The sequence below is a fragment of the Paraburkholderia sp. genome (assembly GCF_024281035.1).
In the GTDB taxonomy this organism is placed as follows: Bacteria; Pseudomonadota; Gammaproteobacteria; order Burkholderiales; family Burkholderiaceae; genus Paraburkholderia.
Window position 1 is genome coordinate 115,344 of sequence record NZ_JAMXLH010000048.1, and the last position, 55,497, is coordinate 170,840.

At 65.8% G+C, this 55,497-nt stretch carries 55 protein-coding genes, 1 other RNA gene, 1 pseudogene and 1 riboswitch (2 of these 58 running past the window's edge); of the genes and pseudogenes, 35 read left to right on the top strand and 22 right to left on the bottom strand.

Annotated features, from left to right (window positions below; genetic code table 11):
* From cpaB to waaA, 14 genes are all read left to right on the top strand, one after another.
* Positions 1-582, top strand: the 3' portion of a protein-coding gene (gene cpaB, locus Q0L30_RS15225) for a Flp pilus assembly protein CpaB (RefSeq protein WP_296657826.1). The gene continues 255 nt to the left of window position 1, outside the view; only the last 582 of its 837 coding nucleotides appear in the window; the start codon falls outside the window, past its left edge; it ends in the stop codon at positions 580-582.
* 97 nt (positions 583-679) lie between these two features.
* Positions 680-2,641: a type II and III secretion system protein family protein gene (locus Q0L30_RS15230; protein ID WP_296657829.1), complete on the top strand. Its 1,962-nt coding sequence runs from the start codon at positions 680-682 to the stop codon at positions 2,639-2,641.
* 21 nt (positions 2,642-2,662) lie between these two features.
* A complete protein-coding gene (locus tag Q0L30_RS15235; RefSeq protein ID WP_296657832.1) occupies positions 2,663-2,965 on the top strand; it encodes a hypothetical protein in 303 nt (100 codons plus the stop codon).
* Positions 2,966-2,989: 24 nt separating this feature from the next.
* Positions 2,990-4,264 (top strand): TadE/TadG family type IV pilus assembly protein, encoded by a 1,275-nt coding sequence (locus Q0L30_RS15240; protein ID WP_296657834.1) that lies wholly within the window; start codon positions 2,990-2,992, stop codon positions 4,262-4,264.
* A gap of 10 nt (positions 4,265-4,274) precedes the next feature.
* Positions 4,275-4,763: a TadE/TadG family type IV pilus assembly protein gene (locus Q0L30_RS15245; protein WP_296657837.1), complete on the top strand. Its 489-nt coding sequence runs from the start codon at positions 4,275-4,277 to the stop codon at positions 4,761-4,763.
* Complete coding sequence (locus Q0L30_RS15250) at positions 4,760-5,224, top strand: TadE/TadG family type IV pilus assembly protein (protein ID WP_296657840.1); 465 nt, start codon at positions 4,760-4,762, stop codon at positions 5,222-5,224. Before Q0L30_RS15245 ends, Q0L30_RS15250 begins: the two co-directional genes overlap by 4 nt.
* Positions 5,225-5,251: 27 nt before the next feature.
* Positions 5,252-6,430 (top strand): AAA family ATPase, encoded by a 1,179-nt coding sequence (locus tag Q0L30_RS15255; RefSeq protein ID WP_296657842.1) that lies wholly within the window; start codon positions 5,252-5,254, stop codon positions 6,428-6,430.
* 29 nt (positions 6,431-6,459) lie between these two features.
* The gene (locus Q0L30_RS15260) at positions 6,460-7,815 is read left to right on the top strand and encodes a CpaF family protein (protein WP_296658042.1); all 1,356 of its coding nucleotides are present in this window, start codon (positions 6,460-6,462) and stop codon (positions 7,813-7,815) included.
* A 75-nt stretch (positions 7,816-7,890) separates the two neighbouring features.
* On the top strand, positions 7,891-8,868 hold the full coding sequence (locus Q0L30_RS15265; protein ID WP_296657845.1) for a type II secretion system F family protein: 978 nt from the start codon (positions 7,891-7,893) through the stop codon (positions 8,866-8,868).
* Positions 8,869-8,895: 27 nt separating this feature from the next.
* A complete protein-coding gene (locus Q0L30_RS15270) occupies positions 8,896-9,876 on the top strand; it encodes a type II secretion system F family protein (RefSeq protein ID WP_296657848.1) in 981 nt (326 codons plus the stop codon).
* A 14-nt stretch (positions 9,877-9,890) separates the two neighbouring features.
* Positions 9,891-10,352, top strand: coding sequence for a MarR family transcriptional regulator (locus tag Q0L30_RS15275; protein ID WP_296657851.1), 462 nt, complete (start codon positions 9,891-9,893; stop codon positions 10,350-10,352).
* A 232-nt stretch (positions 10,353-10,584) separates the two neighbouring features.
* A complete protein-coding gene (waaC, locus tag Q0L30_RS15280) occupies positions 10,585-11,586 on the top strand; it encodes a lipopolysaccharide heptosyltransferase I (RefSeq protein ID WP_367277832.1) in 1,002 nt (333 codons plus the stop codon).
* Positions 11,587-11,850: 264 nt separating this feature from the next.
* Positions 11,851-12,735 carry a Kdo hydroxylase family protein gene (locus Q0L30_RS15285; protein ID WP_296657853.1) on the top strand — a complete coding sequence of 295 codons (885 nt, stop codon included), beginning with the start codon at positions 11,851-11,853 and terminating at the stop codon, positions 12,733-12,735.
* 67 nt (positions 12,736-12,802) lie between these two features.
* A complete protein-coding gene (gene waaA, locus Q0L30_RS15290) occupies positions 12,803-14,140 on the top strand; it encodes a lipid IV(A) 3-deoxy-D-manno-octulosonic acid transferase (RefSeq protein WP_296657855.1) in 1,338 nt (445 codons plus the stop codon).
* Between the two features lie 173 nt (positions 14,141-14,313).
* Here the strand turns inward: waaA and Q0L30_RS15295 are convergent, their stop codons facing one another.
* The 3 genes from Q0L30_RS15295 to Q0L30_RS15305 all read right to left on the bottom strand — a co-directional run bounded on the left by Q0L30_RS15295 (position 14,314) and on the right by Q0L30_RS15305 (position 16,540).
* Positions 14,314-14,637 (bottom strand): rhodanese-like domain-containing protein, encoded by a 324-nt coding sequence (locus tag Q0L30_RS15295; RefSeq protein WP_296657858.1) that lies wholly within the window; start codon positions 14,635-14,637, stop codon positions 14,314-14,316.
* Positions 14,638-14,723: 86 nt separating this feature from the next.
* The gene (locus Q0L30_RS15300; RefSeq protein ID WP_296657860.1) at positions 14,724-15,377 is read right to left on the bottom strand and encodes a protein-L-isoaspartate O-methyltransferase; all 654 of its coding nucleotides are present in this window, start codon (positions 15,375-15,377) and stop codon (positions 14,724-14,726) included.
* A 221-nt stretch (positions 15,378-15,598) separates the two neighbouring features.
* Positions 15,599-16,540, bottom strand: a complete 942-nt coding sequence (locus Q0L30_RS15305) for a CysB family HTH-type transcriptional regulator (protein ID WP_296657863.1) — start codon at positions 16,538-16,540, stop codon at positions 15,599-15,601.
* 247 nt (positions 16,541-16,787) lie between these two features.
* On the opposite strand from Q0L30_RS15305, the gene Q0L30_RS15310 reads away from it, so the two are divergent.
* The 6 genes from Q0L30_RS15310 to cobA all read left to right on the top strand — a co-directional run bounded on the left by Q0L30_RS15310 (position 16,788) and on the right by cobA (position 23,054).
* Positions 16,788-18,458 carry a nitrite/sulfite reductase gene (locus tag Q0L30_RS15310; RefSeq protein ID WP_296657866.1) on the top strand — a complete coding sequence of 557 codons (1,671 nt, stop codon included), beginning with the start codon at positions 16,788-16,790 and terminating at the stop codon, positions 18,456-18,458.
* A 26-nt stretch (positions 18,459-18,484) separates the two neighbouring features.
* The gene (locus tag Q0L30_RS15315) at positions 18,485-19,057 is read left to right on the top strand and encodes a DUF934 domain-containing protein (protein WP_296657868.1); all 573 of its coding nucleotides are present in this window, start codon (positions 18,485-18,487) and stop codon (positions 19,055-19,057) included.
* Positions 19,054-19,809, top strand: a complete 756-nt coding sequence (locus Q0L30_RS15320; protein ID WP_296657870.1) for a phosphoadenylyl-sulfate reductase — start codon at positions 19,054-19,056, stop codon at positions 19,807-19,809. The genes Q0L30_RS15315 and Q0L30_RS15320 overlap by 4 nt, the downstream gene beginning before the upstream one ends.
* A gap of 102 nt (positions 19,810-19,911) precedes the next feature.
* Positions 19,912-20,874: a sulfate adenylyltransferase subunit CysD gene (gene cysD / locus Q0L30_RS15325; RefSeq protein ID WP_296657872.1), complete on the top strand. Its 963-nt coding sequence runs from the start codon at positions 19,912-19,914 to the stop codon at positions 20,872-20,874.
* Between the two features lie 35 nt (positions 20,875-20,909).
* Positions 20,910-22,238 (top strand): GTP-binding protein, encoded by a 1,329-nt coding sequence (locus Q0L30_RS15330; RefSeq protein ID WP_296657875.1) that lies wholly within the window; start codon positions 20,910-20,912, stop codon positions 22,236-22,238.
* Between the two features lie 42 nt (positions 22,239-22,280).
* Entirely contained in the window at positions 22,281-23,054 is a 774-nt protein-coding gene (gene cobA / locus Q0L30_RS15335) for a uroporphyrinogen-III C-methyltransferase (RefSeq protein WP_296657877.1), read from the top strand.
* Positions 23,055-23,136: 82 nt separating this feature from the next.
* Here the strand turns inward: cobA and Q0L30_RS15340 are convergent, their stop codons facing one another.
* The 3 genes from Q0L30_RS15340 to lptF all read right to left on the bottom strand — a co-directional run bounded on the left by Q0L30_RS15340 (position 23,137) and on the right by lptF (position 25,884).
* A complete protein-coding gene (locus Q0L30_RS15340) occupies positions 23,137-23,520 on the bottom strand; it encodes a sirohydrochlorin chelatase (protein WP_296657879.1) in 384 nt (127 codons plus the stop codon).
* Positions 23,521-23,631: 111 nt separating this feature from the next.
* Positions 23,632-24,780, bottom strand: coding sequence for an LPS export ABC transporter permease LptG (lptG, locus tag Q0L30_RS15345; protein ID WP_296657882.1), 1,149 nt, complete (start codon positions 24,778-24,780; stop codon positions 23,632-23,634).
* 3 nt (positions 24,781-24,783) lie between these two features.
* Complete coding sequence (gene lptF, locus Q0L30_RS15350) at positions 24,784-25,884, bottom strand: LPS export ABC transporter permease LptF (protein ID WP_296657886.1); 1,101 nt, start codon at positions 25,882-25,884, stop codon at positions 24,784-24,786.
* A 167-nt stretch (positions 25,885-26,051) separates the two neighbouring features.
* Here lptF and Q0L30_RS15355 point away from each other — a divergent pair, with 167 nt between their 5' ends.
* The 3 genes from Q0L30_RS15355 to Q0L30_RS15365 all read left to right on the top strand — a co-directional run bounded on the left by Q0L30_RS15355 (position 26,052) and on the right by Q0L30_RS15365 (position 28,610).
* Positions 26,052-27,563 carry a leucyl aminopeptidase gene (locus Q0L30_RS15355; protein ID WP_296657888.1) on the top strand — a complete coding sequence of 504 codons (1,512 nt, stop codon included), beginning with the start codon at positions 26,052-26,054 and terminating at the stop codon, positions 27,561-27,563.
* 133 nt (positions 27,564-27,696) lie between these two features.
* Positions 27,697-28,113, top strand: a complete 417-nt coding sequence (locus tag Q0L30_RS15360; protein ID WP_296657890.1) for a DNA polymerase III subunit chi — start codon at positions 27,697-27,699, stop codon at positions 28,111-28,113.
* A 56-nt stretch (positions 28,114-28,169) separates the two neighbouring features.
* Entirely contained in the window at positions 28,170-28,610 is a 441-nt protein-coding gene (locus Q0L30_RS15365) for a DUF2486 family protein (protein ID WP_296657893.1), read from the top strand.
* A 48-nt stretch (positions 28,611-28,658) separates the two neighbouring features.
* Here the strand turns inward: Q0L30_RS15365 and Q0L30_RS15370 are convergent, their stop codons facing one another.
* Positions 28,659-29,006, bottom strand: coding sequence for a c-type cytochrome (locus Q0L30_RS15370; RefSeq protein WP_296657895.1), 348 nt, complete (start codon positions 29,004-29,006; stop codon positions 28,659-28,661).
* Between the two features lie 132 nt (positions 29,007-29,138).
* A complete protein-coding gene (gene ilvD / locus Q0L30_RS15375) occupies positions 29,139-30,812 on the bottom strand; it encodes a dihydroxy-acid dehydratase (RefSeq protein WP_296657899.1) in 1,674 nt (557 codons plus the stop codon).
* Positions 30,813-30,983: 171 nt separating this feature from the next.
* On the opposite strand from ilvD, the gene Q0L30_RS15380 reads away from it, so the two are divergent.
* Together Q0L30_RS15380 and lgt are read left to right on the top strand one after the other, a co-directional pair.
* A complete protein-coding gene (locus Q0L30_RS15380; RefSeq protein ID WP_296657900.1) occupies positions 30,984-31,934 on the top strand; it encodes a LysR family transcriptional regulator in 951 nt (316 codons plus the stop codon).
* 160 nt (positions 31,935-32,094) lie between these two features.
* Complete coding sequence (gene lgt, locus Q0L30_RS15385; RefSeq protein ID WP_296657904.1) at positions 32,095-33,003, top strand: prolipoprotein diacylglyceryl transferase; 909 nt, start codon at positions 32,095-32,097, stop codon at positions 33,001-33,003.
* Between the two features lie 89 nt (positions 33,004-33,092).
* Here the strand turns inward: lgt and Q0L30_RS15390 are convergent, their stop codons facing one another.
* The 5 genes from Q0L30_RS15390 to Q0L30_RS15410 form a co-directional block, all read right to left on the bottom strand.
* Positions 33,093-33,836, bottom strand: coding sequence for an SIMPL domain-containing protein (locus tag Q0L30_RS15390; RefSeq protein WP_296657907.1), 744 nt, complete (start codon positions 33,834-33,836; stop codon positions 33,093-33,095).
* Positions 33,837-33,924: 88 nt separating this feature from the next.
* Positions 33,925-34,383, bottom strand: a complete 459-nt coding sequence (locus Q0L30_RS15395; protein ID WP_296657910.1) for an EVE domain-containing protein — start codon at positions 34,381-34,383, stop codon at positions 33,925-33,927.
* A gap of 192 nt (positions 34,384-34,575) precedes the next feature.
* Positions 34,576-34,757: non-coding RNA, 6S RNA (gene ssrS / locus Q0L30_RS15400), on the bottom strand.
* A 22-nt stretch (positions 34,758-34,779) separates the two neighbouring features.
* Positions 34,780-35,097, bottom strand: a complete 318-nt coding sequence (locus Q0L30_RS15405) for a cell division protein ZapA (RefSeq protein ID WP_293035594.1) — start codon at positions 35,095-35,097, stop codon at positions 34,780-34,782.
* Positions 35,094-35,444: an ATPase gene (locus tag Q0L30_RS15410; RefSeq protein ID WP_296657913.1), complete on the bottom strand. Its 351-nt coding sequence runs from the start codon at positions 35,442-35,444 to the stop codon at positions 35,094-35,096. The genes Q0L30_RS15405 and Q0L30_RS15410 overlap by 4 nt, the downstream gene beginning before the upstream one ends.
* A 198-nt stretch (positions 35,445-35,642) precedes the next feature.
* A riboswitch (cobalamin riboswitch) is annotated at positions 35,643-35,918 on the top strand.
* Between the two features lie 33 nt (positions 35,919-35,951).
* On the opposite strand from Q0L30_RS15410, the gene Q0L30_RS15415 reads away from it, so the two are divergent.
* From Q0L30_RS15415 to cobC, 6 genes are read left to right on the top strand one after another with little or no spacing between them, the layout of a single operon-like run.
* The gene (locus Q0L30_RS15415) at positions 35,952-36,359 is read left to right on the top strand and encodes a hypothetical protein (RefSeq protein WP_296657915.1); all 408 of its coding nucleotides are present in this window, start codon (positions 35,952-35,954) and stop codon (positions 36,357-36,359) included.
* A gap of 23 nt (positions 36,360-36,382) precedes the next feature.
* The gene (locus Q0L30_RS15420; protein WP_296657917.1) at positions 36,383-37,384 is read left to right on the top strand and encodes an iron ABC transporter permease; all 1,002 of its coding nucleotides are present in this window, start codon (positions 36,383-36,385) and stop codon (positions 37,382-37,384) included.
* Positions 37,381-38,226, top strand: coding sequence for an ABC transporter ATP-binding protein (locus tag Q0L30_RS15425; protein ID WP_296657919.1), 846 nt, complete (start codon positions 37,381-37,383; stop codon positions 38,224-38,226). Before Q0L30_RS15420 ends, Q0L30_RS15425 begins: the two co-directional genes overlap by 4 nt.
* 43 nt (positions 38,227-38,269) lie before the next feature.
* Positions 38,270-39,343 carry a nicotinate-nucleotide--dimethylbenzimidazole phosphoribosyltransferase gene (gene cobT / locus Q0L30_RS15430; protein WP_296657922.1) on the top strand — a complete coding sequence of 358 codons (1,074 nt, stop codon included), beginning with the start codon at positions 38,270-38,272 and terminating at the stop codon, positions 39,341-39,343.
* Between the two features lie 51 nt (positions 39,344-39,394).
* Positions 39,395-40,171 carry an adenosylcobinamide-GDP ribazoletransferase gene (locus Q0L30_RS15435; protein WP_296657924.1) on the top strand — a complete coding sequence of 259 codons (777 nt, stop codon included), beginning with the start codon at positions 39,395-39,397 and terminating at the stop codon, positions 40,169-40,171.
* Entirely contained in the window at positions 40,156-40,764 is a 609-nt protein-coding gene (gene cobC / locus Q0L30_RS15440) for an alpha-ribazole phosphatase (protein ID WP_296657927.1), read from the top strand. Before Q0L30_RS15435 ends, cobC begins: the two co-directional genes overlap by 16 nt.
* 38 nt (positions 40,765-40,802) lie before the next feature.
* On the opposite strand, the gene Q0L30_RS15445 is transcribed toward cobC, so the two are convergent.
* The 3 genes from Q0L30_RS15445 to Q0L30_RS15455 form a co-directional block, all read right to left on the bottom strand.
* Positions 40,803-41,786 carry a cobalamin-binding protein gene (locus tag Q0L30_RS15445; protein ID WP_296657929.1) on the bottom strand — a complete coding sequence of 328 codons (984 nt, stop codon included), beginning with the start codon at positions 41,784-41,786 and terminating at the stop codon, positions 40,803-40,805.
* A 48-nt stretch (positions 41,787-41,834) separates the two neighbouring features.
* Entirely contained in the window at positions 41,835-42,374 is a 540-nt protein-coding gene (gene cobU, locus Q0L30_RS15450; RefSeq protein WP_296657931.1) for a bifunctional adenosylcobinamide kinase/adenosylcobinamide-phosphate guanylyltransferase, read from the bottom strand.
* Between the two features lie 111 nt (positions 42,375-42,485).
* A complete protein-coding gene (locus Q0L30_RS15455) occupies positions 42,486-42,905 on the bottom strand; it encodes a PaaI family thioesterase (protein WP_296657934.1) in 420 nt (139 codons plus the stop codon).
* Positions 42,906-43,132: 227 nt separating this feature from the next.
* On the opposite strand from Q0L30_RS15455, the gene Q0L30_RS15460 reads away from it, so the two are divergent.
* Positions 43,133-43,762 carry a ParA family protein gene (locus tag Q0L30_RS15460; RefSeq protein ID WP_296657937.1) on the top strand — a complete coding sequence of 210 codons (630 nt, stop codon included), beginning with the start codon at positions 43,133-43,135 and terminating at the stop codon, positions 43,760-43,762.
* 89 nt (positions 43,763-43,851) lie between these two features.
* Here Q0L30_RS15460 and panD read toward each other — a convergent pair whose 3' ends face one another.
* The 4 genes from panD to Q0L30_RS15480 form a co-directional block, all read right to left on the bottom strand.
* Positions 43,852-44,238, bottom strand: coding sequence for an aspartate 1-decarboxylase (gene panD / locus Q0L30_RS15465; protein WP_293035614.1), 387 nt, complete (start codon positions 44,236-44,238; stop codon positions 43,852-43,854).
* A gap of 147 nt (positions 44,239-44,385) precedes the next feature.
* A complete protein-coding gene (gene panC, locus Q0L30_RS15470) occupies positions 44,386-45,228 on the bottom strand; it encodes a pantoate--beta-alanine ligase (RefSeq protein ID WP_296657946.1) in 843 nt (280 codons plus the stop codon).
* Between the two features lie 341 nt (positions 45,229-45,569).
* Positions 45,570-46,472, bottom strand: coding sequence for a ScpA family protein (locus Q0L30_RS15475; protein ID WP_296657948.1), 903 nt, complete (start codon positions 46,470-46,472; stop codon positions 45,570-45,572).
* The gene (locus tag Q0L30_RS15480; protein ID WP_296657952.1) at positions 46,472-46,657 is read right to left on the bottom strand and encodes a DUF3460 family protein; all 186 of its coding nucleotides are present in this window, start codon (positions 46,655-46,657) and stop codon (positions 46,472-46,474) included. The genes Q0L30_RS15475 and Q0L30_RS15480 overlap by 1 nt, the downstream gene beginning before the upstream one ends.
* Positions 46,658-47,282: 625 nt before the next feature.
* Here Q0L30_RS15480 and Q0L30_RS15485 point away from each other — a divergent pair.
* Positions 47,283-48,998: an autotransporter assembly complex family protein gene (locus tag Q0L30_RS15485; RefSeq protein WP_296658047.1), complete on the top strand. Its 1,716-nt coding sequence runs from the start codon at positions 47,283-47,285 to the stop codon at positions 48,996-48,998.
* 73 nt (positions 48,999-49,071) lie between these two features.
* A complete protein-coding gene (locus tag Q0L30_RS15490) occupies positions 49,072-53,247 on the top strand; it encodes a translocation/assembly module TamB domain-containing protein (protein WP_296657955.1) in 4,176 nt (1,391 codons plus the stop codon).
* A 112-nt stretch (positions 53,248-53,359) separates the two neighbouring features.
* Here Q0L30_RS15490 and Q0L30_RS15495 read toward each other — a convergent pair.
* Positions 53,360-53,965 (bottom strand): annotated as a pseudogene (locus Q0L30_RS15495) (GlxA family transcriptional regulator); the annotation flags it as partial.
* Positions 53,966-54,346: 381 nt separating this feature from the next.
* On the opposite strand from Q0L30_RS15495, the gene Q0L30_RS15500 reads away from it, so the two are divergent.
* Positions 54,347-54,739, top strand: a complete 393-nt coding sequence (locus tag Q0L30_RS15500) for an MAPEG family protein (RefSeq protein WP_296657958.1) — start codon at positions 54,347-54,349, stop codon at positions 54,737-54,739.
* Between the two features lie 86 nt (positions 54,740-54,825).
* Here the strand turns inward: Q0L30_RS15500 and metG are convergent, their stop codons facing one another.
* On the bottom strand, positions 54,826-55,497 hold the final stretch of the coding sequence (gene metG, locus Q0L30_RS15505) for a methionine--tRNA ligase (RefSeq protein WP_296657960.1). Its footprint extends 1,494 nt past the window's final position; 672 of the gene's 2,166 nt are visible here — the last part of the coding sequence; its start codon lies off the right edge, out of view; the stop codon is at positions 54,826-54,828.

Below are 55,497 nucleotides of genomic sequence, written 5' to 3' on the forward strand. Positions count from 1 at the left end.
AGCGTGCTGCGCGGCGAGCCGATTCTCGAAGGCAAGCTTACGCCCGTCGGCACGCAAGGCGGCCTCTCGGCCGTGATCGCGCAGGGCGATCGGGCGATCACCGTGCGGGTGAATGACGTGATCGGCGTGGCGGGCTTCGCGCTGCCCGGCAACTACGTCGACATCATCGTCAGCACGCAGCAGGACAAAGGCGCCAAGGGTTCGAAGGACGAAAACATCTCGAAGATCGTGCTCGAGAAGATCCTGGTGCTGGCCGTCGCCCAGGAGGTCGGGCGCGACGAGACCAAGCCGAAGGTCGTCAATGCCGTCACGCTCGAAGTCACGCCCGAACAGGCAGAGAAGCTCGATTTGGCGCGCAGTGTCGGCACGCTGTCGCTCGTGCTTCGCAATCAGGTCGACACCGCTGAGCTTTCTACGCCCGGCGCGACGAAATTCACGCTGCTTGGTACGCAGGCTCCGGTGGCTGCCTCGGCGCCCGCCGCGCGTCCTGTGGTACGCACGCGCTATGTGGCACGTCGGGCTGCGCCGCATGATTGCGTAGGTGTTCTATCGGGTGTGTTGGGCGGCGTGGAGTGTTTCTAGGCGCAGGCGGTCAGCCCGTGAGCGGGGCGTCCGGCATCGGGCGCCGGGACGACTGCACGGTGCGTTCGAAAGACATCGGGTAACGGGGGAATCAAAAATGAAGATGAATCAGGGGTTCTCGAGCGGCCGCCGGACGCGCCACCGCTCACTGGGCAGTACGGCGCTCGTTGCGGCGCTTTGCTTTGGCCTCGTGGCCGCTCAGACCAGCGAGGCGCAGGAGGCGATCGAAAACCCGATCCTGGCGGCGAAGCGCAGCCCGAATCTGCCGTCGCCGGCCTTGCGCGGTGCAGCGCCGATGAAAGTCGCGATGATGCCCGGCGCGGCGGCGATGAGCGGGCCCATTCCGCTGCGCGGCCCGAACTGCATCGGGGAGATGCGCGCCGAAACCAACATTGCCGTGCCGGTCGGCAAATCGGTTCTTGTGCCGCTTCCCGAACCCGCGCGCAATCGCACGCTCGGCAACCCGGTCGTGGCCCAGGCGGCGCTGGTGTCCCCTCAAACGCTCTACGTCGTCGGGATGACGGTCGGCACCACTAACATGATCGTGCAGGGCAAGAGCGGTGCCTGCACGATGATCGATGTGAACGTCAATGTCGATGCCGAAGGGCTGCAGCAGGCGCTGCGGCAGGTGATGCCGGAAGAGCGCGGCATCCGCGTATCGACGGCAGCCGGCGAGCTGGTGCTGGCCGGGCGCGTGTCGAGCGCGCCCGCTGCGCAACAGGTGATGCAGATCGCCCAGGCTTTCGCGGACTCGCAACCTACGCAACAACAGCAGGCGGCGTCGTCGAATTCGGGTAACGGGACGACGAGCACGAGCCAGCAGAGTACGAGCACCAGCAAATCGGCCGCGGTGATCAACATGATGGTCGTCGATGCGCCGCAGCAGGTGATGCTCGAAGTCAAGGTGGCGGAGGTATCGAAGACGCTGATCAACCAGCTGGGCGCGGCCGTGAATATTCAGGGCGGCTTCGGCTCATGGACCGGGGCGCTGGTGAGCAGTCTGCTCCAGGGCGTGTCGAGCGCGTTTGCCGTCAGCAAGGCCAACAACCGCCCGTTCGATCTCGCCGTCGATGCGCAGAAGACCGACAACCTGATCAAGATTCTCGCCGAACCGAACCTCGTAACGATCAGCGGCCAGGAAGCGACGTTCCTTTCGGGCGGCAAGATCTTCATTCCGATTCCGCAGAGCAGCGGCAACGGCGTGTCGAGCATCACGCTGCAGGAGGAAGAGTTCGGCGTCGGGCTGAGGTTCACACCGACCGTGCTGGCCAATGGGCGGATCAACCTGAAGGTGGCGCCCGAAGTGTCCGAACTGTCGCCCACGGGCGTGACGGTCGCGTCCTCCGGCACGAGTTCGGTTTCCATCCTGCCGCTCATCAACACGCGCCGCGCATCGACGGTCGTGCAGATGAACGATGGCGAGTCGTTTGCGATCGGCGGCCTGTTGAGCAACAACATTACGGGTGCGCTGAAGGCCGTTCCCGGTCTTGGCGAACTGCCCGTTCTTGGCGCATTGCTGCGTAGCACATCGTTCCAGCGGGACATGACGGAGCTCGTATTCATCATCACGCCGCACCTCGTGAAGCCGATGCAGACCGCGAATTATCCGTTGCCGACGGACAGCTTCTCGCCAACGAACGATGCCGACGTGTATGCGACGGGCAACATGGAAGGCCGTCACGGCAGCAAGAGCGTGGCACCCGTCGGCACGCCGACGAACGCGCAGCCGGCGCAGTCGCCCGCACCGATGCCTGCTCCGGCACCTCAGGCACCCGCATCTCAGGCACCAGCACCGCAGGCGCCGGCCGCGCCCTCGGTGATGGCAGTACCGCCGCCCGACGTACATGTCATTTCAGAGGTGCCCGCGCAAGCTGGTTCGCAGGGGACGACCGGGCCGTCGCCGCAGACGTCGCCGTCCGCGCCGCCATCGGCACAAACGGCCGATAACGACGCCGCCCGCATTGCGCGTATCGAAGCCGCCGCGAGCAGGATCGCAGCAGGCACAGGCCTGCAGGAAGTGGCGACTGCAAGCGCATCGGGCCACGCGCTGGACCATTGATGTGATGCACAGGGGAATCTCATGAAACTCGAACTCGTCAATCTCCCGCGCCGTGCCGCTCTGGTTTTGGGCGCATGCGCCTCGCTGACCGGATGCATGACCAGCACGCCGATCTGGGATGCGCACGTCGGCCAGGCACTCAAGGCCGTCACCCAGGCGCAGATCATCGATCCGGACGCCGGGCACACGCCTGCCACGCCGAGTATGGATGGCACGTCCGCCGTCACGGCCATGGACAGCTACGACAAGTCCTTCCGCTCGCCTACGCCGCCCGCGAATGCATTCGTCATCGGCGTAGGCGGAAGTTCGGGCGGCGGCCAGTAACCGGACCAGGCACAGGAGATCGTCATGCGTCGCGTCAATCATTCGGGTTCGTACGGTGCTGCCCGCCGGGGCGCGCGCGGCGTCGTGGCGATCATCGTCGCACTCACGCTTGCGTTGCTGATTGCCTTCACGGGCCTCGCGCTCGATCTGGGCAAGCTGTATGTCGCGAAGAGCGAGTTGTCCAATGCCGCCGACGCCTGTGCGCTGGCGGCCGCGCGCGATCTGACCAGGGCCGTGTCGCTTGCGACGCCCGAGGCGGCCGCAATGACGGTGGGGTCGAGCAACCGCGTGCTGCTGCAGGGCGAGAACGTGGCGCTGGCAACCGATAGCAACGTCACGTTCAGCAGGCAGTTCGCGGGGCCCTACCTCACCAAGGACCAGTTCACGACGGCGGATGTGCCGGCCATCGGTTATGTGCGCTGCACGGTGAGCCGCACGCGTATCCCCAACTGGTTCATGCGGGTGGTCGACGCCACGCTCGGCACGTCGGCCGTCGCCGCGACGGCGGTCGCGTCGACCACGGAGTCGCAGACGACCTGCGCGCTGCCTGTCGCCATTTGCGCACCGCCCGCGGGCAGCCCGTATAGCGTTGGGCAGTGGGTGTCCAGCAAGGTTGATTCGAACACCAACCAGCTGAACGGCAGCTTCATGTGGGTTGCGTACCCCGGTCAGAATGTGCCCGACATGAGGACGCTTCTCACGGGGGCGGGCCAGTGCACGCTGCCAACGAAAGGGACCAATGTCGGCCAGACCGGCAACATCCAGAGCATGGCGGACGCGTGGAACACCCGTTTCGGTATCTACCATGGCCAATACAATCCGCCGCCGGATCCCACCGGAATATCCGATTTCACCGGCTTCGCCTATTCGCCCGTGACTCAGCTCAACGGTTCGATTCCGACCGGAAATGTCTTCCCGGATTTCCGTGACAACCAGCGGCCGAAGCACACGCCCTATCAGGGCGGCCCCTCGACTCCGGACAATCTCCTGGATGTCCAGGGCACGACCCAGGCGAGCACCTACTATTCGACTGGCGCCGACCGGCGGCTGGCGCTCGTGCCGGTGGTCGACTGCTCGGTATTGCAAAGTCCCGCGCACCAGGCGCCGATCCTGTCGTGGGCATGCATCCTGATGCTTCACCCGATGGAAAAAGGCGGGAGCAAGAGCGGGCTCAACGGCACCGTCTACCTGGAGTATCGCGGCGACGCGAGTGACCCGACGACGGTCTGCGCCACGCAAGGCATTCCGGGAACCACGACGGCGGGCATCGGGCCGATGGTGCCCGTGCTGGTTCAATAGGAGGTTCGTCATGCGCAGGCAAAGAAGGTCGACCCGGAAGATGAAGGGCGCGGTCGCCGTCGAGTTCGCCTTGCTGGCCGTGCCGCTTATCACGCTGCTGCTTGGCATTGCAGAGTTCGGCCACGCGTTCTATGAGTACAACACCATCGTCAAGTCGGTGCGCGACGGGGCGCGTCTGCTGTCGGCCTACGACCCGACCGATACCACCGACTATCCGATCGCGCAGGCGAAGTGTCTGGTCGCATACGGCACGCCGGATTGTTCAGGGCCGCCGCTCGTCCGGGGTCTGACTGTCGATCAGGTGGTGGTGTGCGACCAGGTGAATACGGCCGGCTGCAACGGACAGTTCAAGAACGTGCAGACCAACCCCGCTGCGGAGACGATCAATCTCGTGCAGGTGAAGGTGACGGGATATCGGTACGCGCAGATCACCGGGTTCTTCAATCTCGGCGGTCTGATCTTCGGCGATATCAGCTGTGTGATGAGGCAGGTGCTATGAACCGACTTCGAATCCATCGCCGGCCGCCCGCACGACGTCAAAGAGGCGTGGCGGCGCTCGAGTTCGCGCTGGTCGCGTCGATTTTCTTCACGCTGCTGATCGGCGTGATGGAAATGGGCCGCGTGCTCTTCTACTTCAACTCGGCTGCGGAGGCGACGAGGCTGGGCGCGCGCGTGGCCGTAGTCTGCGATATCGACAGTAGCCAGGCCACGACCAACCCGGTTGTCCGGGACATGCAGCGGATGCTGCCGATTCTGACCCCGGCCAATGTCGTGGTGGCGTACACACCGTCGGGATGCGACGCCTCGTCGTGCACGGCAGTGACGGTGTCGGTCACCAACGTCACCGTCAAAACAGTGGTGCCGTTCGTGCCGTTCAATCCGACCTTGCCGCCGTTCTCGACGACCTTGCCGCGCGAAAGCCTGAACAGCGTGGGTGGCACCAATCCGAGCTGTACGTAGACCATCGTTCATCACGGGAAGAATGAAATGATCGACATTCTCACAATTTCATCCGATCCGGCGCATGCGAATGCCATTGCACGGATCGTCGAGACCGGTGAGTCTCACCATCGCGTCAGGACTTCATCGGCACGCCTTGCGGATCTCTGCGCGAGCGATGAAGCGCTCGATGGCATCGACCTGCTGATTTTCGAGAGTTCGCAACTGATACAGGCGGATTTCGATGCGCTCGCTACGATCGCGGCGAAGCATGCCGATTTGAGCTGCATCCTGCTCGCGCCGTCGCCGTCCGCGGACCTGCTGGTGCGCGCGATGCGCGCAGGCGTGAAGGACGTGCAGCCGTGGCCCGCGGACCCTCATGATCTGGGGCGCGCCGTCGAGCGCCTCGCCGCGAAGACGCGCGGCACGCGGCGCGACGGGCGGGTGATCTCGTTCGTTTCCTGCAAAGGCGGCAGCGGCACGTCGTTCCTCGCGGCCAATCTGGCGTTTGCGGCATCGGCAGCGGGCAAGCGTGCGCTGCTGATCGACCTGAACCAGCAGTTCGGAGAAGCGGCGTTCCTCGTCTGCGAAGCCACGCCGCCCGCCACGCTCGCCGACGTCAGCGCGCAAATCGAGCGTCTCGATCCGGCGTTTCTCGAAGCCTGCCTGACGCACGTCAGCGAGAGCTTCGACGTGCTCGCCGGCGCGCTCGACCCGGCGCGGGCGAGAGACATCAAGCCGGAGCATCTGCAACGTATCCTGAATCTGGCACGCCCGCTCTACGATCTCATCATCTTCGATATCGGGCAGAGCGTCAGCCATGTGTCGATCGCCGCGCTGGACCAGAGCGAATGCATCTTTGCCGTGCTGCAACTGAGCCTGCCGTATCTGCGGGCGGGCCGCCGGCTGATGGAAATCTTCCGTTCGCTCGGCTATCGCGGCGACCGGGTTCGCGTGCTGGTGAACCGCTATGAAAAGAGAGGGCCGGTGGGATTGCCGGAACTGGAGAAGGCAATCGGCCTGCGCGTATCGAGCGTGATCCCTGAAGACGATGTTTCGGTATCCGCCTCGATCAACCAGGGCGTGCCGATCCTGCGTCTCGCGAAATCGAGCGGCGTTGCGAAAGGATTGAACGCGCTGATGCGCAGTCTCTCGCCGCCGCCTGTGATCGAGCGAACGCGCATCCTGCAGAAATTCTTCGCCCGTCCGGCGCTGAGCAGGGCATGAAATCGAGGAGAACCAGAATGGCCGACGTAATGACACTTCGTGAGCAGTTTATCGACCAGCCCGACGCATCGGTGCACGATCAGGGCGCGCATCGCTCGAAAATGGCGCAACGGGCGTATCAGGAACTGAAGCGGAACGTCCATCAGGCGATCATCGATCGCGTCGAGCTGGAGAAGCTGCAGCGTCTGTCGACCGAGCAGATCCAGCATGAACTGGCGCAACTGGTCGAGCGGATCATCGAAGAAGACAACGTGCCGATCAACGAGCTGGAGCGCAGGCAACTCGTGCGCGACGTGCGCGACGAGATGCTCGGCTTTGGTCCGCTCGAACCGTTGCTCGCCGATCCGACCGTGTCCGACATTCTCGTCAACACGCACAAGCATGTGTACGTCGAGCGGCGCGGCAAGCTCGAGCTGACCGACGTCACGTTCTACGACGACGCGCATCTGATGAAGGTGATCGAAAAGATCGTGTCGCGCGTCGGCCGCCGGATCGACGAATCGAATCCGATGGTGGATGCGCGCCTTCCTGATGGCTCGCGGATGAACGCGATCATTCCACCGTCGGCGATCGACGGGCCATTGCTGTCGATTCGCCGTTTTGCGGTCAATCCGCTCTCGCCGAAAGACCTGATCGAGAATCAGAGCATGACGCCGCCGATGCTTCAGGTGCTCGAAGCGATGTCGGCCGCGAAGATGAACGTGCTGATCTCGGGTGGAACGGGCAGCGGCAAGACGACGCTGCTCAACGTGCTGTCGGGCTTCATCCCGGCGGACGAGCGGATCGTCACGATCGAGGATGCCGCCGAGCTTCAGTTGCGCCAGAAGCACGTGCTGCGCCTCGAAACGCGCCCGCCCAATATCGAAGGACGGGGCGAGATCACGCAGCGCGCACTGGTGCGCAACGCGCTGCGGATGCGGCCGGACCGCATCATCCTTGGCGAGGTGCGCGGGGCCGAGGCGCTCGACATGCTCCAGGCAATGAACACGGGCCACGAGGGATCGCTTGCCACTGTGCACGCGAATACGCCGCGCGATGCGCTGACGCGGCTCGAAAACATGATCGGCATGGCCGGGCTGAACCTGCCGCCGAAGTCGGCCCGCCATCAGATCACTTCGGCGATCGGCGCGATTATCCAGGTCGCACGCCTGACCGACGGACGCAGAAAAGTCACGAGCATTCAGGAAGTCACCGGCATGGAAGGCGACATCGTCAACCTGCAGGAGATTTTCGCGTTCAGGCGCGCCGGCGTCGATCGGGACGGCAAAGTATGCGGGCATTTTTGCGCCACGGGCGTGCGGCCGAATTTCTCCGAGCGTCTCCAGGCGTTTGGCGTCGCCGTGCCCGATACGCTGTACGACCCGTCGAAGCATTACCCGGTATGAGCCCCGCATGACGAACGCAGCGCGAAACCAGCAACGGGCGGCGGCAACGGCCATGTGCCTGCGAGGTATCTGGAAATGAACACTCTATTCTATGGATTCGTCATTCTGGTCTTCGTCTCGATCATCCTGCTGATCGAAGGCGGCTACCTCTGGTGGAAAAGCGGGCACAGCAGCGAGGCGAAGCGCCTGGAAAACCGCATCCGGATGATGTCTGCGGGCGGCCACGGCGACGATCGAACCGGATCGATTCTCAAGCAGCGCGAGCTAAGCTCGTCGCCGCTGATGACCCGGCTGCTGCTGAAGGTGCCGCGCATTCATGCGCTCGACCGCTGGCTGGTCCAGTCGGGACTGGGCTGGTCGGTCGGGAAGTTCGTGATGCTGACGGTATGCCCACCTGTCGTGGTCGCGCTGCTTGGCAGGCTGGTCTACATTCCGGTGGCCGCGCTCATCGTGCTGATGCTCATCGGGGCGCTGTATGCACCGTTCAGGGTCAACCGTGCCGTGGGCAAGCGGCTCAAGCGGCTCGAGGAACAGTTGCCGGAGGCAGCCGACATGATGAGCCGCTCGCTGCGCGCAGGCCACTCGTTTGCGACGGCGCTCGGGATCGTCGGCGACGAAATGCCGGAGCCGATAGGCAGCGAGTTTCGCGCAGCGTTCGACGAGATCAATTTCGGCGTCCCGCTCAACCAGGCGCTTGGCGCGCTCGCGACCCGCGTTCCGATCAGCGACTTGCGCTACTTCGTGATCGCCGTTCTGATCCAGCGCGAAAGCGGCGGCAACCTGGCCGAGATTCTCGGCAACATCAGCCAGCTCATCCGCAGCCGGCTCGCGCTGCTGGGCAAGGTGAAGGCGCTCTCGGCCGAGGGCAGGTTGTCGGCCTGGATACTCGGTCTCCTGCCTTTTGGCGTGGCGACGGTCATCTCGGTCGTCAACCCGGACTTCATGAGCGTGTTGTGGACCGATCCCGCGGGGTTCAAGATGGTCGGCGGCGCGGTGGTCCTGATGCTGTTCGGTTTCGTGTGGATGCGCAAGGTCATCCGGATTCACGTTTGAATATCTGAACGGAGATGGGCATGTCCCATGTCGACCATGAAAACAGAGCAGATCGTATTGCTGGTCATCGTGTTCATCATCGTTGCCTTGTTCAGCATCGGTGTGATGGCGCTATTCATGCCCAATTCACTGAATCGCCGCCTCAAGACGTTGACGGATGACGCTGTTCCGCTGTCGGACACGAACGACCTCGACGTGCAATGGGCGAAGAAGATTGCGGAGGTGTCGGAGCCGATTGCGCGCCTGTCGATTCCCAAGGAAGGCTGGGAGCACTCCGCGTTACGCACTCGCTTCATGCACGCCGGGTGGCGCAGCGAGTCGGCGCCGGTGCTCTATTTCGCCGCGAAGACGGTGCTCGCGGCCGGGCTGCCGCTGGTCAGCCTGCTGGCGGCGGCGCCCTACATCGAGGCGGGCAACCATCATGGCCTCCTCGCGCTACTCGTCGTGCTCGCGGCCATCGGGTATTACCTGCCGAACGTCGTGCTGTCACGCCGGGTACAGCGCCGCCAGCAGACCATCTTCGAAGACTTTCCCGATGCACTGGATCTGCTCACGGTGTGCGTGGAAGCGGGGCTCGGGCTGGATGCGGCCCTGATGAAAGTGGCCGACGAAATGCACATCAAGAGCCGGACCCTGAGCAACGAACTGCAGCTTCTACTGCTTGAACTCCGGGCGGGACAGAGCAAGGAAACCGCACTCAAGAACCTCGCGTTGCGCACGGGCGTGGAAGATCTCGATGTGCTGGTGGCCATGCTGATTCAGGCCGAACGGTTCGGTACCAGTATCGGCGACTCGTTGCGCGTGCATTCGGAGAACCTGCGCCTCAAGCGCAGGCTGCGCGCGGAGGAGGCGGCTGCAAAGATCGCCGTGAAACTGCTGTTCCCGCTGATCTTCTGCATCTTTCCCACGCTGATGCTGGTCCTGCTGGGACCCGCCTTCATCCAGGTGCTTCGCGTGCTGCTTCCGACGTTCGCCGGGCAGACGGGCGGCGCGACGCCCCCCATGTAAAGGCAGGAGCGGCCATGACAGATGCAGGAAAAAACGCGGAAGTCGTCAGGTTGCGGTTCATGCTGGGCGTCAAACTGGCGGCCTTCAACCAGTTCGTGGCGGAACGACTCGGGCTGAGCGTCACTGATCTCAAGTGCCTGGAAGTCGCCTGTTACGACGAGGTTCAGCCCGTCACGCCGGGCCGCTTATCGAAGCTCATGCGGTTATCGCCGAGCAGCATTACGACGTCGCTCAAGCGCCTGGAAAAGGCAGGATTGATTAAACGGGAACCCGATCCTACCGACCGCAGGCGCGTTCTGTTGCGTTTCGTCTCGGGGCGTCGGCCGCTGATCAATGTCTGTTACGAGCAGGTGAATCGCAGTCTGGCCGAATTCGACAGCAAACTGGACAGCACGGAACGGGAGAGCATCAAGAAGTACCTTTCCGGACTCGTGCAGATTGTGGACGAATACCTGGAAGTGAACCAGATGGACTAATGGCCATCGACATTCACCGCGAACGCGAGTAGCCACTTCACGAGCAGCGCGAATTTTGCCGGGTACTCGGGGGCGGCGAGGTTGCCGATCGCTTCGATTCCCGCCGGCACGTCGCGCTTCCCCGCATGCCTGCGTCATCCCGGCCCGCGCTTTTCCTCGTTTTCCCCGCCGCTCGCGCTAAAATCACGACCTTTACCGCCTCTTTCGGCGCAGATGCGCCGTCCGATTTGCCTTGAGCGTACAAAAGATCCTGATCGTGCGCGTATCGTCGCTCGGCGACGTCGTCCACACCATGCCTGTCGTCGCCGACGTCCTGCGGCGGCACCCCGACGCGCAGATCGACTGGCTTGTCGAGGAAAGCTTCCAGTCACTCGTAGAACTCGTGCACGGCGTGCGCCGCGCGATCCCGTTCTCGCTGCGCCGCTGGCGCAAGCGCATCCTCTCGCCCACGAACTGGCGCGAGATCGGTGCATTTCGCCGCACGCTCGCCGCCGAAAAGTACGATCTCGTGATCGACTGCCAGGGCCTCATCAAGACGGCCTGGGTGGGGAGCTGGGCGCACGGGCCGCTCGTCGGCCTCGGCAACCGCACCGACGGCGCGGGCTACGAATGGCCCGTGCGCTACTTCTACGACCGCTCCGTGCATATCGAGCCGCGCACGCATGTGGTCGAGCGCTCGCGGCAACTGGTTGCGGCCGCACTGAACGAGCCGGCGCCGCCGCCCGCCGACGCAATCGACTTCGGCCTCGATACCGGGCGCGCCGCACAGGCGCTCGCGGGTGTCGGGCTGAACCTGCCGGTGCCCTATGTCGTGTTCGTGCACGCCACCTCGCGGGCCGACAAGCAATGGCCCGACGCGCACTGGATCGAACTCGGCCAGGCCCTGGTGCGGCGCGGCGTGTCGCTCGTGATGCCGTGGGGCAGCGATGCGGAGCGCGCGACGAGCGAGCGTCTTGCGCGCGAGTTCGGCGCCGCGGCCATCGTGCCGCCGAAGCTCGGGCTCGCTGCGGTCGTCGGCCTGATCGACGGCGCGGCGGCGACGGTGGGCGTCGATACGGGCCTCGTGCATATCGCGGCGGCGCTGAAGCGGCCGACCATCGAGTTGTACAATTTCGCCACCGCGTGGCGCACGGGCGGCTACTGGTCGCCGAATGTCGTCAATCTCGGCACGGCCGGGCAGCCGCCGACGCTCGCTCAGGTCAAGGCCGCGCTGGCGGGCTTCGGGCTGCTGTAGCCCGCACCGCGCGGGCGAAACGTGGCCGGGCGCCGCGGCTCAGGGCGCCCGGCCACGCGCTTTCTCCGGGGGATTGATTGCCGCGCAACGGGCGCATGAGGGTTCGTGCCCGACGTGCGCGCTGCGCCCTCGCGAGCGGTCTCCTGCAACGCGTTTTTGCGTGGCGCACGAGGCGCGCCCGCATCGTCACCTGGCCGGCTGATATCGCCGTGCAACTCCGGCTGTCACCATCGTGCAACCCGATCCATCACTTCGAGGGGCGACATGAAAGAATCGCAGATCGTCGAAATCGCTTCCGCCGACTGGCACGGCCAGCACCTTTCGCAGCCGCGCGAGACGCTGCTCGATGCCGTCGAGCAAGGCAAGGTGCTGTATTTCCCGAACCTGGCGTTTGCACTCGACAGCAGTGAGCGTTCGCTGCTCGATCCGGCCATTGCCGATCCCAGGCGCAAGAACATCAGTCTCGACCCGAACGGCGGCGCGCTGCACGGCGTGCTGGGCGAAGCGGCCGTGCAGTCCGCGGCGCGCGCGCTGATCGCGCGTTACCAGGCCTGCGCGCGCACGCTCGTCGACGGTCTCTTTCCCGAATACGCCGGCAAGCTGCGCGTCGCGCCGACGAGCCTGCGCCTGCATCGCGTGGAGACGCGTCAGACGTCGTGGCGCAAGGACGATTCGCGCCTGCACGTCGACGCGTTTCCGTCGCGTCCGAACTACGGCGAGCGCATCCTGCGCGTCTTCACGAACGTGAATCCCAATGGCGTGCCGCGCGTGTGGCGTGTGGGCGAGCCGTTCGAAGACATAGCCAGGCGTTTCTTGCCGAGAATCAAGCCGCAGGTGCCCGGCTCGGCGTGGCTGCAGCATCTGCTGCACATCACGAAGTCGCCGCGCAGTGCGTACGATCATCTGATGCTGAATCTGCACGACGGCATGAAGGCCGATCTCGATTATCAGAAGGCGTCGCCGCAGGAAAGCATCAGCTTTCCGCCTGGCAGCGTGTGGGTGTGTTTCTCCGATCACGCGTCGCATGCGGTGATGTCCGGCCAGTTCATGATGGAGCAGACCTTCTTCCTGCCCGCGAAGGACATGGTGCATCCGGACTGGGCGCCGCTCGGCATTCTCGAACGCCTCAAGGGCAAGGAACTGGTTTGAGCGCGTATTTTTCGATGTACACCCCGATGTGCTGCGTCACGTTGCCTTGCACGCGGCCGGAGGCCCGATGCTGAGGGCCATCTATCGCGCTGCCTGGTGGCTCGTCGCGCCGCTCGCAGTGTTGCGTCTCCTGATTCGTTCGCGCCGCGAGCACGGCTATCGCGAGCATATCGGCGAACGCTTTGGCCGCTCGGCCGGACGGCTGCCCGAGGACGACGCGCCGCTCATCTGGGTCCATGCCGTTTCGGTGGGCGAGACGCGCGCGGCGCAGCCGCTCGTCGATGCGCTCCTCGCCGCGCGTCCCGACGCGCGCATCCTGCTCACGCACATGACGCCCGGCGGGCGCGCGGCGGGCGTGCAACTGTTCGGCGAGCGCGTGCAGCGCTGCTATCTGCCGTACGACATGCCCCATACCGTGCGGCGCTTTTTGCGCGCTTGGCGTCCGTCGCTCGGCATCGTGATGGAAACCGAGGTCTGGCCCACGCTCATCGACGAATGCCGCCGCGCCGACGTGCCGCTCGTGCTCACCAATGCACGCATGTCCGCGCGCTCGTTCAGGCGTGCGGCGAAGTTCGGCGCGGCGGTGAAAGAGGTGTTCGGCGGCTTCGCGCGCGTGCTCGCGCAGAGCCCGACGGATGCTGAGCGCCTCACGGCGCTCGGTGCGCGCAACGTCGCGGTGCTCGGCAACCTGAAGTTCGACATGGCGAGCCCGCCCGGGCTCATCGCGCGCGGACGCGAATGGCGCCGTGCGATCGGCTCGCGGCCCGTGTGGGTCGCGGCGAGCACGCGTGAAGGCGAGGAAGAACGCGTGCTGCAGGCGTTTGCGGCGCTCGGCATCGACGACGCGCTGCTGATTCTCGTGCCGCGCCATCCGCAGCGTTTCGACGAAGTCGCGGCGCTCGTCGCGCGCAAGAATCTCAAGCTCGTGCGGCGCTCGCAATGGGCGGCCAGCGAGGCGCCGGCGGATGCGTCGGCGCACGGTGCGCCGCGCGCGCTGCCGCAGGACGTGAACGTGTTGCTCGGCGATTCGATGGGCGAGATGGGCGCGTATTACGCGGCTGCCGATCTTGCGTTCATCGGCGGGAGCCTGTTGCCGCTCGGCGGGCAGAACCTGATCGAGGCGTGCGCCGTGGGCGTGCCCGTGCTGATCGGCCCGCACGTGTTCAACTTCGCGCAGGCCACGACCGATGCGGTGGCAGCCGGTGCGGCGCTGCAGGTGCAGGATCCCGCCGGTCTCGCGCAGGCGCTCCATGAACTCTTCAAAGACAAGCCGCGCCGCGTGGCGATGGGCGCGGCGGGCGCTGCATTTGCGGCGCGTCATCGCGGAGCGACGGCGCGCACGGTCGATGTACTGACAACGTTGTTGCCCGAGCGCGCTTCTTCCGTCACGTCGCTCGATCTCTGAATCCACGGCTGGCGCGGCGTTCGTGTGCTGCCGCGCTGCGACCAGAAGGGCGAACCAGAAGGGCGCGCTGGCGCGGTCGCCGCCGGAATGAAAAAGGGCGCAGCAGACGCCGCGCCCTTCGTGGACAGCCTGGCGGGCGAAGGCCCGCCGCTGTCGTCAATGGGGCAACCCGGTCAGTAAGTCGGCACCTTGGGGTCGACTTCGCGCGACCACGCGTCGATGCCGCCTTGCAGGTTGAACACCTTCGTGAAGCCGCGCGATTCGAGGAACATCGCGACCGAAGCGCTACGTCTGCCGTGATGGCAGACGCAGACGATCGGCTCCTCGTCGTCGAGCTCTTCGCTGCGCGCGGGAATCTCGTTCATCGGAATCCACACGCAGCCCGCGATTTGCGCGGTCTCGATCTCCCACGGCTCGCGCACGTCGAGCAGCACGGGGGCTGCGCGCGATGTGTCGGCGAGCCAGGCGGCGAGGTCGGGAGCGTTCAGATTTTGCATGGGAAACGAGTCGATGCGAGTGCCGCAGTGCGCCGCGCGGGCCGTGAAACCCGGCGGCGCGGCACATGGTGTTTTGGAGCTTTGCCTTAGAACTTGAAGCGCGAAGGCTGGATGGCGTTCTGCAGCGCTTCGACGTAGGTTTCGAACACGCAGGCGATGCGGTATTGCTTTTCGTCGACGCGCGTGATGATCTGCGCTTCCATCACCGGCGCGGTGCCGACGAATGCCGCGAGGCGTCCGCCCACCTTCAGTTGTTCGAGCAGTTCCTGCGGCACGACCGGCAGGCCGCCCGAGACGCAGATCACGTCGTAGGGCGCGTTGGCGGCCCAGCCGCGTGCGCCGTCGCCGAGCTTGACTTCGGCGTTCAGCACGCCGTTCTTCGTGAAGTTCGCGCGGGCGAATTCAGCCAGTTCCGGGTCGATTTCGACCGTCAGCACCTGCAGTGCGCGATTCGCGAGCAGTGCCGCCATGTAGCCCGAACCCGTGCCGATTTCCAGCACGTTCTCGTGCTTCTTCACCGCGAGTTCCTGCAGGACGCGCGCTTCGACGCGCGGCGCCATCATGTGCTGGCCGTTGGGCAGCGGGATCTCGAGATCGGCGAAGGCGATGTCCGCGTAGACAGCCGGGACGAATTGCTCGCGCTTGACGATCGAAAGCAGGTTCAGGACGTCCAGGTCCAGCACGTCCCAGGGGCGGATCTGCTGTTCGATCATGTTGAAACGCGCTTGTTCGATGTTCATGGTGGTCGGCGTTATGGATTGGATTCGGAACAGGTAGCCCGGCCTGTGCGACTGATGCGCGGCGTTCGCGACGCCGCCGGAGCAGGGACGGGCAATCGCGAGATTGTACCAAAGCGCTCTGTCGGGGCGCCGCGCCAGCCGCAAGTGCGGGCGTTTGTGCCGCAGCCCGCTGCGGCGCTATGGCGGCGCGATGGTGGCGACAGGGCGGCGCTACGGCGGCGCTATAGCTCGTAGCTCTCGTGTTCGCCCTTGAGCGCCTGCTCGATCAGCTTGCGGGTCAGGCTCGGCGAGAGCAGCTCGACCAGGGTGTAGACGTAACTGCGCAGATACGCGCCCTGCTTGAGCGCGACGCGCGTGACGTTGCTGCCGAACAGGTGCCCGACGGGCACCGCGCGCAGATGGCGGTCGCGTTCGGCGTTGAACGCGATATCGGCCATGATGCCCACGCCCAGGCCCAGTTCGACGTAGGTCTTGATGACGTCGGCGTCGATGGCCTCCAGCACGATGTCGGGCGTGAGGCCGCGCAGGCGGAACGCCTCATTGACCTTGGCGCGGCCCGCAAAGGCGTTGTCGTAGGTGATCAGCGGAAATTGCGCCAGATCGTCGAGCGAGAGCGGCTTGCGTTCGAGCAGCGGGTGATCGGCCGGCATCACGGCCACGTGGTGCCACGCGAAGCAGGGCAGCGACACGAGGTCCTTGTAGCCCGCGATCGCTTCGGTTGCGACGGCGAGGTCGGCCTGGTCGTGGAGCACCATTTCCGCGACCTGGGTCGGGCTGCCTTGCAGGATCGACAGGTGGACCTTCGGAAAGCGCCGCTTGAACTCGGCGATGGCGGCGGGCAGCGAGTAGCGCGCCTGGGTGTGCGTGGCGGCGATGGTCAGGTTGCCCTGATCCTGTGCGGCGTAGTCCTTGCCGACGCGCTTGAGGCTTTCCACTTCCTGAAGAATGCGCTCGACCGAGGCGAGGATGATCCGGCCCGGCTCCGTGAGCGAGCGCACACGCTTGCCGTGGCGCGTGAAGATTTCGACCCCAAGCTCGTCCTCCAGCTCGATGATCGCTTTCGATACGCCCGGCTGGCTCGTATACAGCGCCTTGGCGGCCTCCGTGAGATTGAAATTCTGCCGGACAGCTTCGCGTACGAACCGGAACTGATGCAGGTTCATATATAACCCCTTGGCATATCAACCTAATTTTTAAGTCGTTTGAAATATAAGGCGAGTTTATTACGATTTTCCCAATTTTTCCAATTTGGATAGCTGTTTTGGTCATTAACGGGCAGGCGACCGGCACAACGGCACAGCGAAGCGCGCCGTAACGGAACCCGCCCCGAGCCAGGACAGAGCCAGCGTCGAAGCCTGAGCGCGCGGCACCAGCGCAACGCCGCGATTGCGACAACCTTGGGATCCCCGTATGTACCAATACGACCAGTACGACCAGACCATCGTCGACGAACGCGTTGAGCAGTATCGCGATCAGGTCCGCCGCCGCCTGTCGGGCGAATTGAGCGAAGAAGAATTCCGTCCGCTGCGTCTGCAGAACGGTTTGTACATGCAGCGCCACGCGTACATGCACCGCATCGCCGTGCCGTACGGCAACCTGCGCAGCGACCAGTTGCGCATGCTCGCGCGCATCGCCCGCGAGCATGACCGCGGCTACGGCCACTTCACGACGCGCACGAATATCCAGTACAACTGGATCAAGCTCGAAGAAACGCCGGAAATCCTCGCGAAGCTCGCTTCGGTGCAGATGCACGCGATCCAGACCTCCGGCAACGACATCCGCAACACCACCGCCGACCAGTTCGCCGGCGTCGCGCCCGACGAGATCGTCGACCCGCGTCCGTGGGCCGAAATCCTGCGCCAGTGGTCGACGTTCCACCCCGAATTCTCGTGGCTGCCGCGCAAGTTCAAGATCGCCGTGTGCGGCTCGAAGGAAGACCGCATCGCCGTGCAGATCCACGACCTCGGCGTGTATCTCGATCGCGACGCGAACGGCGAAGTCGTCGCGAGCATTCTCGCGGGCGGCGGCCTCGGCCGCACGCCGATCGTCGGCAAGATCATCAAGCGCGGTCTGCCGTGGCAACATCTGCTGACCTACTGCGAAGCCGTGCTGCGCGTGTACAACCGCTATGGCCGCCGCGACAACATGTTCAAGGCGCGCATCAAGATTCTCGTGAAGGCGCTCACGCCCGCGAAATTCGCGGAGCAGGTGGAAGAGGAGTGGCTGCACCTGAAGGACGGTCCGTCGACGCTTACGCAGGACGAACTCGACCGCGTGTCGCAATACTTCGTGCCGCCCGCGTATGAAAAGCTCGCGGATACCGACGCTTCCTACGAAAAGCATCTGCTGGAGAACCGCGGTTTCGCGCGCTGGGTCGAGCGCAACGTGCGCACTCACCGCGTGGCGGGCTACGCCTCGGTGACGCTGTCGCTCAAGTTCCCCGGCGTCGCGCCGGGCGACGCCACCGACAAGCAGATGGAAGCCGTGGCCGACTGGGCCGATGAATACTCGTTCGGCGAGATCCGCGTGTCGCACGAGCAGAACCTGATTCTCGCCGACGTCAAGAAGCGCGACCTCTTCGCCGTCTGGGAAAAGGCGAAGGCGGCGCGTTTCGCGACGCCGACCATCGGTTTGCTGACCGACATCATCGCGTGCCCGGGCGGCGATTTCTGCTCGCTCGCGAATGCGAAGTCGATCCCGATCGCGCTGGCCATCCAGGACCGCTTCGACGATCTCGACTACGTCTACGACCTCGGCGACCTGTCGCTGAACATCTCGGGCTGCATCAACTCGTGCGGTCACCATCACGTCGCCAACATCGGCATTCTCGGCGTCGACAAGGACGGAGCGGAGTGGTACCAGGTTTCGCTCGGCGGCGAGCAGGGCATGGGCGCGCGCCTTGGCCGTGTGATCGGCCCGTCGTTCTCGGCAGAGGAGATGCCGGACGTCGTGCAGAGAATCATCGATACGTTCGTTGAGAACCGTATCGACGGCGAGCGTTTCAGCGACACCTTCGACCGCATCGGCATCGCGCCCTTCAAGGCGCGCGTGTACGCATCGCACCAGCCGGCCCACGCCTGAACCGCAAGCAGCGAGGATTGAGTTTCATGAATCTGATCATCAAGAACCGCGCGATTGTCGAAGACGACTGGAATGTCGTGCGCCCCGCCGAAGACGGCACGCTGCCCGCAGTCGACGCGCTGCCCGCGGGCAAGGTCATCGTGCCGCTGGCGTTGTGGCAGGCGGAGCGCGCTGCGCTCGTCGCCGCGAAGTCGCGCGACGAACTCGGCGTGTGGCTCGCGGCGAATAGCGAACCGGCCGACATTGCCGCCGACTTCGACCAGCTTGCGCTGATCGCGGTCGATTTTCCGGTGTTCCGCGACGGCCGCGGCTTTTCGATCGGGCGTCTGTTGCGCGAGCGCTTCGGCTACAAGGGCGAACTGCGCGCGATCGGCGACGTGCTGCGCGACCAGCTGCGCTTTCACGAGCGCTGCGGCTTCGATGCGTACGCCGTGCGCGCGGACAAGGACATCCAAGACGCGCTGAAGGCGTTCACCGAGTTCACCGTGCAGTATCAGGGCGCGTTCGACGAGCCGTCGCCGCTCTTTCGCCGTCGCGCTGCGCTGCAGGCACAAGCGGCACAAGCCACACAAGCCGCACAACCGGGTGGTGCTGCATGAGTACCGTCGCGAAGGAAATCACGCCTGACTTGCAGGCGAAGGTCGAGCGCCTCGATGCGCTGCTCGATTCGATCGCGGCGCGCCACGCGAACGTGAAGCTCGCGAGCAGCCTCGCCGCCGAAGATATGTTGCTCACGCACGCAATTCTTTCGCGCGGCGTGAAGATCGGGATCTTCTCGCTGAATACGGGCCGCCTGCATGCAGAAACGCTCGGCATGATCGATCGCGTGCGCGAGCGCTACGGCTACGAGATCGAGCAGTTTCACCCGCAGCAGGATGCGGTCGACGAATACGTCGCAAGGCATGGCCTGAACGCGTTCTATGAAAGCGTCGAGCTTCGCAAGCGTTGCTGCGAGATCCGCAAGGTCGAGCCGTTGAACCGCGCGCTCGCGGACGTCTCCGCGTGGGTTACGGGCCAGCGCCGCGAACAGTCGGTCACGCGCTCTGAGCTGCACGAAGAAGAGCAGGACAACGCGCGCGGCATCGCCAAGTTCAATCCGCTTGCGGACTGGAGCGAAGCCGAAGTCTGGGCCTATGTGCGCGCGTTCGACGTGCCCGAGAACCCGCTGCACGCACGCGGCTACCCGAGCATCGGCTGCGAGCCGTGCACGCGCGCGGTGCGCCCGGGCGAAGACAGCCGTGCGGGCCGCTGGTGGTGGGAGTCGCGCGATACGAAAGAGTGCGGGCTGCACATCACGTCGGTTTCCGCGATTCCGGTCGTGGCCGCGTCGCCCGTCGAACGTGCGGGTTGATTTCAAAAGCAATGCCAAAAGCTGGCGCGCCTCAGGGTGCGTCGTCGAAAAGCAAGAAGTGCGCGCCGAATTTTTTCGGCGCGATAATCGAAGGATCTCACCATGAGCACGACGCTCGATTCCACCGTGAACGCGCCGCTTCAAGTCACCGCGAACCGCATGGACCATCTCGACTGGCTGGAAGCCGAGTCGATCCACATCCTGCGCGAACTGGTCGCCGAATGCAGCAAGCCGGCGCTGCTCTTTTCGGGCGGCAAGGATTCGGTGGTCGTGCTTGCGCTCGCATTGAAGGCGTTCGGCCTCGGCGCGAACCGCAAGACCGCGCTGCCGTTTCCGCTCGTGCACATCGACACGGGCCACAACTATGACGAAGTGATCGACTTCCGCGACCGCCGTGCCGCCGAAATCGGCGCGCAACTCGTGGTCGGTCACGTCGAAGATTCGATCAAGCGCGGCACCGTGCGCCTGCGCCGCGAAACGGATTCGCGCAACGCCGCGCAAGCGGTCACGCTGCTCGAAACGATCGAGCAATACGGCTATACGGCGATGATCGGCGGCGCGCGCCGCGACGAAGAAAAGGCCCGTGCGAAGGAGCGCATCTTCTCGTTTCGCGACGAATTCGGCCAGTGGGACCCGAAAGCGCAGCGCCCGGAACTCTGGAGCCTCTACAACGCGCGCCTGCACAAGGGCGAGCACCTGCGCGTCTTCCCGATTTCGAACTGGACCGAACTCGACATCTGGCAGTACATCGCACGCGAGAACCTCGAACTGCCGTCGATCTACTACGCGCATGACCGCGAGATCGTGCGCCGCAACGGCCTGCTCGTGCCGGTCACGCCGCTCACGCCGATGAAGGAAGGCGAGACGAGCGAAACGGCGTGCGTGCGCTTTCGCACGGTGGGCGACATCAGCTGCACGTGCCCGGTCGAAAGCGACGCGGACGACGTCGAGAAGATCATCGCCGAAACGGCCGTGACGGAAATCACGGAGCGCGGCGCGACGCGCATGGACGATCAGGCGTCCGAGGCCGCGATGGAACAGCGCAAGAAGCAAGGTTATTTCTAAGCACGACGTGTACGCATAGGACGAGGACAGATCACATGGGCCGCATCGAACAACCCGCGCATCAACCAGAAGATCTCGGCGTGCTGCGCTTCATCACGGCAGGCAGCGTCGACGACGGCAAGAGCACGCTGATCGGCCGCCTGCTGTACGACAGCAAGGCCGTGCTTTCGGACCAGCTTTCGGCGCTCTCGCGCGCGAAGAACAAGCGCACCGTCGGCGACGAAATCGACCTGTCGCTGCTCACGGACGGCCTCGAAGCCGAGCGCGAGCAGGGCATCACGATCGACGTGGCGTACCGCTATTTCGCCACGGCGCGGCGCAAGTTCATCATCGCCGATACGCCGGGCCACGAGCAGTACACGCGCAACATGGTGACGGGCGCCTCGACGGCGCACGCGGCGATCGTCCTGATCGACGCCACGCGCGTGACGGTCGAGAATGGCGTGACGCAACTGCTGCCGCAGACCAAGCGCCACAGCGCGATCGTGAAGCTGCTCGGCCTGCAGCATGTGATCGTCGCGATCAACAAGATGGACCTCGTCGACTACAGCGAAGCGGTGTTCGACCAGATCCGCGATGCCTACGTCGCGCTCGCACGTCAGCTCGGCCTCGACAACGTGCGCTTCGTGCCGGTCTCGGCGCTCAAGGGCGACAACATCGTCCTCGCGAGCGAGCGCATGCCGTGGTACGCGGAAGCGCCGCTTCTCGACGTGCTGGAATCGCTGCCGGTCGGCCAGGCCGCGGGCGATGCGCTGCGCTTTCCGGTGCAGTGGGTCGCGCGCCAGGATGGTTCGAGCGCGGACGACTTCCGCGGCTACATGGGCCGCGTCGAAGCGGGCGAAGTGAAGCTCGGCGATGCGATCACGGTGCTGCCGGCGGGCCGCCAGGCCACGGTCGTCGAGATCATCGCGCCGGTGCCGGGCGGCACGGCGCAGGTCGACCGCGCGTTTGCGGGCCAGACGGTCACGCTGCGCCTCGGCGAAGACGTGGACGTTTCGCGCGGCGACACCTTCGTGACGGCCACCGACGCCGTCCAGCCGGCGAAAAAGCTCGAAGCCGACCTCTGCTGGTTCGACGACGAGCCGCTGTCGACGCAGCGCAAGTACCTGCTCAAGCAGACCACGAACACCGTGTTCGCGAAGATCGGCGCGATCAAGCAGGTGCTCGACGTGCACACGCTCTCGCACGCGACCGACCGTCACGGTCTGGCGATGAACGACATCGGCCGCGTCGCGCTCACGCTGCAAAAGCCGCTCGTGTGCGACCCGTATGACGCGCATCCCGGCACGGGCGCCTTCGTCCTTATTGACGAAGCCACGCATCACACTGTCGCAGCAGGTATGATCAGGGCATTCTCCGACTGAGTGCGGAGGCGCGCGAACGCGTCAACGGGAGACACGAAGCTCATGGGCAAGGTTTATCTGATCGGAGCAGGCCCCGGCGCGGCGGACCTCATCACGGTCCGCGGCGCGCGGCTGCTCGCCGTGGCGGACGTCGTGCTGCACGACGCGCTCGTCGAGCCGGAGATGCTCGAACTCGCGCCGAAAGAGGCGAAGTTCATCGCGGTGGGCAAGCGCTGCAGACAGCGCTCCACGGCGCAGCACTTCATCAACAAACAGCTTGTCGATGCAGCGCGCACGCACGCCGTGGTCGTGCGCCTGAAGGGCGGCGATCCGATGCTGTTCGGCCGGGCGGACGAAGAGATGCGCGCGCTCGAAGCGGCGGGCGTCGAATACGAGATCGTGCCGGGGATCACGGCGGCGCTCGCGAGCGCGGCGGCGCTGCGCCGTTCGCTCACGCTGCGCGGCGTGGCGCGCAGCGTTGCGCTCGCAACGTACTCGCGCGCACCCGATTCCGCCGAAATCCGTGAGCGGGTCAATGCCGATTCGCTTGTCTTCTACATGGGCCGCGACAGCGCGCCGGACATCGCGCGCGAACTGATCGAGGCGGGCCGCGCGGGCTCGACGCCCGTGGGGATCGTCGAAGCGTGCAGCACGCCGCGCGAGCGCACGCTCACGCTCACGCTGGCGGCGCTGGCGGCGGGCGAAGCGCAGGACTGGCTCGATGCGTCGCAGCCGAGTCTTTTGATGATCGGCGAAGCGTTTGCGGCGCGGGCCGGTCAGGCCGATGAGACCGGGCTGACAGCCGGGCAGACGCAAGGCCGACGCGCGGCTGCATAAGTCGCAAGAAACATCGCAGGGAAATAGCAAGGGGCGCATGATGCGCCCCTTCTTCATTCCGCTGCGCCGTGGCGCCTGGTGCTCAATCCGGCGCCGCCTCGGCCGCCAGACAATACCGCACCACCGCATCCAGTACGGCGTCGTCCTCGCCGACCGCGCCAGCGCAGCGCAACTGCACCTCGGGATGCGCGGCCTGGCAGCGCGCGACGATCTCGGGCAGATCGCGCCGCACATGGCCGCCCTGACCGAAGAACACCGGCACGACCAGGATCGACTCGCAGCCCGCAGCCGCCTGCGTCGCGACGGCGGCGGGAAGATCGGGTGTCATGAGTTCGAGGAAGGCGAGGCCGACCGGGCCTGCGTCGCCGCGCGCGGCGGCGAGCTTCGCGGCGAGCCGCGCGAACGGCTCTTTCCAGCGCGCATCGCGCGCGCCGTGGCCGAAGAGGATCATGCCGTGCTTGCCCATCGTCGCGAATCTCAGTGAAGTTTCAGCGAAGTTTCAGCGCAGTTTCAATAACGACGCGCCCGGAGGTGCAGGGCGCATCGGCGCCGGGCGCAACGAAAAGCCGCGCCGGCGTCAGTGCCGGTCGACCCATTTCAGGCCGATGAGCCCGAGCGCGAGATAGATGAGGCCGGGTGTCGCCGCCGTGAGCGGCGCGGGCCACGTGTTCAGTGTACCCACGTGCGAGAACAGCGTATTGATGAGCTGGAAGCTCATGCCGAGCATGATCCCGCCGAACACTTTCACGCCCACCACGCCCGCGCGCGTATGCAGATACGCGAACGGAAGCGAAAGCACGAGCATCACGAACACGGCGAACGGGTAGAGCAGCTTGCGCCAGAACGCGATCTCATAGCGCTGCGTGTCCTGATGGTTCTCGCTCAAATGCTGGATGTAGCGGAACAGGTTGAACATCGACATGCGGTCCGGCGATACGAGCAGCACCGAGAGGATCTGCGGCGTAAGCTCCGAGCGCAGCGAATATTCGGGCACCGTGGACTGTTCGGCGCGATAGACCGGATTGAGCGCGTCTGCGGGCACGTTGGCCGGCGGCGGCACGCCGATGAGCTGCGTGTCGGTGACGTCCTTGAGCAGCCAGTGACCCGGCGGCTGAAAGGTGCCCGACTTCGCGAGCCGCACGTTCGAGAGCCGGAACTGCGAGTCGAATTCGTAGATGCGCACGTTGGTGATCGTCGCGTCGGGCTGCAGCTCGCCGACATTCACGAAGCGCGTGACCTGCTCGCCATCGGCGCGCGCGGTCAGCGTGTCCTTGACCCAGACCCCCGACTTGAAGTCGCTGGATACCGCCGAGCCCAGCGCTTCGAGGCGCACGCGCTCCGAAAGCTGATCCGTGTACGGCCCGACCACTTCGCCGATCAGATAGGTCATGAATACGAGCGGAATGCCGATCTTGAGCAGCGAGCGGAGCGCCTGGCCCGTTGCGAGACCCGATACGCGGAAGATCGTGTATTCGGAGTTCGCGGCCATCTGCGCGAACACATAGATCGCGCTGATGAGCGCTGCGACCGGAATGATTTCGTAGAAGCGTGACGGCGACTGCAGCGCGACGCGCAGCACGGCGTAGCTGAACTTGTAGTTGCCCTGGCCGACCGTATTGAGCTCGTTGATCAGGTCGAAGAAGAAGAACAGACCCGAGAACGCGAACAGGATGAAGATGAACGACAGGTAGACCTGCCGCGCAAAATATTTTTCGTAGATGCGCATCGGTCAGCTCTCCTGGGCGGCGCGCCGGAACATCGCGCGTGTAAAGAGCGGCCGGTTGCGCACGCGCAGCCAGAAGATGAACACGACGAGCGCGAACACCACGATATGCAGCGCCACGAGACCGAAGCCGAACGACATCTTGCCCTGCTCGATCTGCGATTGCACGACGTTGAGCAGGTTCGAATAGGTCAGGTAGATCAGCACGGCCATCACGAGGTTGATGGTGCGGCTGCGGCGCGGATTCTGGTAAGCGAGCGGAATGGCGAGCAGCATCAGGTTGATCGCGATGAGCGGCAGGCCGGCGCGCCAGGCGAGTTCGCCGAGGTTGGAGTCGGTCGGATGGCGCACCAGGCCGAGCGTCGACGTCGTGCTCGCCGAGGGCGCCGAGACCACGGGCTGGCTCTGGATCTTCACGCCGTAGCGCTGGAACTCCGTAATGCGAAAGTCGGGATGGCCCGGTTCGCCGTCGTAGCGGCGGCCGTTTTCGAGCACGACGAAGCGGTCGCCGTTCTTGAGGGTTTCGGTATGGCCGGTGCGCGAGACGATGACGTTGACCTTGCCGTTTTCCGTGCTCGTGACGAACACGTTTTCGACGCGCCCCTGGTCGGGGCTCATGTTCTCGATGAAGAACACGCGATGCGTGGTGGGCGACTCGCGGAACTGGCCGGGCGCGAGCAGCGACACTTCGTCGCGCTGCTGAAAACGTGCGCGGATCAGCTTGCTCTGGGCGTTCGACCACGGCCAGCCGACGAAGGCGAAGAACACGATCAGAATGATGATCGGCGCGGCGAACATGCCGACCGGCTTGATGAGGCGCGTGAGGCTCACCCCGGAGGAGAGCCACACGACCATTTCGGAGTCTTTGTACCAGCGCGTGAGCACGAAGAGGATCGACACGAACAACGTGACGATGAGCATCACGGCCAGGTAGCCGATCACGGTCAGCCCGATCAGGACCAGCACGTCGCGCGGGTCGATCTGGCCAGACGCGGCGAAGCCGACGATGCGGATCATCATCGTCGTCAGCATGATCGTGAGCAGAACCATGAACACGGCGCCGGCCGTGTACGCGAGTTCTCGCTGCAGGGAACGTTCGAAGATCATTCTAGAAGGACACAGCAGTCGGCCAGCGCCGGACGGCGCTCACCTGGCACACCCGTGGCACACCCGAGGCTTACCCCAGGCACACCCGGCGAGGAGCCGCCGCGGGAAAAATAGCGGATAATTGCGGCTTTCATCCTAAGCCCTGATTTTATCCGAGGACAAGCGCGATGGACTTTAGCATAAAAGCCTGTGATTGGAGCAAAGGCACAGAGGCGTCGTTCCTGACCGGCAAATCGGATTGCGTCGTGATAGGCGTATTCGAGGCGCAAACCCTTTCGGGCGCGGCGTTCACCATCGACAACGCGATTGGCGGCACGATTTCGCGCGTCATCAAGGCCGGCGACATGGACGGCAAAGCCGGCTCCACGCTGTTCCTGCCCGAAGTGGGGGGGATCGGCGCGTCGCGGGTGCTGCTGGTCGGTCTTGGCAAGCAGGATGCGTTCGGCCAGAAAGCCTATGGCGAGGCCGTCAAGGCGGCCTGGCGCGCCATCCTCGGAACCAAGATTGCTCAGACCACGTTCACGCTTGCGCAATTGCCGGTCAAGGAGCGTGCGAGCGACTGGGCGGTGCGCGCCGCGATCCTCGCACTGCGCGGCGAGGCTTATCGCTTCACGCAGATGAAGAGCAAGCCGGATACGACGGTGCGCTCGCTCAAGCGCATCGTGTTCAGCGTCGACGCCGCCGATGAAAAGCCCGCGCGCCTCGCTGCGAAGCAGGGCACGGCAATTGCGAATGGCATGGATCTCACGCGCGACCTCGGCAATTTGCCGGGCAACGTCTGCACACCGACGTATCTCGCGGCCACTGCGAAGAAGCTCGCGCGCGACTGGACGCTCAAGGTCGAAGTGCTCGGCCAGCGCCAGATCGAGGCGCTCAAGATGGGCGCGTTCCTTTCGGTGACGAAAGGAACCGTCGAGCCGCCGCAGTTCATCGTGCTGCGCTATCAGGGCGCGAGCGCGAAGGCCGCGCCGGTCGTGCTGGTCGGCAAGGGCATTACGTTCGATACGGGCGGCATTTCGCTCAAACCCGGCGAAGGCATGGACGAGATGAAGTACGACATGTGCGGCGCGGGCTCGGTGCTGGGCACGATCCGTGCTGTTGCCGAAATGGGCCTGAAACTCAATGTGATCGGCATCATCCCGACCTGCGAGAACATGCCCTCGGGCCTGGCGACGAAGCCGGGCGACGTCGTTACAACGATGGCGGGCTTGACCGTCGAGGTGCTCAACACCGACGCCGAAGGCCGTCTGATCCTGTGCGACGCGCTCACCTATGCCGAACGCTTCAAGCCGGCTGCCGTGATCGACATCGCCACGCTGACCGGTGCGTGCATCATCGCGCTCGGCCATCACAACAGCGGTCTGTTTTCGAAGGACGATGCGCTCGCGGGCGAGTTGCTCGATGCGTCGCGCGAAGCGGACGATCCGGCCTGGCGCCTGCCGCTCGACGACGAGTATCAGGATCAGCTGAAGTCGAATTTCGCCGACCTCGCCAACATCGGCGGGCGTCCGGCGGGCAGCGTGACCGCGGCGTGCTTCCTGTCGCGCTTCACGGAACGCTATTCGTGGGCGCACCTCGATATCGCGGGCACGGCCTGGAAGAGCGGTGCGGCGAAGGGGGCGACGGGCCGTCCGGTGCCGCTGCTTGCGCAGTTCCTGATCGACCGCGCGGCGCAATGAGTTTGACTGGAGCGGCTGTGGGTATGTGGGGGCGTGAAGGACGGGCTAACGCGGCAAGAAGCGGATTGAGAAGCGGGTTGAGCAGCGGGTTGAGAAGCGCCGAAGCGTTGAATCTGATCGACAGGTGCGCGCCATGACGCGGATCGACTTTCACACCAACGTCGGCGACTCGCTGATGTACGCGTGCCGGCTCGTGCGCAAGGCGTATCTGGCGGGCGAACAGGCCGTCGTCCTCGCCGAACCCGCGCGCCTGCGCGCGTTCGACGAGATGCTGTGGACGTTTTCGCCGCTCGACTTCGTGCCGCACTGCATGGCGGACAGCGAGTTCGCTCTCGCGACGCCCGTCGTGCTCGCGGCCGGTCTCGAACGCGCGCCGCACTATCGCGTGCTGCTCAATCTCGGCGCTGCCGTACCGCCGCAGTTCGCGCGCTTCGAGCGCCTGCTCGAAGTGATCGGCGATGCGCCCGACGAACTCGCGGCGGGCCGCGAGCGCTATCGCTTCTATCGCGACCGCGGCTACGCGCTGAACAACTACAAGCAGGGCGGCTGACCGCGCGCGCTTGTGCGTGTAAGTGGCGCAGGCTCTACTGATTGAAGGAGGTTCTCGTGTCGGACGTGCATGATGCAGGTGATGCTTCCATTCCCCTCCTGACCGATACGCTCGTGCCGGGCAACGCGCTCCTCGCACGCGCCGGTGCTCAAGGCACGCAGGCCGCAGCGGCTGCACCGGCAGCCGCGACCGCTGCCGCCGGTGCCCTGCCCGCAGGCGCACCAGGCTCCCATGCGCTCGATGCCGATGCGCTTGTCGAGCGCATGCGCGGGCGCTGCATGACCTGGCTCACCGGCGAGGGCCGCAGCGTCATCGAGGCGCGTTGCGCCGCCGCGGTGCAGGAGCATTCGCATTGGCTCGTGGGGCAGGTGTCGCGTGAAATCGGCCTTGCGCTCGAAGCTCAACTGGCGGGCTGGGTGAAAGCGGCTGTGAACGAAGAGCTGGCGGCGCGTGCCGGGCGCGGGTCGTCTTCGGGCGCGTCGTCGGGCGGCGTCTGAGCCGTTACGCGAAAGCATGATGCGGCGCGCGCCGGGCACGCGCCGCCGTTATTTGAGTGTGAGTATCCAGTTCGCGAGCGCGGCCGCCTGGACGGCGTTCAACTGCGTGTTCGCGGGCATCGGCACGTTACCCCATACGCCGCTGCTGCCTTCCACGATCCTGTGGGCGAGATAGGCCTGCGCATCCGGCTTCGACGCGTACCTCAACGCGATCTCTCGCAGCGCCGGTCCCATCAACGTGTGGGTCACCGAATGGCAGCTCATGCAATTCTCCTGCTGAGCGAGCGCGAGCCCCGCCGGTCCACCCTGGGCGCCGGCCGGCCCGGCGGCGAGAGCCAGCGGGAGCGCTGCGGCGAGCGTCGCGATGTTCCTGATCACTTGCGACTTCAGATTCATGCTGGTCTCCGCCGGCCTTGGGGCAGGCTGTTATGTGGTCGCATTATAAAAGCAAAGGGCGCACGACCTTGCGTGCGCCCTCATTCGACACGCGTTCCGCAATAGCAGAACACCAGGCGAGTACCGAAGCGTTCAGCCCGTCACCGCACCCTCGTTGGCGGGACGCGCGAGTGCTGCGTACTTTGCGAGCACGCCGCGCGTGTAGCGCGGCGCCGGTTGTTTCCATGCGGCGCGGCGGCGCGCGAGTTCCGCATCGTCCACGTTCAGCTGCAGCAGCAGCTGATGCGCGTCGATGGTGATCGAGTCGCCTTCGTGCACGAGCGCGATCGTGCCGCCCTCGAATGCTTCCGGCGCGACGTGGCCAACGACCATACCCCATGTGCCGCCCGAGAAACGCCCATCGGTGATGAGACCGACCGATTCGCCGAGCCCCTTGCCGATGATCGCGGAAGTCGGCGCAAGCATTTCCGGCATGCCGGGGCCGCCCTTCGGACCGAGATAGCGCAGCACCACGACGTCGCCTGCCTTGATCTGGTCCGCGAGGATCGCCTGCATCGCGCTTTGCTCGTCGTCGAATACGCGCGCCGGGCCCGTGATGACCGGGTTCTTCAGCCCCGTGATCTTCGCGACCGCGCCTTCGGTCGCGAGATTGCCCTTGAGAATGGCGAGGTGGCCTTCCCTGTACAGCGCTTCGTGGATGGGGAAGATGACCTGTTGATCGGCGCGCGGCACCGAAGGCACGTCCTTCAATGCTTCGGCGAGGGTCTTGCCTGTGATCGTCATGCACTCGCCGTGCAGGAGGCCCGCGTCGAGCAGGATCTTCAGCACTTGCGGAATGCCTCCGGCCCGGTGCAGATCGGTCGCGACGTACTGGCCCGAAGGCTTCAGGTCGCAGATCACGGGCACTTTCTTGCGCATGCGTTCGAAGTCGTCAATGCTCCACTCGATTTGCGCCGCGTGCGCGATGGCGAGATAGTGCAGCACGGCGTTGGTCGAGCCGCCCGTCGCCATGATGAGCGCCACGGCGTTCTCGATCGACTGCTTCGTGATGATGTCGCGCGGCTTGAGGTCCTGCTTGACCGCATTGACGAGCACGCGCGCCGATTCGGCCGCGGAGTCGACTTTCTCGTCGTCGGGATTGGCCATCGTCGACGAGTACAGCAACGACATGCCGAGCGCCTCGAACGACGCGCTCATCGTATTCGCCGTATACATGCCGCCGCACGAACCCGTGGATGGGCACGCGTGCTGCTCGATGCCTTCGAAATCCTCTTCGGACAGGCGGCCCGCCGTGTATTCGCCGACGGCCTCGAATGCCGAAACGATCGTCAGATCGTGGCCCTTCCAGTTGCCCGGACGGATCGTGCCGCCGTAGACGTAGATGCCGGGCACGTTCATGCGCGCGAGCGCGATCATGCCGCCGGGCATGTTCTTGTCGCAGCCGCCGATCACGACCACGCCGTCCATCCACTGGCCCTGCGCGCAGGTCTCGATGCAGTCGGCGATCACCTCGCGCGAGACGAGCGAGTACTTCATGCCTTCGGTGCCCATCGACATGCCGTCCGAAATCGTGGGCGTGCCGAAGGTCTGCGGGTTCGCACCGGCGTCCTTGATGGCGGCGACGGCGGCATCGGCGAGGCGCTGCAGGCCCGCGTTGCAGGGTGTGATCGTGGAGTGGCCGTTGGCGATGCCGATCATCGGCTTGTCGAAGTCGGCTTTTTCATAGCCGAGGGCATAAAACATCGAGCGGTTCGGCGAGCGCGCCACACCTTGCGTGATGTTCTTCGAGCGACGGTTGTGCGACATGGGGAGGCTCCTGTGGGAGTGGTCTCGAATGCCGTGCAGGCGCGTTCTTCTTCGTGGTTTCGTCGTGCTGCGCCAGCGTGTCCGAAGAAGCATGCGGTTTCGCGAGCGGAATGTCCAGTATATTATTCGTCGGTTATTGGGTCGAAAAATATATCAATACAGGGTGTACGCATGAGCTCGACAATTCCGGATCTGCGCCAGCTGCGCTATTTCGTGGCCGTGGCCGAAGAGCAGCACTTCGGCCGCGCGGCCGCGCGCCTGTCGATGACGCAGCCGCCGCTGTCGCAGGCGATCCGCGCGCTCGAAGAGACGCTCGGCGTCGAGCTGTTTGCACGCACGCGCCGTTCGGTCGAGTTGACGCCCGTGGGCGCCGATCTGCTGCCCGAGGTGCGCCGCCTGCTCGCAGCGGCGCAGGCGCTGCGCCCGCTCGCGCAGAGCCTCGCGCGCGGCGAGGCGGGCGTGCTCGGGCTGGCCTTCGTCTCGACCGCCGACTACGGCCTTCTGCCGCTCTTGCTGCGCGAATTCGGCGCACGCTATCCGCGCGTACGCCTGCAACTGACAGAGGCCACGAGCGACGTGCAGCTGGACGAACTGGCGGCAGGGCGCATCGACGCGGGCCTCGTCATCGCGCCCTTGCCGCTGCGTCATGCGGCGCAGCTCTCGTATCTGCCGATCGCGCGCGAGCCGCTCGTGATCGCGATGCCGCGGGATCTGTCGGCACGCACGGGCGGCGCGTCCGCCGACGACTGGTGCGACACGCCCGTGAGCCTGCGCGATCTCGCCGAAACGCCGCTCGTCGTCTTCCCGCGCCATCTGGCCCCGGGTTTTTATGACATCATCATGGACTGCTACGGTGCCGCGGGGCTCGTGCCGCGCGTGGGGCAGGAGGCGATCCAGATGCAGACGATCGTGAGCCTCGTCTCGGCGGGCATGGGCGTGGCGCTGGTGCCGCAATCGCTGCGCCACCTGCGGCGCACGGGCGTGGCCTACCGCCCGCTCGCGCAGGCGGTGCCCACCATCGAAACCGGCCTTGTCTGGCGCGCGGTGGAGGTGAGCCCGGTGCTGGCGGCCTTTATCGAGATCGTGCGCGCGCATGCGGCCGCTATCGGCGTGGCGGACTGAATGCCCGGCATGCGGGTTTTCAGCGCCGAAAACAGCGTACGCCGCGCCGACTCGGCGATAATGCTGGCGCCGCGAACCGCGGCGCGCCGGAACCGTCCAACGCTCGCGGCGCGTCGCGCCGCCCCGATGACACTCTTCGCCGACAAGAACTGACTTCACGATGCTCATTCACCCGAACTTCGACCCCGTCGCCATTCATCTGGGGCCGCTCGCCGTGCGCTGGTACGGCCTGATGTATCTCGTTGGTTTCATTCTGGCCATCGTGATCGGCCGCCTGCGTCTGCGGTTGCCGTTCGTCGCGGCACAAGGCTGGACCGCGAAGGACATCGACGACATGCTGTTCTACGGCGTGCTCGGCACGATCCTCGGCGGGCGCCTCGGTTACGTGCTGTTCTACAAGGCCAGCTGGTATTTCGCGCATCCGCTCGACATCTTCAAGGTGTGGGAAGGCGGCATGTCGTTTCACGGCGGCTTCCTCGGCGTGACGTTCGCGATGATCCTCTTCGCGTGGCAGCGCGGCCGCACGTGGCTGCAGGTCACCGACTTCGTGGCGCCGATGGTGCCGACGGGCCTGGCCGCCGGGCGCCTCGGCAACTTCATCAACGGCGAGTTGTGGGGCCGCGTGACGTCGCCCGATTCGCCGTGGGCGATGCTGTTCCCGGGCGCGGCCAACGACGATGCCGCGTGGCTCAGCGCGCATCCGCAACTGACTGCGAAGTGGCATCTCAACGATGTCTTCGCGCAATATCACCTGCTGCCGCGCCACCCGTCCGAACTCTACGAGATCGCGCTCGAAGGTCTTGCGCTGTTCCTGTTGCTGATTTTCTTCTCGCGCAAGGAGCGCCCGGTGGGCGCGATATCGGCGATGTTCCTGATCGGCTATGGCCTTGCGCGCTTCACTGTCGAGTTCGCGCGCGAGCCCGATGACTTCCTCGGCCTGCTTGCACTCGGCCTGTCGATGGGCCAGTGGCTGTCGCTGCCGATGATCATCGTGGGCGTGGGCCTGCTCGTGTGGTCGTACCGGCGAGCACGCCGCAACGGCACGCGTGCACTCGGCGCGAATAGCTGAACGCAGGTCGTTCGTTTTATGCAAAAGCCCCGCTAATGCGGGGTTTTTAGTTTTTTTGCGCTTGGCTTTCGGCTCATGGGAAGTACGCGTCACTTCATCTGCACGGACCCCGACACGTTGACGGTCACCGTCGACGTGCCGCCTTCGATCGACATGGGCGGCGCGACCTTCGCGTCGGCGGCCATCGCACGTGCGTTCATCATCATGACCGGGCGCGGCACCACGCCCATGTGCCCCACATTGACTTCGCGGATCGTGTAGCTGCCGTAGCCGAACGCGCGCGCCGCGGCCGTGGCCTGATCGCGGAACGACGAGATCGCCTCACCCGAGAGCTTCTTCTCGGCGGCGCGCTGCGCTTCGGGCGAGAGCGAGAACTGCACGTTGCCGACCTGCATGATCGACGCGATATCGCCTGCAAGCTTCGAGGCGGCGGTGAAGTCGTGCGATTCGAGCACGACTTCCGTGCGGCCGCGCCATGCCGAAATGCGGCCGTCGCGGTCGGTGGACGGAAAGATCGAGAACTGGCCCGAGCGCGCGCTCACGCCGGGCACGCCTCTCGCTTTCTGCATCGCGGCGTCGGTGCGCTGGTTCAGCGTGGCGGTGAGCGAGGCCGGATCGCTCGCTTCCTGCTCGTAGAACAGCGTGATCGTGACGACGTCCTGCGGCACTTCTGCGCTCGCCTGCGCGGACAGCGACAGCACGCCTGCCGGCTGAAAGCGCGCATCGCTCTGTGCGAACGCAGTGCCGGGCGCGAGCGTGGCCGCAAACATGAGCGCGAGCGGCGCGGCAATGGTGAGCGCTGCGGTGAGGGCGGCGGCCGTTTTTCTCTTCATCGTCGACTCCTTGCAGAATGGATTATTCGATACGCAAGCGCGCCAGCCCGGCTGCGCGTTGGTGAGCGTGCGGGGCGTGCACTTCACATCACATCAGATGTTTCGTGATGAACGCCCACTCGGCTTCGGTGACGGGCGTGATCGAAAGCCGGTTGCCTTTCGCGAGCACGCGCATGTTCGCGAGCGCTTCGTGCTCGCGTAGTGCCGCAAGTGGAATCAACGCGCACTTCTTCTTGAAGACGACGTCGACGAGTATCCAGCGTGGATTCTCTTGCGTCGATTTCGCGTCGTAATAAGGGCTCTTCGGATCGAACTGCGTAGGGTCGGGATAGGCCGTCGATGAGACCTGTGCGATTCCCGCGATGCCGGGCTCGGGACAACTGGAGTGATAGAACAGCACGCCGTCGCCAGCCTGCATCGTGTCGCGCATGAAATTGCGTGCCTGATAATTGCGGACACCGGTCCAGGGCAGCGTGCGATGCGGTGCGTGAGCGAGGTCGTCGATACTTGCTTCGTCGGGTTCGGACTTCATCAGCCAGTAGCGCATGAGTCGGAGGTCACGTCGAAAGAGAGCGGGGAACGTGCGCGCCAGGTGTAGGCGGGCACGGGCGGTATGACGCTATGGATTGGCGCTGGAACGCCGCACTAAAAAGAGCAGACGCAGGAACAGATGCTACCAGGCCCGAATTGGAAACAACAATGAAAAACGGCATCGGACGCAAGTCCGATGCCGTTTGAATTGGTCCCCGCCATAGCCGCTAGGCCGGCATCCTGAACCGAGGGTTCAGAATTGGTCGCAGTTAGCAGCACTTCGGGTACATCAGACAGAGTGACGCGCACACCCGTGCTACAAATTTCCACAACCGTGCACATGGCATTGGTTCAAGGAATATATGACCTTGGCAAACCAGGCAGGGAAGCTAACTAAACCTTTTAAAACGTATTACTGCACGCCGCTGTACTGCTGAATCACGGCGCCGAGTTGTTCATTCATTGAGCGCATTGTACGACGGATTTCTTCGGCTGGGAATGCCTCTCCGTGTCGCACACTTGTCTGCAGTCGCAGCAGTTCCGACGCGAGCGAAAGTGCCGCCATGACTGCGATTCGATCCATGCCGCGCACGTTGCTGTGCGTGCGGATTTTCGACATTTCCGCATCCACGCGCGCCACGGCTTCGAGCAGCGCGCCTTCGGTTTCGGGTGAACAGGCGAGGCGATAGGTCTGGCCGAGAATCGTCGCTTCGATCTGTTTGGTGGTCATGCGTTTTCTCCGTGGCGGGCCGCGTTGCTCTCGGCGGCGGACGGCGACTGTTCGAGCAGATCGAGCTGGTTGTCAGGCTCGCCTTGCCCGCGTGCGCGCGGCAATTTTTCGAGAATTGCGTTCAGGCGCACCTGGGCGTCGTCGATCTTCGCGGACAGCGCATCGCGCTCCGCCTGCAGTGCATTGCGCTCTTCGCGCACCTGCTCGAGTTCGGCGCGCGTTGCATCGCATTGCGACTGCAATTGCGCGAGTTGCGCTTCGAGTGCCTGACGCGCTTCGTGATGGAGCCGATTGATCTCGATCAGCCGCCCGATATTCTGTGAGAGTGTTTCGAGTTCGTTGAGCATGTGCTGCGTCCTCTAAAGACAGGCATTCTAGCGCGGATTACCGGGTATTCCGATAATTGTGTCGTTTCCAGACGTAACATCCCTGCTTCTTGCAGGCAACGTCACCGAGTCTGCTCAGCGGGAATGCATTTTGCCGCCACGTACGCGATGACACCAGCGTGGCGCGGACGCTTTTCTTGACGTCCAGACGGGCCGCTCCTACACTTGCCGCACTCTGGTGCCCGCGCTCGAAATGCGTGGTTAAACGGGAAACAGGGAGCGAAGTCCAGCCCCGGACATACGCCATCCTGTGCTGCTCTGTGCAACGGTACCGCGACCGCGCGCGCTTCTTGCATCGCTTCTGGCAAGCTGTTCGCACGCAACTCGATCCCAGCATGCAATTTCTGCGTGCATCCATGGCCACTGCGCAACGGCGCGGGAAGGCGGATCGCGTCGTCGCCAGCCCGGATACCGGCCAGAGGGCGAGGTGCTCGTGTCAGCCGCGCCGGTGTGATGCACTGGCGCCGTGTGGACACGGCCCTTTATCGCGCCGTTTCGCGCAGAGCGGAGCACGCGCACGCTGGCTACCGGATCATCACCATCATGTATTTGCACACCTGCTGCGCGATTGTGCGCGATCTGCGGCTTGGCGCCTTGCGCCGCTGCAAAGCGGGTGCTCGTGCCGCGTCGCGCTTCATGCGGCACATCATGAGCAGCGTGATGCGGGTGAAATCGCTAAACCAGGCTGCGCCCGTTTTTCATCGGGCATTCGTTGCCGGCGCATGCCTGCGCGAACGATGCGCGCGCATCGTTCGTGTTCGCGTGTTTAGCATCTCACGCGGCAGAGCGCCTGGTTCCTTTCCTTTCGATAACGACAACGCCCCCCTTCGACCCGCACGATGCGAACTGCCGATCGCAATCACATGCCTGCCGTGAGCGGGCCCAGATTCCGGGCGTCGATGAGCGCGCGTCGCGCGTGCGTCATCTGGCTCGCGCTGACGCTCGCCGCTCTTATTGTGTTCGCGGCATCGCTTGTGATCGGCAGCGTGCCGGTCACGCTCGCGCAGGCACTGGCTGCGTTGTCGCCATCGCACACGAACACCGACATGGCCGCTGAAATCGTCCGCACGCTGCGCCTGCCGCGCGCGCTCGGCGGCTTCGCGTGCGGCGCGCTGCTCGCGCTTGCCGGGGCGTTGCTGCAGGTGCTGCTGCGCAATCCGCTCGCCGAACCGTATGTGCTCGGCGTATCGGGCGGCGCGGCCGCGTTTGCGCTCGTCGCGATGATCGTTGGCCTGGCCGCGTGGGCGGTGCAGGCGAGCGCATGCGCGGGCGCGTTCGCGTCGATCCTGCTCGTGCTCGGCCTCGCGCGCCGTGAATTGTGGCGCGGCGAGCCGCAGGACAGTTCTCCGCGTTTGCTGCTCACCGGCGCCGTGACGGCTGCGGGTTGGGGCGCGCTCATCACGCTGCTCCTTACGCTCGCGCCCGATGCGCAATTGCGCGGCATGCTGTTCTGGCTCACGGGCGATCTCAACGGCGCGAGCATGCCGTGGGCGGCGCTCGGTGCGCTCGTGCTCGTGCTCGCGGCCATCGTGCCGGTCGCCCCGCAACTGAACGTGCTGCTGCGCGGCGACGCGGCCGCGCAGGCGCTCGGCGTGCCGGTGCTGCGGCTGCGCGTGCGCGTCTATCTCGTGGCGTCGCTCGCGGCGGCGGCGGCCGTGACGACGGGCGGCACCATCGGCTTCGTCGGGCTCGTCGTGCCGCACATGCTGCGGCTCGCGTTCGGCAACGACCAGCGCATGTTGCTGCCCGCCGCCGCGCTCGCGGGCGGGCTCGCCGTGATGGGCGCCGATCTCGCCGCGCGTACCGTGGCCGCGCCAGCGCAGTTGCCGGTCGGTGTCGTGACCGCGCTCGCGGGCGTGCCCGTGTTTCTCTGGATGCTGCTGCACAGGCGCACGCGATGAAGCACACAACGGATCACACAACCCATGGCACGCCGATCCTGGCCGCCCGCGCGCTGACCTTGCGCGCGGGTGCACGCACGCTCGTCGAATCGCTCACGCTGTCCTTCGGCGCCGGTGAAATCTGGTGTGTCGCCGGTGCGAACGGCGCGGGGAAGACGACGCTGATCGGCGCGCTGGCCGGGCTGCGCACGAGCGCGGCAGGCCACGTCGAAATCGATGGCCGCACGCTGGCCGACTGGGCGCCCGTCAAGCTCGCGCAGCGTCGCGCGCTGATGCCGCAGGACGTGCACGATGCGTTCAACGCGAGCGTGCTCGACATCGTGCTGCTCAACCGCTATCCGCATCTGGCGGGCTGGGGTTGGGAGCGCGACGAGGACCGTACGGCGGCGCATGCGGCGCTGGCCGCGCTCGGCCTCGAAGCGCTCGCCGCGCGCGACGTGCTTTCGTTGTCCGGCGGCGAACGGCAACGCGTCGCGCTCGCAGCCGTGCTGTGCCAGGATGCGCCGCTTCTGTTGCTCGACGAGCCGCTTTCGCATCTGGATCTGCATCACCAGATCGCCTGCCTCGAAGCGCTTGTGCGCTGGGTGAGATTCGAGGCGCGCACGATTGTTTTTTCCTGCCACGATCTCAATCTCGCGCGGCGCTATGCAACGCATGCGCTGCTGCTCGACAGCCGTGGCGGCTTTTACGCGGGACCGGTGGGCGAAGTATTGACGCCGGACCGCGCAAGCGATGCGTTCGGCCATCCGCTCGTGCTGATCCGCGAAGGCGCGCACGAGGCGCTCGTTCCCGCGCTTTCGCGCGAGCCCGCGCCTGGAGCTTCACCGCGTCGCCCGAACTGAATACCGCTTTATCCAATGTGAACTTCAACCCTTTGACCCGAACATGACGTCGACTCTTTCCCAATTGCTGGACATCGAGCCGCTGGACCTTTCGCTGCGCGACGAGCTGCAGCATCTGATCGATACGAAAACCAAGCCGCCCGGCAGCCTCGGCCGGCTCGAGACGCTGGCGCGCCAGCTCGGCATGATCCAGCAGACGACGCATCCCGTCGTCGAGCGGCCCACGATGATCGTCTTTGCGGGCGATCACGGCATCGCCAATGAAGGCGTGAGTCCGTATCCGCAGGCCGTGACCGTGCAGATGGTCGCGAACTTTCTCGCGGGCGGCGCGGCGATCAATGCGTTCAGCGGCGTCGCGGGGCTCACGCTGGAGATCGTCGATGCCGGCATCGCGACGGCGTTGCCGTCGTCGCCGTCGCTCGTCGACGTGGCCATCGCACGCGGCACGCGCAACTTCGCGCACGAAAGCGCAATGACGCGCGAGCAGGCCATCGCCGCGCTCGAAGCGGGCGCGGCGCGCGTGCGTCATCACGCGGCGCTCGGCACCAACGTGATTGGCTTCGGCGAGATGGGCATCGCGAATACGTCGTCGGCTGCGTGCCTGATGAGCCGTCTGTGCAATGTGCCGATCGACGAGTGCGTCGGCCGCGGCACCGGTCTCGACAATGCGGGCCTCGCGAAGAAGCGCAACATCCTGGCGGCGGCGCTCGCGCGTCATGCGGACGTGCGCGAGCCGCTCGACGTGCTCGCGACGTTCGGCGGCTTCGAGATCGCAATGATGGCGGGTGCCTACATCGAAGCGGCGCGCTCGCGCATGACGATTCTGGTCGACGGTTTCATCGCCACGTCGGCGCTGCTCGTGGCCGATTCGCTCGCGCCCGGCGTGCGCGATTACTGCGTGTTTGCGCATGCATCGAACGAAGCGGGTCACCGTCGCATGCTCGATCACTTCGGCGCGCGTGAACTCCTCGCGCTCGATCTGCGGCTCGGCGAGGGCACGGGCGCAGCGCTCGCGGTGCCGCTCCTGCGCGCGGCGTGCGCGTTCCTGAACGAGATGGCGAGCTTCGAGTCGGCGGGCGTCGCCAATCGCGGCGACGACGGCGCGGCTGGTGCGTAATGCGGCGGGCGCGCGGGACGCGGGAGGCAGCGTGCACGTGAGGCATCGGCAATGAATCCGCTTGCGGAGTTGCGTTACTTCTTCACGGCGCTCGGCTACTTCACGCGCGTGCCGGTGCCGCGCTGGGTCGGCTTCGAACCCGCGTGGCTCAACGCCGCCGCGCGCTATTTCCCGCTCGTGGGCGCGGTGGTGGGCGCGTTGGCGGCGCTCGTGTATCTCGCGGCGCTACGCGTCTTTCCGCCTGGCGTGGCGGTGCTGCTGTCGATGACGGCGACGCTCGTCGCGACCGGCGCTTTTCACGAGGACGGACTCGCCGATTGCTGCGATGCGTTCGGTGGCGGCTACACACGCGAGGACGTGCTGCGCATCATGCACGATTCGCGGATCGGCGCGTTCGGCGCGATCGGCGTTGTCGTCGCGCTCGCGTTGAAGTGGCAGGTGCTCGCCGCGCTGCCGCCCATGCGCGCCGCGATGCTGATGATCGCGGGTCACGCCGCGAGCCGCGCGTGCGCGATCAGCTATCTCGTCTCGCTCGACTACGTGCGCGCCGAAGGCAAGGCGAAGCCGGTCGCCCAGCGCATGAGCGTTGCGGCTTTGCTCTTCGCGTGCGTGTTCGGTCTGCCGTGGCTCTTCTGGCCTGGGTGGCACGAATCGCACAACTGGCATGCGGGCATCGCTACGCTCGTCGTGCTCGCCGGACTGCGGTTCGCGCTCGGACGCTACTTCGTGAAGCGCATCGGCGGCTATACCGGCGATTGTCTCGGCTTCGCGCAACAGGTGTTCGAACTCGCGATCTATCTCGTGGGGCTCGCGTGGATTTCGTTCTGATCCGGCATCCCGCCGTGACCGTCGAGCCTGGCGTTTGTTATGGCAGCAGCGACGTGGCGCTGGCGGGCGATGCGGCGCACGAGGCCGCACGGATCGCGCAGCGGCTCGATGCGCTTGGTGCACGCGCACCGTTGCGTATTGAGTCGAGCCCGCTCACGCGTTGCGCGCGGATCGCGCATGCGCTCGCATCGGCGCACGGTCTTGCGCCGCGCGTCGATGCGAGGCTCGCCGAGATGGACTTCGGCGCGTGGGAAATGCGGCGCTGGGATGCGATCGAGCGCGCGCAGATCGACGCCTGGGCCGCGGATTTCGAGCATGCCCGCACGCATGGCGGCGAGAGCGTTGCGCAGTTCGACGCCCGTGTAGGCGCGTGGTTCGACGAGATGCGCGATGCGCGTGAAGCAGACGAAGCAAATGCAGGCAGCACGGCTTGGGTCGTGACGCACGCGGGCGTGATTCGCGCGATCACGGCCCGCGCGCTCGAACTGTCGCTCTCGCGCTGCGTGCGCTGGCCGCTGGAAATGGCCGCGCTCGTCTGGTTGCGGCGCGATGCGGCGAGCGGACAGTGGTCGCTGGTTCGCTGGAACGTCTGAGTTAATTCGAAGCCCGAATCAATGCAAGCCGATGCGAATCAACGGCTCGCGCCCGCGTCACGTGCGCGCGCCTGATCCAGATCCTTGCAGAGCTGCGCCGCGCCCTGAGCGATGCGCGGGGCGGGGCGCGTAAGCAGATCCCCGTCGATGGCGAAGAGGTTGCCGTGCCTGACTGCCGTCAACATCGGCCACGCGCGCCAGCTTTCGAGCGCGGGCAGCGGTTGATCGGATGCGGTCGCGCCTTGCGCGGACGTCACGATCGCATCGGGATTGGCGGCGAGCACGGCTTCCGTCGAAACCGTCGGCACGAGCGGCTTCAAGCCCGCGAAGATGTTGCGTCCGCCACATAGCGCGATCACGTCGCTGATCATGCTCTCGCCGTTGAGCGTCATCAGCGGCCGATCCCACGCTTCGTAAAACACGCTCACAGGCGGGCGGCCCGCGTAGCGCGTGCGCAGTTGCGCGATGTCGCGGCGAAAATCCGCGGCGGCGGCCTGCGCGGTGTCCGGCGTGTCGAACAGCACGCCGAGGCGCGTGAGCGATGTCGCGACGTCGTCGAGGCGGCGGGGCGCGCTGAAGAAGAGCGGAATGTGCAGATCGCGCAGGCGGTCGATCTGCTGCTGGTCGTTGCCTTGCCACCAGACGACGATGAGGTCGGGCTTGAGCGCGGCGATGCGTTCGAGGTCGAGCACGAGGGCGTCGCCGATGCGCGGCACGCGTTTGGCCGCGCCCGGGTAGTCGCTGTAGCTGACCGTGCCGACGAGCCGTGCGCCGCCGCCCGCCGCGTAAATCAGTTCGGTGCCGTGGGGCGAGAGGCTGATCACGCGCCGTGCGGGTGCGGCGAGCGTGACGGTGCGCCCGGCATCGTCGACGACGCTGACCGATGCCGATGCCGATGCCGATGCCGATGCCGATGCCGATGCCGATGCCGATGCCGATGCGGCGCGCGTGGTGGTCGCGGTAAGCGCGGTGAGCGCCACGGTCGCGCCGAGCGCCAGCGCAACGAACATGCGGCGCGTCATGACGAAGCCGCCGTGCGGGGCAGGGTGAGCATGCGCGGCGTCATGGTGTCATGGCGTCTTGAGCGCAAGCGGCAATCCGGCGGCGATGAACGTCGCGCGGTCGGCAATCGCGGCAATGCGCTGGTTCAGCCTGCCGAGTTCATCGACGTAAAGGCGCGTGGCTGCGCCGAGCGGCACGACGCCCATGCCGATCTCGTTGCTCACGACGAGTACCGTGCCGCGCGCGCGCTCGCAGGCGGCGGCGAAGGCGTCGACGCGCGCGGACCAGTCGGGCAGCGGGGTTTCGGAGCCGGGCGGACACAACAGGTTGGCGAGCCAGAGCGTGAGGCAGTCGATCAGCACGCACTGGCCGTTAGACCCAGCCGTATCGAGCGCGGCGGCGAGATCGAGCGGCGCTTCGACCAGCGCCCAGTGCGCGGGCCGCCGCGCCCGGTGATGCGCGACGCGCTCGGCAAGCTCGTCGTCCGCGACGCGCGCCGTGGCGATGTAGGTGACAGGCAGCCCGCTGTCGCGGGCAAGGCGTTCGGCATACGCGCTCTTGCCCGAGCGCGCGCCACCGACGATGAAGGTGAGGTCGCGCGAAATCATCGCGTGATTGTACCGGTGCGGTCGCAGTGCGATGGGATAATGCCGTTTTTGCGCGGGTTGTGCCGTTTTTGCGTTCGGCGCGCGTTCGGCGCGCGACGCGGCCCGCATCGCTCAGTAGAGCACCATCTGCGTGCAGCGGAACAGGGCGATGGTCTTGCCGTCGGGCGCGCTCACGAGTGCGTCCCAGACCTGCGTGCTGCGGCCCAGATGGACGCCCGTCGCGACCGCCGTGATCGTGCCTTCGCGCGCGGTGCCGAGGAAGTTGCTCTTGAGTTCGATGGTCGTGAAGTTCTTCGCATCGGGCGGCAGATGCGCGAGGCACGCGTAGCCGCAGGCCGTATCCGCGAGCCCGATCACCGTGGCCGCATGCAGAAAGCCGTTCGGCGCGAGCAGATCGTCGCGAATGTCGAGTTCGGCGCGCAACAGGCCCGCTTCGAGGCGCGTCGCCCGAAAGCCCAGCAGATCCGGCAGACGGCCGCGCTGGCGCTCGCGCAGGGAGTCGATCGTGACGTCGGTTCGCAGCTTGCTCATGGTCGAACGGTTCCTCGAAAAAAGGGGGACATTGACGGCCGCTTCACGTCCGGGACTTCGGCAGCGCGGGATTTGCCGATATTATCGGACGGTTGGATCACGGCGCCGGCCGGATTCCGGCGCACGGGCATCTCCGCCCGCGCGCGTTCCGGCCGCCGACCCGCAGCCAGGCAGATACCTTGGCAATCCGGCTGGCAGGCGCGTCAGCCATCCTGACAGGAGTATTCATGACGGTAATCGTGGTGGCGAATCCCAAGGGCGGCGTGGGCAAAAGCACGCTGTCCACCAATCTGGCAGGCTATTTCGCCGCGCAGGGCGAGTGGGTGGCGCTCGCCGACCTCGACCGGCAGCAATCCGCGCATTCGTGGCTCGATCTGCGGCCTGCAACGCTGCCGGCCATCGAAAGCTGGGGCGTCAATCTCGACACCCCCCAAAAGCCGCCGCAAGGGCTCGAGCACGCGGTCATCGATACGCCCGCGGGCCTGCACGGCAACCGGCTCGGCGCGATCATCGAACTGGCGGACAAGGTGATCGTGCCGTTACAGCCGTCGATGTTCGACATTCTCGCGACCCAGGACTTCCTCGACCGGCTGGCGAAGGAAAAGGCGGTCCGCAAGGGGACGATCCAGGTCGGGGTGGTCGGCATGCGGGTGGACGCGCGCACGCGCTCGGCGGACCAGTTGCAGCGCTTTGTCGAGGGACTGAATCTGCCGGTGCTCGGCTATCTGCGCGACACGCAGAACTACGTGCAGCTTGCCGCGCACGGCCTCACGCTGTGGGATGTCGCGAAAAGCCGGGTGGAGAAGGATCTGGAGCAGTGGCAGTCGATCCTTGCCTGGGTCAATGGAAAAAAATAGGCAACAAACAGGCAACAAACAGGCCGCAAATGAGTGCCGAATAAGCGACCGCGCGGGGCGCGCGAGCCCACGCCCCGCGAAACCGGACTTCAGGTCCAGTTCTGGGTCGGCACGTGGTCGCGGCTGCCCTTGATGCGGTTGTTCTCGTCGACGAAGACCAGGTCCGGCTTCCAGCCGGCCTTCAATTCCGCCTCATCCACGTTCGCGAAGGCCGCGATGATCACGAGGTCGCCCAGTTGCGCGCGTCGTGCCGCCGAGCCATTGAGCGAAATCATGCCGCTGCCGCGCTCGCCCTTGATCGCGTAGGTCGAGAAACGCTCGCCGTTGTTGACGTTCCAGATGTCGATACGCTCGTTTTCGACGATGTTCGCCGCTTCGAGCAGGTTTTCGTCGATGGCGCACGAGCCTTCGTAATGCAGTTCGCAGTGCGTGACGGTGGCGCGGTGGATCTTCGACTTGAGCATGTGGCGTTGCATGGGGAGTCTCCTCTCGCGGGCGGGCGTTCGGCCCGCCGCTGGTCAGGCTTGGGGCGGCGCGGCGGCCGCCCGTGAAGCACGGATGAAAGCGTGAAAAATTCGCGTGGAAAATAAGCGGGGATAAAAAGCCGCGGATAAAAAGCCGGGTCAGATTTCCAGATTGTCGATCAGGCGCGTCGCGCCGATCTTCGCCGCGGCCAGCACGACGAGCGGCGCATGGGCGTCGGCTGCCACGCCCGGAACGGGCGCCAGCAGGTTCGCGCGCTTGCGGATCGCGATGTAGTCGGGATTCCAGCCGCGCGCGGCGAGCGTGGCCATCGCGTCGAGTTCGAGCTGGTGGAAGTCGTGCCGGCCCGACAGGATCGACTCGCGAATCGCGCGCAGCACGGCGGCCAGTTGCGGCGCTTCGGCGCGCTCGGCCTGCGTCAGATAGCGGTTGCGCGAGCTGAGCGCCAGCCCGTCGGCGTCGCGCACCGTTTCGGCGGCGATCACTTCGGTCGGCAGCGCGAACTGCTGGCACATTGCGCGCACGATCATCAGCTGCTGATAGTCCTTCTTGCCGAACACGGCGACGCGCGGCTGCACGCACGACATCAGCTTCATCACGACCGTGCACACGCCTTCGAAGAAGCCGGGGCGGAATTCGCCTTCGAGAATGTCGCCGAGGTTGTGAGGCGGGTGAACGCGATATTCCTGCGGCTGCGGGTACATATCGTGTTCGGTCGGCGCGAACAGCACGTAGACGTTCTCTTTCTGCAGCTTGTCGATATCGTCCTGGAGTGTGCGCGGATACTTGTCGAAGTCCTCGTTCGGACCGAACTGGAGCCGGTTGACGAAGATGCTCGCCACGACCGGATCGCCGTGCTGGCGCGCGAGCCGCATCAGTGACAGATGGCCTTCGTGAAGGTTGCCCATGGTCGGCACGAACGCGGTGCGGTTTTGACCGCGCAACTGGTCGCGCAATTCCTGAATCGAACTGATGACTTTCATGATCGGATGCGTTATGCCTCGCGCGGGGCAAGACGGGGTTGCAGCCACCGGCCACCGGATGCGGCGGGCCAGTTCGGGGAGCCGGTTGGAGCGGCGGACGTTTTGTCCGCTGACGGCAAGGCAGGCGCGGGCGATTGTAGAGGATTTGAGCGCGTCGCGCAGCCGTTCCTGACGGAGGGGGCATGCGGCGAGGTGCCGGGCGCAAACGCCGGAATCGGGGGTGTGAACACCGCCGCGACGACGGGCGCGGGCGTGCAGAGGGCGGTGCTACGCAGTGCACGGGCAGTCCGCGCGGCGGCTTCGTGGCGCGGGATCGGGCGTCGCGGGATGTTCCGGGACGCTCAGGCCGGCAGGTAGGCGAGCCGCACGTAGATCGGCGCGAAGGGCTCGGCCTGGGTGATCTCGATCAACGATTCGCGCGACAGTTCGAGCATGGCGATGAAGTTCACGACCACGACCGGCACGCCGCGCGTGGTGTCGAAAAGCTCGGAAAACTCCATGAAGCGCGCATTCTGAAGCCTGCGCAGGATCACGCTCATGTGTTCGCGCACGGACAGTTCCTCGCGCGAAATCTTGTGGTGCTGCACGAGCTTCGCGCGCTTGATGACGTCGGCCCATGCGGCGCGCAGGTCGTTGCTGTCGACGTCGGGAAAGCGCGGCGTGATGCTCTGTTCGATGTAGACCTCGGCGCGCAGGAAGTCGCGCCCGAGCTGCGGGAGCTGGTCGAGGCGCTGCGCGGCGAGCTTCATCTGCTCGTATTCGAGCAGGCGGCGCACGAGTTCGGCGCGCGGGTCTTCGGCTTCCTCGCCGGTATCGGCCTTCTTGACCGGCAGGAGCATGCGCGACTTGATCTCGATGAGCATCGCGGCCATCAGCAGATATTCGGCCGCGAGTTCCAGATTGGTCTTGCGCAGCTGCTCGACGTAGCCGAGGTACTGCCTCGTGACATCCGCCATCGGGATGTCGAGGACGTTGAAGTTCTGCTTGCGGATCAGGTAGAGCAGCAGGTCGAGGGGGCCTTCGAAGGTCTCGAGAAAGACTTCGAGCGCATCCGGGGGGATGTACAGGTCCTGCGGCAGCTTGAAGAGCGGCTCGCCGTACAGGCGTGCGAATGCGACGCCGTCAACCGTATCGGGCGTCGAATCCGTTGCGGGCGCGGCCAGCGCCTCGTCCGCCGCACTGTGCGCCGGCGTGCCCGCGGCGTGTCCCGCTTTGGGTGTTCCGGCCCCGTCGGCCTCGGCCATCAGAAGTTCTGGTAGTAGACGTAGGCCGTCTGCTTGACGCGCGATGCCTGCTGGCGCTCACGTTCGTCGAGATCGAGCGGCTGCTTGTCCCACAGGAGCGCACGGCCCTTGCGTTGCTGCTCTTCGAGCTGCGGGTGCTTCTGCTTCAACTGGTTCAGGAACTGCGTGATGTCCGACTGATACATGGCCGACGTCCGTGAAAAATGGCGGGATCGCACCATTGCGAGCCCGCCGCTGTTTATGTCGTCGGCAATTTTACAGCAAGCGCAGCGTGCGCAACATGCGGCCGGGAGGTGCATTGGATCCGCGGGCTGCGCCGGATGCGCCTGCAGGTCGTGCCCAGACAGATGCCGGAGCGGGCGCCGAAGCGGGTGCCAGAGCGGGTGCCAGAGCGGGTGGCACAGCGCGTGCCAGGGCCGCCAAGGCGCGCCGCAGCGGGCCCGGATGGGCGCTTGCGGCCCTTTTTGCGCCGCGTTACGGAGTGCGCGTCCGCCGATGTGGTGAAATAACACGTTCTTGCCGCGCCACGCGTACACCGCCATGGTGCGCGCGTGGCGCGGCACAACCGGTGGCGACCAGTTCTACGAAGGCCGGAGGTCTTGTTTGGCGGGAAGGGTGATCGAAGCGTGGCGCGCGTGGCGGCATCCCTCAAGGGCTGCGCGGCCGGTGCACGCAGCGGCGGCTGGCAGCGTGCCGCGCGCCCGCTGCGGCGTGGCGGCGGCCGGCCGTTTTGCCGCGTCGCTTTCCGCGTCGTTTGCCGGGTTGCTCTGTGCATGGCTCGTTGCCGGCCTGCTCGCCGCGACGCCTGCGCTGGCCGCGCTGGACAACCTGCTGCCGTGGCTGCGCGCGCGCACCTACTACGACGTCGAGATCGACGCCAGGCCGCGCGAGCTGCGCAAGCTGCTCGAAACGCACCTCGACATCGCGCGCTTCGCGACGCGCAACGACGTCAGCGACGATCAGTTCGAATTCCTCGTGACCGCCACGCCGCAGCAGGTGCGCGATCTTGCCTCCACCGACGGCTATTTCTCCGCGGTCGTGCGTACCGACACCGACACCGTGAACGGCAGGCGGCACGTGCGCGTGAGTGTCGATCCGGGGCAGCGCACCATGATCTCTTCGGTGACGCTTACATTTCGCGGCCCGGTGCTCACCGAAGACAAGAAGCAGGAGAACGCAGCCCGCTTCGCGTTCTCGCTGCACGGCGGCGATCCGTTCACGCAGTCGGGCTGGGACGACGCCAAGAATGCGTCGCTCAAGGCGCTGCAGTCGCGGCGCTATCTCGGCGCGAGGATCGTGCAGTCGGAGGCGCGCATCGATCCGCTGCGGCACGATGCGCAACTGACGCTCACCCTCGACAGCGGCCCCACCTTCACGATGGGGCCGCTCGACGTATCGGGCACGCGGCGTTATCCGGCCTGGATCGTGGACAACGTCAACCCGATCTCGCCGGGCGAGTACTACGACGTCAGCCGCGTGACGGAACTGCATCGCCAGTTGCAGAACACGCCGTATTTCGCCAGCGTGGCCATCGACGTCGACAACGACACCCAGAAGCCGCTGCTCACGCCGCTGCACGCCAAGGTGAGCGAGTTCCCGTACAACAATTTCCGCGGCAGCGTCGGCTATTCGACCGATACCGGCGCGCACGTGCAGGGCTCGTACACGTATCTCAACACTTTCGGCGCCGCGTGGCCGCTCCAGTTCCAGGGGCGTCTCGACCAGATCCAGCAGTTCGGCCAGGTGCAGCTCTCGATGCCGCCCGGCCCGCGCGCCTGGACCAACAGCGCGCTCATCTCGTACACGACCACCGATGTGTCCGATACGCGCATCTACAGCTTCCGCTCAGGCTTGCAGCGCACGCGCACCTCGCAGAACATCGACTACTCGTACGCGCTGCTCTACTACCAGGACCGCCTGTACCAGAACGTCGGATCGCCCACGATGGCCCGCGCGCTGGTGCCGTCGTGGGGCTGGACGCGCCGCAACGTCGATGATCCGCTGTTCCCGCGCTCGGGCAACGTGGTCCGCGTGGAGGCGGGCTTCGCCGTGAAGGACGCTGCCTCCGACGCGACTTTCGTTCGCGGCTACATGCGCGGCCAGCAATACCTGCCGATCGGCCACAGCGACCTCGTGCTGTTTCGCGCGGAGCTCGGCGGCGTGTTCACGGGCTCCGGGTCGCGCAACGTGCCGGCCTCGCTGCTGTTTCGCGCGGGCGGTTCGAATTCGGTGCGCGGCTACAGCTTCGAGAGCCTCGGTAACGATGTTGCCGGTTCGATCCTGCCGGCCAAGTATCTCGCGACGGGATCGGCGGAATATCAGCACTGGTTCAGCCACGACTGGGGCGGCGCGGCGTTCTTCGACGTCGGCACCGCCACTGATGCGTGGGGCGAAAAGGTGTTCGACACGGGCGCCGGCGTGGGCGCGCGCTGGCGCAGCCCGGTCGGCCCGGTGAACCTCGATCTCGCGTATGGTTTTCGCAACCGCAGCGTGCGGCCCTATCTGACGCTCGGGATTGCTTTCTGATGACGACGATCACGACCTTGCGCTTCGTTTCGACGCTGCTGCCCGTTGCTGGAGACGCCGCGGGAGCCGCCGTATGAGCGCGCGTTTTGTCGTCCGCTGGCTCATGCTTGCCGCGGCTGCGCTCGATGCGCCAGCGGCGGGCGGCGGCGCACCGCCCGAGGAGCCGCCGTCCGGCCAGGGCGCTGAACCGCCGCCGCCATCACCGCCACACCGTCCGCGCCGGATCGTGCGCGCGCTCGCGTGGACGGTCGCGGTGCCGGTGCTGATCGTCGCGCTCGTGGCGGGGCTGCTTTACGGCGCGGCGACGACCGAGCGCGGCACGGCGCTCGCGTGGCGTGCGGCGGTGAGGGTGCTCGGCGGGCAGCTTGCCGGCACGCTCGACGGCGGCACGCTCGCAACGGGCGTGCGAATGCGCGACGTGCGCTGGCACGACGCGCACGGCGCGACCTTTGCCGTCGATCGCGTAAGCGGCAAGTGGGCGCTCTCGGCGCGGCCATGGCGCTTCGTCGTGGACTACCTGGACATCGGCGAAATCGATCTTCGCCTCGTGCCGTCGACCGAGCCGTCCACGCCGATGTCGCTGCCCCGCGATCTGCAATTGCCGCTCGCGCTCGACATTCGCGATCTGCGCGTGGCGAAGCTCACGCTGCACGAAGGCGCCTCGACATCGGAATTCTCGCGCTTCGTGTTTCACGGGCGCAGCGACCGTCGGCATCACGAGGCCGTGGTCGAGCAGCTCGACACGCCGTACGGCGCGGTGAGCGCCCGGGCGAAGCTCGACGGCGTCGAGCCGTTTCCGCTCTCGGGCGACTTCGGCTACGCGGGCAAGGTCCGCGACGAGGACGTGCACGTGAGCGGGCGCGTCGGCGGAACGCTGGCGGCGCTCACCGCCGATCTCGACGCGAGCGGCATGAAGCTCACGGGCCGCGCGCACGTCGAGGCGACGCCGTTCGCAGCCGTGCCGCTCAGGCGCGCGACACTCGCGTTCGATCACGTCAATCCGCAGGCTTTTTCGCCCGGCGCGCCGTTCGCCGATCTCGCCGTGCGCGCCGATCTTCAGCCCGTGCAGGGTGCCGCTGCCGCGCTCAAGCCGGATGCGGCGGCTTCGGCAGCTTCGGAAACTGCGGCGCAGGCCAGCAAGAACACACAGCAAAACGCGCAGCAAAACGCACGCGCTGCGGGCTTCACCGTCGCAGGCAACGTCTCGATCGTGAATGCGAAGCCGGGAGCGATCGACGCGAAGCTGCTGCCGCTCGTCGAGGCGCGCAGCGACGTCGTGCTCGACGCGCATACGCAGCGTCTTGCGAACCTTGAAGTGCGGCTCGTGAAGGGCGCCACACTGAAGGGCGGCGGCACGATCAGCGGGCGCAACGGGCGCTTCGACCTCAAGGTGGCGAACCTCGACCTGAACGCGCTCGAGGCGCGTGTGCGGCCGACGCAACTGGCCGGTCCGATCACGATCCACCTTGCCGGCGACGTGCAGAGCATCGCCCTCGACCTCGCCGATCCGAAGGCTGCGTTGCGTGCGCAGGGCAAGGTGACGTTCGATCCCGCGCGGCTCTCGTTCAACGACGTGCGCGTGAGTTCGGGCGCGGGCCGTATCGATGTGACGGGCGCGATCAAGCACGACGCGAATTCCACCTACACGCTCAAGGCGGCGCTGACCAACTTCGATCCGCTTTCGCTGACGACCCAGGCGCCCCAATCGCCCCGGTCAACGTCGCGCGCAGCGTCGCCTACCGCCGCGCGCACACCGCCGCAACGCGTCACAGCACGCGTGAACGGCACGCTCAACGCGACGGGCGCGCTCGCGCCCGCGTTCACCACCCGGGCCGAATTCAAACTCGGCCCGAGCGTCTATGCGGACCTGCCGCTCACGGGCGAGGGCCTCGTCCAGCTCGCGGGCTCGCGCATCCTGCCGAGCCGCGCGAATCTCTCGGTGGCAGGCAACGACGTGGCGTTGCAGGGCAGCTTCGGCGCACGCGGCGACCGGCTGCGCTTCAACGTGGATGCGCCGCAGCTCGACCGGCTCGGCTTCGGCGTCGCCGGGCAGATCGCGGCGAGCGGCGATCTCACCGGCACCTTCGCGCACCCGGACGTCGCCCTCGACTACAAGGCCGAGCAAGTCGTCTTCGGCGAGACGCGGCTCGGCCACGCGCAAGGACATGCGGAACTGCGCGACGGCGCCAACGGCGCGCTCGAATTCAGCACCGACGCAAGCGGGATCGCCGTGGCGGGCGTCGATATCGCGACGCTCACCGCGCGTCTCACGGGCACGCGCGCGAAGCACACGCTCACCGCGAGCGCGAAGGGCAAGGTGCAGGGCCAGGCCGTCGACGTGCAACTGGCCGCGAACGGCGGACTCTCCGAGACACGCGACGGCACGCGCTGGGACGGCACCGTCACGCAGCTGCTAAACCGCGGCGCGCCCGACATTACCCTCGCATCGCCGCTCACGGTGAGCGCGGGCGCAGGCAAGTTCACGCTCGGCGCCACGCGTCTCGCGCTGGTGGGCGCCTCGCTCGAACTCAAGTCGTTCGATTTCGATCATGGCCGTATCCGCTCGTCGGGCTCGCTCACCAACGTCTCGCTTGCACGCGTGATGCAACTGCGCCAGCAGTTCACGGGCGTGCAGTCGAATCTCAGGACGGACCTGGTCTTCGACGGCGACTGGAACTTCTCGATTGGCCAGAGCGCGACGGGTTATCTGCAGATCAAGCGCCGCTCGGGCGACATCACGGCCGAGGTCGGGCGCGGCGTGGCATCGCTCGGCATCGGCGACCTCAATGCGCGCGCGGCCTTCAGCGGCGGCAACCGGCTCGATGTGACGGCGCGCGCGCAGGCGAGCCGCGTGGGCGTGCTCGACGTCGATGTGTACACCTCGCTGACGCCGAGCAACGGCGTCCTCACGCTCTCCAACGAAGCGCCGGTCGGCGGCACGATCAAGGCGAATGTGCCGTCGCTCAAGACCACCGGCGGGCTGTTCGGCCCCGGCTATCTGCTCGATGGCCATCTCTCGCTGCAACTGGCGCTCGCCGGAACGCTCGCGCGGCCGAACGTGTCGGGGCCGCTCGTCGGCGACGGGATTTCCGCAACGCTCGTCGATCAGGGCATGCAGCTCAAGGACGGCGTGATCCGGGTCATGCTTTCGCAAAACCTCGTCGAATTCCAGCAGGTGGAGTTCCACGGCGCGAGCGGCACGCTGCGGGCGACGGGCCGTGTGCGCCTCGACAACGACGAGCCCGATCTCACGGCGAGCCTCGTCGCCGACAAGCTCGAACTGTTCGCCGCGCCGGATCGCCGCCTGTCGCTCTCGGGCAGCGCGAGCATCGCGAACGGCGGGCGTCTCGGCGATATGGAGATCGACGGCAAATTCACCGTCGATCACGCACGCTTCGACATGCCCGAATCGCCCGCGCCGGAACTCGGCAACGACGTGGTGATCGTGCGTCCCGACGGCACGACGCGCGGCGGGCCGCCGCCTCTCGATGCGCAGGCCGAAAAGGCCGGCACGCGGCCCGCGCCGCGTTTTGCGCCGCGCGCGCACATCGACATCGACCTCGGCCACGACTTCCGCTTCAGCGGGCGGGGCGCGGATCTCGGCCTCGCGGGCACGATCGCGGCCATGAGCGAGCCGTCCGTACCGCTGCGCGCGGTGGGTAACGTGCGCGTGACAGAAGGCTCGACGTACACGGCGTTCGGCCGCAAGCTCGCGATCGAGAACGGCTTTTTCACGTTCAACGGGCCGGTGGCCAATCCGGGCATCAACATCCTCGCGATGCGGCGCAACCAGCAGGTCGAAGCGGGCGTGCAGGTCACGGGCACGATCCAGGCGCCGGTCGTGAAGCTGGTTTCCGAGCCGAACGTGGTCGACAACGAAAAGCTTTCGTGGCTGCTGTTCGGCCACGGCACCGACCAGGGCAACAACGTCGGCCAGCAGAGCGCGATGACGACGGCGCTCGCGTTGCTCGGCAGCGCGAGCGGCAAGCGCATCGCGCAGTCGGTGGGGCTCGACGAATTCTCGATCGGGCGCAGCGAGGTGGGCCTGACCGACCCTCAGGTGGTGATGATTGCGAAGGCGATCAACGAATGGTTCGTGATCGGCTTCGAGCAGGGTCTGCAGTCGGCGGCGAACGCGGTCAAGGCGACCGTGAACCTCACGCGCTACTGGTCGGTGTCCGCATACGGCGGCACGTTCTACGGCTCCGATGTCAATTACACGCGGCGCTTCGACCGCATCCGGTGGTAGCTCGCGGGGCAGCTTCCGGGCGTTTCGTGTGTCGTGTGTGTTGCGTGTGTTGGGTGTGTTGGGTGTGTCTTGCGCGGGCCAAACAAGGTTCTTCGCGAAAATTCCATCAGGCTCACGAAGCCCGCACCTCACGGACCCCTTTACCTATCCGCCGCCGCAGCAGTGAGCGCAGCGTCACGCCGTCCGCGTAACCGACCTGCTCGGCGATGCGATCCACGCTCAGGCTGCTCGTTTTCAGCAGATGAACGGCGCGCTCGACCCGCAGATCCTGAATGTATTCAACGGGCGTTTTGCCGAGCACCTCGTTTAGACGTCGCGTCAACGTGCGCTTGCTGGTCGCCAAGGCTTCGGCGGCGTCGTCGAGCGTGATGGCCGTGTCGAGGTGTTCGCGCACCCAGCGGTCGAAACGCTCGACGAGCGGGTCCGAATGGGCCAGATGATCGGAGATCGCAAAGGCAGACTGCGAAGGCCGCGAATCGAATACGAGGTACTTGCCTACGAGCGCCGCAAGCTCAGGACTGTTGTTGCGGATCAGCCAGAGTGCCAGGTCGAGATGGCTCAGGGCCGCTCCTGCCGTTACCGTGCTTCCGCTGGGCACGACAATGCGATGGGCATCCAGGTGCACGCGAGGGTAACGTTGCCGGAACATCGGGGAAAGCCACCAGGTGGTCGTGGCTTCGCGCCCGTCGAGCAAGCCGCTTTCGGCCAGCACGAGTGCAGGCTTATGCGTTTACGTTCGGCTGAGTTCGGCTGAGTCCGGCCTTTGCCGCGAGAAGGCCGTCATGCCCCGCCTTCGCACGATAACCGCCTCCACAAAGGCGGGCACATCGCCGCCTGGGCGGCAGCGGCAAGCGTTCCTGGACGACGTTCGCGCGAGGTTCCGGTCGCCGCACTGATATCGAACGCGCGGACGACGCGGTGCGAACGGCGTTCGGCGCGCGTATCGCGCCGTGCCGGTTTTTCGATGTATTTTGGTTTGGGGTGCCGCCATCCTCCCCGCGTGCGCGAGGGGCAAGGAAGCGGGTCAGCACCGTCACGAACCATCGCCCGCGAGGCGTCCCCGAATCACTGATTTCGACTCTCAGGCAAGGAGTATGAAATGAACGGCATCGCACTGGCTTGCACCTGTGTCCTTGGTTTGCTTCTGTTCGTACTTGGACTCTCCGTCACGGTCGTGCGCTCTCGCGTCGGGCTGCTGAGCGGCTATGCGCCCGAACCTGACCTGCTGCTAACCAAACTGGTTCGCGCTCACGGTAATACCGCCGAGTACGCGGCGTTCTTTGCGGCGCTATTTCTGTATCTCGGCGCTCAGAATCCGCCTCACTGGCAGCTCTGGTGCATGGCAGGCGCAATGGCCTGCCGCTTGCTCCTGGTGGTCTCGCTCGTTGCCTGGCCCACCATGTCGAAGCCCAATCCGGCCCGTGCTATCGGGGCGTTGGGAACCTACGTGTTCGGGGCGGCCCTCTGTATTGCATTGCTCGTCGGCCGTTAGCCCTCCGGCCGTGCACGGAAATCCGCGAAGCCCAAAAAAAAAGCACGCCCGCAGGCGTGCTTGTGTGGTAGAAGAAACGCAGCGCGTCAGCGCACGCGCATCCCCGGTTTCGCGCCGCTGTGCGGCTCGAGAATGTAGAGGCCGGGTTCGGCCTTCTCGTTGGCCGACGAAGCCGCGAGCACCATCCCTTCGGACATGCCGAACTTCATCTTGCGCGGCGCGAGGTTCGCGACCATCACCGTGAACTTGCCCTTGAGGTCCTCCGGCTTGTAGGCCGAGCGGATGCCCGAGAACACGTTGCGCGTGCGCTCTTCGCCCACGTCGAGCGTCAGTTGCAGGAGCTTGTCCGAGCCCTCGACAACCGCGCAATCGACGATCAGCGCAATGCGCAGGTCGATCTTCGCGAAGTCGTCGATCGAGATGAGTTCGGGCGTTTCCGGCTCGGCTTTGGCGGCTTCCCTGGCGGCTTCCTTCGATGCCTTCGACTTGTGCTTCGCATCGGCCGCAGCGGTGGCGGCGGGTGCCTCGGCGGCCTGCAGCGAATCGCGGTTCGCGGCGAGCAATGCTTCGATCTGCTTCGGATCGACGCGCGTCATGAGGTGCTTGTACGCGTTGATCGGCTTGGCCGACGAGAGCGGCGTTGTGGCGTCGGCCCACACGAGCGGCACAATCGACAGGAAGCTTTCCACGCCTGCGGCGAGCGTCGGCAGCACCGGCTTGAGCGCGAGCGAGAGCAGACGGAACGCTTCGAGGCTCAC

Excerpts from the sequence above, each read along its gene's own strand:
- Q0L30_RS15230 (WP_296657829.1), top strand. The coding sequence starts at position 680 with ATGAAGATGAATCAGGGGTTCTCGAGCGGCCGCCGGACGCGCCACCGC.
- Q0L30_RS15235 (WP_296657832.1), top strand. The coding sequence starts at position 2,663 with ATGAAACTCGAACTCGTCAATCTCCCGCGCCGTGCCGCTCTGGTTTTG.
- Q0L30_RS15240 (WP_296657834.1), top strand. The coding sequence starts at position 2,990 with ATGCGTCGCGTCAATCATTCGGGTTCGTACGGTGCTGCCCGCCGGGGC.
- Q0L30_RS15245 (WP_296657837.1), top strand. The coding sequence starts at position 4,275 with ATGCGCAGGCAAAGAAGGTCGACCCGGAAGATGAAGGGCGCGGTCGCC.
- Q0L30_RS15250 (WP_296657840.1), top strand. The coding sequence starts at position 4,760 with ATGAACCGACTTCGAATCCATCGCCGGCCGCCCGCACGACGTCAAAGA.
- Q0L30_RS15255 (WP_296657842.1), top strand. The coding sequence starts at position 5,252 with ATGATCGACATTCTCACAATTTCATCCGATCCGGCGCATGCGAATGCC.
- Q0L30_RS15260 (WP_296658042.1), top strand. The coding sequence starts at position 6,460 with ATGACACTTCGTGAGCAGTTTATCGACCAGCCCGACGCATCGGTGCAC.
- Q0L30_RS15265 (WP_296657845.1), top strand. The coding sequence starts at position 7,891 with ATGAACACTCTATTCTATGGATTCGTCATTCTGGTCTTCGTCTCGATC.
- Q0L30_RS15270 (WP_296657848.1), top strand. The coding sequence starts at position 8,896 with ATGTCGACCATGAAAACAGAGCAGATCGTATTGCTGGTCATCGTGTTC.
- Q0L30_RS15275 (WP_296657851.1), top strand. The coding sequence starts at position 9,891 with ATGACAGATGCAGGAAAAAACGCGGAAGTCGTCAGGTTGCGGTTCATG.
- Q0L30_RS15285 (WP_296657853.1), top strand. The coding sequence starts at position 11,851 with ATGAAAGAATCGCAGATCGTCGAAATCGCTTCCGCCGACTGGCACGGC.
- waaA (WP_296657855.1), top strand. The coding sequence starts at position 12,803 with ATGCTGAGGGCCATCTATCGCGCTGCCTGGTGGCTCGTCGCGCCGCTC.
- Q0L30_RS15295 (WP_296657858.1), bottom strand. The coding sequence starts at position 14,637 with ATGCAAAATCTGAACGCTCCCGACCTCGCCGCCTGGCTCGCCGACACA.
- Q0L30_RS15300 (WP_296657860.1), bottom strand. The coding sequence starts at position 15,377 with ATGAACATCGAACAAGCGCGTTTCAACATGATCGAACAGCAGATCCGC.
- Q0L30_RS15305 (WP_296657863.1), bottom strand. The coding sequence starts at position 16,540 with ATGAACCTGCATCAGTTCCGGTTCGTACGCGAAGCTGTCCGGCAGAAT.
- Q0L30_RS15310 (WP_296657866.1), top strand. The coding sequence starts at position 16,788 with ATGTACCAATACGACCAGTACGACCAGACCATCGTCGACGAACGCGTT.
- Q0L30_RS15315 (WP_296657868.1), top strand. The coding sequence starts at position 18,485 with ATGAATCTGATCATCAAGAACCGCGCGATTGTCGAAGACGACTGGAAT.
- Q0L30_RS15320 (WP_296657870.1), top strand. The coding sequence starts at position 19,054 with ATGAGTACCGTCGCGAAGGAAATCACGCCTGACTTGCAGGCGAAGGTC.
- cysD (WP_296657872.1), top strand. The coding sequence starts at position 19,912 with ATGAGCACGACGCTCGATTCCACCGTGAACGCGCCGCTTCAAGTCACC.
- Q0L30_RS15330 (WP_296657875.1), top strand. The coding sequence starts at position 20,910 with ATGGGCCGCATCGAACAACCCGCGCATCAACCAGAAGATCTCGGCGTG.
- cobA (WP_296657877.1), top strand. The coding sequence starts at position 22,281 with ATGGGCAAGGTTTATCTGATCGGAGCAGGCCCCGGCGCGGCGGACCTC.
- Q0L30_RS15340 (WP_296657879.1), bottom strand. The coding sequence starts at position 23,520 with ATGGGCAAGCACGGCATGATCCTCTTCGGCCACGGCGCGCGCGATGCG.
- lptG (WP_296657882.1), bottom strand. The coding sequence starts at position 24,780 with ATGCGCATCTACGAAAAATATTTTGCGCGGCAGGTCTACCTGTCGTTC.
- lptF (WP_296657886.1), bottom strand. The coding sequence starts at position 25,884 with ATGATCTTCGAACGTTCCCTGCAGCGAGAACTCGCGTACACGGCCGGC.
- Q0L30_RS15355 (WP_296657888.1), top strand. The coding sequence starts at position 26,052 with ATGGACTTTAGCATAAAAGCCTGTGATTGGAGCAAAGGCACAGAGGCG.
- Q0L30_RS15360 (WP_296657890.1), top strand. The coding sequence starts at position 27,697 with ATGACGCGGATCGACTTTCACACCAACGTCGGCGACTCGCTGATGTAC.
- Q0L30_RS15370 (WP_296657895.1), bottom strand. The coding sequence starts at position 29,006 with ATGAATCTGAAGTCGCAAGTGATCAGGAACATCGCGACGCTCGCCGCA.
- ilvD (WP_296657899.1), bottom strand. The coding sequence starts at position 30,812 with ATGTCGCACAACCGTCGCTCGAAGAACATCACGCAAGGTGTGGCGCGC.
- Q0L30_RS15380 (WP_296657900.1), top strand. The coding sequence starts at position 30,984 with ATGAGCTCGACAATTCCGGATCTGCGCCAGCTGCGCTATTTCGTGGCC.
- lgt (WP_296657904.1), top strand. The coding sequence starts at position 32,095 with ATGCTCATTCACCCGAACTTCGACCCCGTCGCCATTCATCTGGGGCCG.
- Q0L30_RS15390 (WP_296657907.1), bottom strand. The coding sequence starts at position 33,836 with ATGAAGAGAAAAACGGCCGCCGCCCTCACCGCAGCGCTCACCATTGCC.
- Q0L30_RS15395 (WP_296657910.1), bottom strand. The coding sequence starts at position 34,383 with ATGCGCTACTGGCTGATGAAGTCCGAACCCGACGAAGCAAGTATCGAC.
- Q0L30_RS15405 (WP_293035594.1), bottom strand. The coding sequence starts at position 35,097 with ATGACCACCAAACAGATCGAAGCGACGATTCTCGGCCAGACCTATCGC.
- Q0L30_RS15410 (WP_296657913.1), bottom strand. The coding sequence starts at position 35,444 with ATGCTCAACGAACTCGAAACACTCTCACAGAATATCGGGCGGCTGATC.
- Q0L30_RS15420 (WP_296657917.1), top strand. The coding sequence starts at position 36,383 with ATGAGCGCGCGTCGCGCGTGCGTCATCTGGCTCGCGCTGACGCTCGCC.
- Q0L30_RS15425 (WP_296657919.1), top strand. The coding sequence starts at position 37,381 with ATGAAGCACACAACGGATCACACAACCCATGGCACGCCGATCCTGGCC.
- cobT (WP_296657922.1), top strand. The coding sequence starts at position 38,270 with ATGACGTCGACTCTTTCCCAATTGCTGGACATCGAGCCGCTGGACCTT.
- Q0L30_RS15435 (WP_296657924.1), top strand. The coding sequence starts at position 39,395 with ATGAATCCGCTTGCGGAGTTGCGTTACTTCTTCACGGCGCTCGGCTAC.
- Q0L30_RS15445 (WP_296657929.1), bottom strand. The coding sequence starts at position 41,786 with ATGACGCGCCGCATGTTCGTTGCGCTGGCGCTCGGCGCGACCGTGGCG.
- cobU (WP_296657931.1), bottom strand. The coding sequence starts at position 42,374 with ATGATTTCGCGCGACCTCACCTTCATCGTCGGTGGCGCGCGCTCGGGC.
- Q0L30_RS15455 (WP_296657934.1), bottom strand. The coding sequence starts at position 42,905 with ATGAGCAAGCTGCGAACCGACGTCACGATCGACTCCCTGCGCGAGCGC.
- Q0L30_RS15460 (WP_296657937.1), top strand. The coding sequence starts at position 43,133 with ATGACGGTAATCGTGGTGGCGAATCCCAAGGGCGGCGTGGGCAAAAGC.
- panD (WP_293035614.1), bottom strand. The coding sequence starts at position 44,238 with ATGCAACGCCACATGCTCAAGTCGAAGATCCACCGCGCCACCGTCACG.
- panC (WP_296657946.1), bottom strand. The coding sequence starts at position 45,228 with ATGAAAGTCATCAGTTCGATTCAGGAATTGCGCGACCAGTTGCGCGGT.
- Q0L30_RS15475 (WP_296657948.1), bottom strand. The coding sequence starts at position 46,472 with ATGGCCGAGGCCGACGGGGCCGGAACACCCAAAGCGGGACACGCCGCG.
- Q0L30_RS15480 (WP_296657952.1), bottom strand. The coding sequence starts at position 46,657 with ATGTATCAGTCGGACATCACGCAGTTCCTGAACCAGTTGAAGCAGAAG.
- Q0L30_RS15490 (WP_296657955.1), top strand. The coding sequence starts at position 49,072 with ATGAGCGCGCGTTTTGTCGTCCGCTGGCTCATGCTTGCCGCGGCTGCG.
- Q0L30_RS15500 (WP_296657958.1), top strand. The coding sequence starts at position 54,347 with ATGAACGGCATCGCACTGGCTTGCACCTGTGTCCTTGGTTTGCTTCTG.